The sequence below is a fragment of the Polaribacter sp. WD7 genome (genome assembly GCF_003335085.1).
In the GTDB taxonomy this organism is placed as follows: domain Bacteria; phylum Bacteroidota; class Bacteroidia; order Flavobacteriales; family Flavobacteriaceae; genus Polaribacter.
Genome location: NZ_QPEJ01000012.1, coordinates 1 through 57,671 on the forward strand (window position 1 = coordinate 1; position 57,671 = coordinate 57,671).

A 57,671-nucleotide genomic window follows, 5' to 3' on the forward strand; every position below is an offset into this window, starting at 1 on the left:
AATGAGCTACACAAGACTGTTCGTCTCCAAAATTTGCTGTAAAACTAAATATATTCATTACTCTTATTTTTATCTAAGATAACATTTTTTATTTAATTATAAGTAATTACGGATATTCAATAATTTATAACATAAATTATTTAAAATTCTACAACGTTATGAATGTAAAAGTATCATAACGTAAATTTTACAGTAGTAATACTTTTTTACAAGTCAAACTTTATTCCTTGCGCCAAAGGTAATTTTGTCGTATAATTTATGGTATTGGTTTGCCTGCGCATATATACTTTCCATGCATCAGAACCAGATTCTCGTCCACCACCAGTATCTTTTTCACCACCAAAAGCACCACCAATTTCTGCCCCAGAAGTACCTATATTTACATTGGCTATTCCACAATCAGAACCCGCATGAGATAAAAATAGTTCTGCTTCTCTTAAATTATTAGTCATAATTGCAGAAGACAAACCTTGAGCCACATTATTTTGAATTGCTATGGCATTAGTGACATCTCCATCATATTTTATAAGATATAAAATGGGTGCAAACGTTTCTTGTTGCACAATGCTAAAATCGTTTTTAGCTTCTGCTATGGCAGGTTTTACATAGCAACCAGATTCATAACCATCGCCTTGTAAAACTCCACCTTCAACAATAATCTTTCCACCTTCAGTAGTTACTTTATCTAAAGCTTGGTTATACATTTTAACAGCATTTGTATCAATTAAAGGACCAACATGATTGTTTTCGTTTAAAGGGTTTCCTATACGCAATTGAGCATAAGCATTTGTAAGCGCCTCTTTTACCTTATCGTAAATAGATTCATGAATAATTAACCTTCTTGTAGAAGTACATCTTTGACCAGCTGTACCAACAGCGCCAAAAACAGCACCTATAACCGTCATTTTAATATCTGCATCTGGTGTTACAACAATTGCATTATTACCTCCTAGTTCTAATAATGTTTTTCCTAAACGACCCGCAACTTCTTTAGCAACAATTTTTCCCATTCTAGTAGATCCTGTTGCAGAAATTAAAGGAATTCTAGTATCTTTTGTTAAGAATTCACCTACAGTATAATTGCCATTAATCAAGCAAGAAATTCCTTCAGGTAGTTCATTTTCTTCGAGTACTTCTGCAATAATATTTTGGCATGCAATGCCACATAAAGGTGTTTTTTCACTTGGTTTCCAAACACAAACATCTCCAGAAATCCATGCCAATGCTGTATTCCAAGCCCAAACAGCAACAGGAAAATTAAACGCAGAAATAATACCTACAATTCCTAAAGGATGGTATTGCTCGTACATTCTATGACCTGGACGTTCTGAATGCATGGTTAAACCGTGCAATTGACGAGATAAACCCACAGCAAAATCACAGATATCTATCATTTCTTGTACCTCTCCTAAACCTTCTTGGTAGCTTTTACCCATTTCGTAAGAAACTAACTTACCTAAAGCCTCTTTTTTTTGACGCAATTTTTCACCAAATTGACGTACAATTTCACCACGTAAAGGCGCAGGTTTGTTACTCCATGTTGCAAAAGCGTCTGAAGCAGAATGCAATACTTTTTCGTAACTTTCTTTAGAAGTGGTAGTTATTTTTGCGATTAATTTACCATCTACAGGAGAAAAACTCTCTATAACCTCTTTGTCAGAAAAAAATAAACTTCCACTAGATGTACCTTTATTTACTTCTTTTATTCCTAAATCTTTTAAGGCCTCTTGTATTCCAAATGCTGTCATTTTGCAGTTTTTTAATGTTGAACTTGATACTAAATTTCAGAAAAACCTGAAGATTCTCCAGTCAATTTTCTTTACTCTAGAAAAATGTTTTCAAATAAAAATTTTCTTTTCACTTTTTAGTAGGTAAAAATCTTTATTTTTATAGGAACGAATTTACAAATATTATCAAACACTCATCATTAGAACAGAAATTAGATTTTTTGTTTCAAATCATAAATTTTATAAAATGAAAAAATTTGTCTTTGCACTTTCAGTTTTATGGATTGCTTTTGGTTGTCAAGACCAAAAAGTAGTGCCAGTAAAAGAAGAATTAAAAAAAGTAAATGATTATGCAATTATAATTCATGGAGGAGCAGGAACCATTTTGAAGAAAAATATGACTCCTGAAAAAGAAGCTGTTTATACAGCTAAACTAACAGAAGCTATAAAAGTTGGGTATGAAATTTTGAGACAAGGAGGAACAAGTACAGAAGCTGTCGTAAAAACGATTCAGGTAATGGAAGAATCACCATTATTTAATGCAGGAAAAGGAGCTGTTTTTACCCATGAAGAAACCAACGAATTAGATGCTTCTTTTATGGACGGAAAAACTTTAAACGCAGGTGCCGTTGCAGGAGTAACTAATGTAAAGAGTCCTATAGAATTAGCATTAAAGGTAATGACAGATTCTGATCATGTAATGCTTTCTGGTAAAGGTGCTTCTGTATTTGCAAAAGAAAAGGGATTAGAAATTGTGGATCCTAGTTATTTTTATACAGAAAAACGTTTTAAATCGTTACAAAGAATTAAAGAAAGAGCAAAAACAGAATTAGACCATGATGATAAAAAAGCTGCTTTTTACGATGCAGATATTAAGAATGCAAAATTTGGTACAGTAGGTTGCGTTGCTTTGGATAAAAATGGAAATATAGCAGCAGGAACTTCTACTGGAGGAATGACAAATAAACGTTGGGGAAGAATTGGAGATGCTCCAATAATTGGTTCTGGAACGTATGCAAACAATAATACATGTGGTGTCTCGTCTACAGGATGGGGTGAGTATTTTATTAGAAGTCAGGTTGCTTATGATATTTCTGCTCAAATAGAATATCAACAAAAAACATTAAAAGAAGCAACACAAGACGTTATTCAAAAGAAATTAACCAAACTTGGTGGTACAGGAGGTGTTGTAGCTTTAGATAAAAATGGTAATATGTCTTTTGAGTTTAATACTGCAGGTATGTACAGAGCTTCTATGGATGATAAAGGCAAGTTGGTAGTTAAAATTTACAAAGAATAAGCCAACCACTTTTCTGGTAAAGGTTCTAAATTAATCTCTTTTTTTATAGATTTTATCTTTTTCTTATAACCTAAACGTGTTATTATAGGAATAGATAAATTGATATTATTTCGTTTGTTAAGTAGTTCTAAAACATCTCTAATATCTCTTTTAGAACACAATACCAAACTATTCATCATAGCATTAGATTCAATATCTAAATCATAAAAATCTGTATAAAATTTTGGTTTTCCATCTTGGTAAATGACCCATTGTGTGCTCTTCTTATTTGGTATTTCTATAATTTCTTTTGTTCCGCTTAAAGTTCTATAGGTATTCGCTAAAAGTGTCATATCTTTTAAATTAAAATCAATTTTAATTTAAAAGTAAGAGAGAATTAGAAGAAAGAATTTCTTTTTTAGATTAAACTATTAATTATAAAGGTAAGTAGCATCCATTTTAAGATAAACGAAACCTTAAAATTGGTATTTAAGCCCTGTATAAACGCCAATATTAAAGGGAGAAAGACTATTTGAGTTTTCGTTAAATGTGTTTAGCTGTGCCTTAAACATTGGATTTAAATTCAAAGACCAATTTTTACTAAATAAGTAATTAAAATCAAAACCAAAATTACCACTAAAATTGATGGCATTAAGATTGTTAAGCTCACCAGAACTAGATTGAAATGCGGTGTTTATATTTACTTCATTAGTATTTAAAAATAACGAGCTAAAACCACCAACAACTTCAGAGTTAAACTTTTTTGTACTGTAAAAATTATATTTTACCTCTACAGGAACTTCTATATAGCCATAGTTTTGAGATAAATCTCCTGTTAAGGCTGTACTGTTTGCAAATGGTGTATTTCCTAATTCTGAATCAGTAGAACCGTTAGTGGACTGTTGGGTGCTAAAATTGTTATTATCAAAAACTATGGAAGAAAAGAAACTGTTTGAAGCAATACTAATTAAAGGAAGGTTATTATTTGTAAATCTAGTTTCTTGAATGTGAACTCCTGATCTAATAGTCCATTTAGAATTGATTTGATACCCTATTTGTACTCCATAAGAAAACGAATTTTCTCCTTGTATAGAATTTGATAAATTTTGATTTACTGGTAGTTTTTTTGAGAAAGAATTAGAACTTAAAACAGCAAAAACGGGAGCTATAGACCATTTTTTATTTTTTGATGTCTCTGTAAAAATACTATCGTTTTTTTCGATTGCTTTTGTAAAATCTATACTATTTGATTTTTTTTCTTTAGGTTTGGTAATGATGATCTCTGCATTACTTTTAATTGAATTTTTTACTTTCTCTTTTTTACTTTCGGAAATTTCTTTAACATTGGTATTACTTTGATTATCTGCTAAAAAAACCTTTTCCATAGCGTTTTTTGTGCTAACTAATTTCTTTTTCTCTATGTTTTTGGTAGTTGTGTTTATATGTTTTTTTCTAGGTAATACTTTTTTTGCAACTACTTTTTTTTCTTTTAATTCCTCTTTCTCACTACTTAAACGGTCAAGCACTTCTTTATGAAGTGTAGTATTTGTATTTAACTCTTTAGGTGCATCTGTAACTATGATTTTAGTGTTTTTTTGTTCTAAAATAGTTGAGGTATTATGTATAGGAAATAAGAAAAATGCCAATAAAAATAGTGCAGCAACACCTCCTGTATACCACCAAAAAGGAACTATTCTTCTCTTTTTTTGAGGTAACTTAGCCTGTATATTGTTCCATACTCTTTGGTTTGGAACAGTCTCCAAATTCATGAGTTTTTCTTGAAACAGTTTATCTATATTTTTATTTTCCATTTACTATTATGGTGTTTTGTTTGTCTTGGTAATCTTGAATTTTATTCTTTAAAATTAACCTTGCTCTAGAAAGATTAGATTTAGAAGTGCCTTCAGAGATATGTAATAACGTTGCTATTTCTTTATGAGAATACTTATCTAAAACATATAAATTAAAAACAAGACGATATCTATCTGGTAATTCTTGTACAAAACTTAATAAAACAGTTACCTCTATACTATTATTTTTAATCTCTACATCTTCTTCATCCTTTATTTCTGGTACATCTTCTACAATTGATAATCTTTTGTCTATTCTATATTTTTGTAAAGCAGTATTTATGGTAATCCTTTTTAACCAACCTTCAAAAGAACCCTTGTACTTGTATGTCTGTATTTTATCAAAAATAATAAGAAAACTATCTTGAAGAATGTCTTCCGCATCTTGGTAATTACGAGCATACTTTAAACAAACCGCAAAAAGTTTGTCAGAAAAAAGCTGATAAACTTTCGATTGGGCTGCTAATTGTTTTTTGCAGCAATCTTTTATGAGTTGTTCTAGTTTGATGGTTCTAATTTACAGGAACTACAACTTCCTCAAAAATATTTTCTCCATTATCGTCTACTCCTTTAAAAAATCGTAATGTGTAATCTTCGTCTTCTTCTGCTATTCTTATGGCAAATTCAAAATCTTCTTGAACCAAAGCTTCTGTACAAGGTCTGTCTAACTCTACAACAGCAATAGCGGCAATATCTCTAACGCTTCTGTCTGTAATACTATCTATAGTTTGGTAAAAGAGGCGCTCAAAAGAATAACACCCGTTAGGTAATGTATATTTTATTTTGATGGTGTCTAATTGATTGGGTGTAAAGCTATCAGGTACTTCAAATTCATCAATTGGTAAAAACTGAAGTGTTAAATTTGGTGTATTATCATTAGTGTCTAAACAAGCACTAAACAGTATTACACCAATAAGTAAAAAAAATATTTTTTTCATATATAATCTCTTGTATTAATATTTTATGATAGGAAATCTGTTTTGACATACCATACCTTTTGGCGGACTTATTACTGCACAATCAGATACGATTTCCCACTTTACATTATACTCAATTTCTGTTTCAGTATAAACTTCTATTTTTTCTAGAAAAGCAGCTGTATCAATTTTATTAGAATAGGGCAAATAGCCTTGAGGGCCACCACAAGCTTTAGCTCCATATGCAACAAGTTGCCAATTACTGACATCATCACATTTTTGGCTGTAGGCTAATGCTGAAATTTCATCAAACAAGTCTATCAAAATTCTATGGTCAATTTCTTGGGCTGTAAGTTCTCTCTTTACAACCAATTCTGTTTCAGAAACAGAAATAACTTTCCAAGCAAAATTTATATTTTGGTTAGTTTTACTAACAGAAACTATATTTTTTTCTAAACGAAAAGTACCTTCTTCATTATAAAAAATTAGAGGAGGTGTGCCACAAAAACCAGAGGTTCTTTCTATAAAGTTTCCACTTTCAAAGAATGAAATAGCATAACCATCTTTAGGTAAAGATTTACCTCTTTTAAAAGTTGTGGTTTCTTGATTGTATTCTGGAGCTACCCAAACACCTAATAATAAATTATCAGAATTTATTTCAATATCACTGTTTTCGCAAGAAAGCAATGAAATAGCGCAAAAAAAGAATACAAAAAATCTTTTAAATTTAGTGTACAAAGACTTTATCCAAGACTTTTTTCTTAAAGTTAAAATGGGCTTCTTATCTCTAAATTCTAACAAAAAAGTATATGATTTTACTGTCATATTTACAAGATGAAAAATTTGTAAAAAGGTTGCGTCTAATATTGGTATTTTTGTAGTGTATATGAAAGAACATATTTTTAATATTAAATCTGAGAAAGAATTTACAGAAGTTACCTTGTCTATTTTTAAACATCAGTTTCAAAATAACAAGGTATACCGCTCTTTTTGTGATTTACTTTACATTCATCCTTCTGATGTTAAAACTATAGATGAAATTCCGTTTTTACCTATTCAATTTTTTAAAAGTAGACAAGTTCTTTCTTCTCTAGAGCCTGTAGAAGAAGTCTTTACAAGTTCAGGAACCACAAGAAGTATTACCAGTAAACATTTTGTTACAGATATTCAACTTTATAAAGAAAGTTATTTACAAGGGTTTGCTCATTTTTATGGGAGTATAGAAGATTATGTAGTGTTGGCGTTATTGCCTAATTATTTGGAAAGAAAAGGATCTTCTTTAATATTTATGGTAAATGATTTGATTGCAAAAACCAATAATCAAGAAAGTGGATTTTTTCTCAATAATTTGCAAGAATTGACTAAAAAACTCATAGAATTAGATAAAAAAGGTCAAAAAGTGTTGCTTATTGGAGTTTCTTTTGCCTTGTTAGATTTGGTTGAAATACAGAAATTTAATCTGAAAAACACCATAATCATGGAAACGGGTGGTATGAAAGGAAGAAGAAAAGAATTGGTTAGAGAAGAATTGCATCAAATTTTGCAAGAAGGTTTTGGGGTTGCTCAAATTCATTCAGAATACGGAATGACAGAGTTGTTAAGTCAAGCATATTCTAAAGGAAACGGAATTTTTGAAACACCTTCTTGGATGAAAATTTTAACCAGAGATACAGAAGATGCGTTAACTATACAAAAGACTGGTAAAACAGGCGGAATTAACATGATTGATTTGGCTAATTATAACTCTTGCTCTTTTATTGCTACGCAAGATTTAGGAAAAGTGCATAACAATGGAACTTTTGAAATTATTGGACGTTTTGACGATTCTGATATTCGTGGTTGCAATTTAATGGTTTTATAAAAATTTTTTGAGAATGAAATTAATAAAAGAATTTAAAGAGTTTGCGGTAAAAGGCAATATGATAGATATTGCCATTGGTGTAATTATTGGTACAGCTTTTAACAAAGTTGTAAATGTTTTGGTAAAAGAGGTATTAATGCCTCCACTTTCTTATATGACAGAAGGAGCCAATTGGGAAAATAAAAAAATTATTTTACGAGAAGCTGTCAATTTAGAAGGAGCTTCTAAAATAGAAGAAATTGCTATTGGGTATGGTAAACTTATAGAAGCAGGTGTAGATTTTTTAGTAATTGCATTTACTGTTTTTGTAGTGGTAAAGTTGATGAATTCGCTTAAGAAAAAAGCAGAAGATCCTAAAGACGCAAAAGTGGTCACACCTAAAAATATAGAATTGATGAATAAAACGAATGAGTTGTTAGAGCAACAGAATGCTTTTCTACAAAAATTATTGATTAAAGATAATAAATAGCACAAAATAAATGTAATGTATGCTTAAATTTATCGTCTACACTCTAAAATTCTAATTAATGAAAAACTATTTTACAGCAATACTATTTTTCTTCTCAATTTCTTTTTTTGCGCAAGACTACAATTTAAAAGGAGGCTACGTTGCAGAGGGTTATGATGTTGTTGCTTACTTTAATAATATAGCAGCAAAGGGTAATAAAAAATTTAGTACTACTTATGATGGTGTACAATTTAAGTTTGTCTCTAAAGAAAATTTAAAAACCTTTGTAAAATCTCCTAAAAAATACATACCTGCTTATGGAGGGTATTGTGCTTATGCTATTGGAGTAAAGGGAGAAAAGGTATCCATCAACCCGAAAACTTTTGAAATTAGAGACGGTAAATTGTATCTATTTTACAATGCTTGGGGTACTAATACATTAGAATTGTGGCAAAAAGAAGGTGCAGAAGATTTAAAACAAAAGGCAGATAAAAACTGGAAAAAAATAACAGGCATCAATAAATAATTGATAACCTTGGGGGAGGTTATAGGATTATTTTATTGAGGAAAAGCTGATTTTTTCAGCTTTTTTTTGGCAGAGAATTGTACTCAGTATCCATTACCCTATCCCAAAATGTAAAGTATAAGCCATAATTGTAATTAAACTTTGTGTGATGACAATCATGGTGAGTAGCACCAATAAAAATACTTTGAAACCACTTTCCAAATTTTCCTGAAGGATATATTTCTACACCTGCATGATTAATAGTTGCAGAAAAAGTCATAATACTAAGTACCGCAATTATAGCATAAAAATGCATAGGTAAAATACAACAGACAATTGGCAAAAAAAGTGCTTGTAAAATAGTTTCTAGTGGATGAAAAGAAAACGATGTCCAAACAGAAGTATGTATACTTTTATGATGTATTAAATGAAAATATTTGTATACTTTAGGATTGTGCATCCATCTATGAGCCCAATAATAATAAGTGTCTTGTAAAAATAAAAAAAGAAATACACTTACAGGAATGTACCAAATAGGGTATGTAGAGACATCTTTATAAATTAAAGTAACATCAATTTTCCAGAGATAGTAGCAAAAAATAATAAAAACTCCAAAAATTAACCCGCTTAAAGCAGACCAATAGATTTCTTTAATTCGTTGCTTTTTTTTATGTTTTTTCCTTTTTAAAAAACGGCTTTCAAATGTCTTTTTAAATAATTTAAAAAAGAAAAAATGATAGGCTCCAGAAAAAATCAGGTAACGCAAAAAAACAAATATTGCCAATAGAAAAATAGTAAAAAGAAGCGCAAAAATATTGCTAAAATCAAGTTCCTCTATTGGTGGTATCATATTTAATCTAGTACGTGTAATAAAAAGTAATTCTTTTTACCTCTTTGTAACAATACATATTTATTAGCAATTAAATCTGCTTTAGAAATGATAAAATCTTCTTTTACTTTTTCTTTATTTACAGAAATTGCATTTTCTTTTAAGGCTCTTCTTGCTTCTCCATTAGATTTTAAAAAGTCAGTTTTAGCAGACAAAGCACCAATCATATCTAAACCACCTTCTATATCAGCTGTAGAAATTGTGGCTAGTGGTACACCATCAAATACATCTAAAAATGTTTGCTCATCTAGAGATTTTAAGTCAGATGCTGTAGATTTTCCAAAAAGAATATTAGATGCTTTAATTGCATTTTCGTAAGCAGCAGCACCATGTACTAATAAAGTAACTTCTTCTCCTATTTTTTTCTGTAACAAACGTAAATGAGGTGTTTCTTTATGTTCTAGAATTAAGGTATCTATTTCACCTTTTTCTAAAAAAGTAAAAATTTTAATATATTTTTCTGCATCTTCATCAGAAGCATTTAACCAATATTGATAAAATTTGTAAGGAGATGTTCTTTTTGCATCTAACCAAACGTTTCCGCCTTCAGATTTTCCAAATTTTGAACCGTCAGATTTTGTGATTAACGGACATGTAATTGCATACCCTTTTCCACCACCAATTCTTCTTATCAATTCTGTTCCGGTAGTAATATTTCCCCATTGGTCAGAACCTCCCATTTGTAACGTAGCATTATTATTTTGATACAAGTGTAAGAAATCATACCCTTGCACCAATTGATAGGTAAATTCTGTAAAAGACATTCCTTCTTTAGATTCTGAACCTATTCTGTTTTTAACAGAATCTTTTGCCATCATATAATTTACGGTAATGTGTTTACCAACGTCTCTAATAAATTCTAAGAATGAAAACTCCTTCATCCAGTCGTAATTATTTACCAAAACAGCAGCATTTTCTGCATCAGAAGTAAAGTCTAAAAAATGACCTAGTTGTGTTTTAATAGCTTCTTGGTTATGGCGTAATGTTTTTTCGTCTAACAAATTACGTTCTGCAGATTTTCCTGAAGGATCTCCAATCATACCAGTAGCACCACCAACCAATGCAATAGGTTTGTGTCCGCATCTTTGAAAATGTGCTAATAGCATAATAGGTACAAGGTTTCCAATATGTAAAGAATCTGAAGTTGGATCAAAACCCACATACGCACTTCGCATACTTTCTAATAAGTGTTCTTCTGTAGTTGGCATAGCATCATGCAACATTCCTCTCCATTGTAACTCTTCAATAAAGTTTTTCATCATTGTAAATTTATCAGATGGCAAATATAAGTTTATCACTCAAAATATGCTAAATTCGTAAGATGATTTTAGTTACTGGGGCAACAGGTTTAGTGGGTTCGCATTTACTGTATCATTTGGCGATGAATGATAAAAAAATACGTGCTATTTATCGTTCTGAAGAAAAGATAGAAAAAGTAAAGGAAGTTTTTTCTTTTTATACTGATGATATTACTTTATTTTCTAAAATAGAGTGGTTAAAAGCAGATATTACAGAGGTACCTGCTATGATTCCTGCTTTTAAAGGTGTTACTCATGTGTATCATTGTGCTGCTTTTATTTCTTTTAATCCTAAAGATTACAAAGAAATGCGAAAAGTAAATATACATGGAAGTGCAATTATTGCAAATCTTGCTATAGATGCCAAAGTAAAAAAAATATGTTTTGTTGGTTCTATTGCTTCTGTAGGAGATTCTACAACTGGAGGTTTTATTACAGAAGAATGCGAATGGAATAAAGAAGCGGATAATAGTGGTTATTCTATTACAAAATTTGGTGCCGAAATGGAAATGTGGCGTGCAAGTCAAGAAGGAGTAGAGGTTGTAGTTGTAAATCCTGGGGTAATTATAGGTAGCGGTTTTTGGGGTTCAGCATCGGGTAAATTATTTACTCAAATACACAAAGGATTACCTTATTTTACAGAGGGTATTACAGGTTTTGTGGGTGTAATAGATGTTGTGAAATCTATGATTTTACTGATGAATTCTGAAACTACTAATGAACGTTTTATTTTGGTTTCTGAAAATAAATCATTTAAAGAAATCTTTTTTCTAATTGCTGAGGCACTTGGTAAAAAGAAACCATCAATACATATAAAACCATGGCAAATTGCTATTTTTTGGAGAGTAGCTTGGGTAATTTCTTTAGTTACCAGAAAACCACCATTAATAAGTAAATATTCAGCTAAAAGCGCACATGCAGTATCTAAATATTCTTCAGAAAGACTAAAAAAACAATTTCACGTTGAATTTGAAAAAATAGAAGATGTAATAGTAAGAGTTGGAAAAAATTTTAAGGAGTATTATTCTTAATTCTTTTTGCTAACAACATCTTTCTTATTTTTTAAAGAATCTTTTTTAATCGAGTCTAATTTAAATTTGTCGTATTCAATTCTATCTAAAGAGTCTCTTTCTAGAGAATCTAATCGCATTTCAAGATTCGTGTAAAACTTTTTCTTTTCACTTAAACTGTGCTTAGCATTTTCAATGATTTCTAAATACATATCTACATTAGAAACATAATAAAGATTGCTTTTTTGAAATCTAATGCTGTCAATTTTGTATTTGTCATACACAAAAGCCATGTATTTTATATTTTTTTCTTGTCTTACATTTTTAATGTAAGAAGCAGACGAAGCTATCCACATGTCTTGTATCAAAAGTTGCATAGTATCTTTTGGAATCAAGTCTTTAGGTTTTTCAAAAATGGTATTACTTGTGCATGAAAACAGTAATACAGCAATACAACAAGAAACAAATATTTTCATTTTACCTATTAAAAGTCAATCGTTTTCCTTTTTTATCATCATCAAAAACACCATTATTGTAAATTAAATTTCCGTTTACGAAGGTATGTGTTATTGAAGATGAAAATGTGGTACCTTCAAAAGGAGACCATCCACATTTGTATAAAATATTTTCTTTAGAAACGGTGTATGGTTTGTTAGGGTCAATCAAAACCAAATCAGCAAAATAACCTTCTTTTATAAAACCTCTTTTTTCTATCTGAAATAATTTTGCAGGATTATGACTCATTTTTTCAACAGCCTTTTCAATTGTTATTACACCTTCTTTTACCTTTTCTAAGATAGCCGTTACAGCGTGTTGTACTAATGGGCCTCCACTCGGGGCTTTTGTGTATACGTTGTTTTTTTCTTCTAAAGTATGAGGCGCATGATCTGTAGCTAAAACATCAATTCTATCATCTAACAAGGCCTGCCATAATCCTTGTCTGTCTTTTTCTGTTTTTACTGCAGGATTCCATTTGATAAACGTACCCTTTTCGTCATAATCTTTATCGTTAAACCATAAATGATGTACACAAACTTCTGCTGTAATTTGTTTTTCTTCAAGCGGAATGTCATTTCTAAACAAATGTGTTTCTTTTTCTGTAGATACATGAAAAATATGCAAACGAGCACCAGTTTTTTTGGCAAGTTCAATGGCTTTTGAAGAAGAAATATAACAAGCTTCTTCATTTCTAATAATAGGATGGTATTTTATAGGAATATCATCACCAAATTTTTCTTTATAAATAGTAGTATTTTTTCTGATGGTAGCCTCATCTTCACAATGTACAGAAATGATCATTTTGGTAGATGAAAAAATCTTTTCTAAAACTTCTACATCATCAACAAGCATATTTCCTGTAGAAGAGCCTAAAAATAGTTTTATACCAGCTACATTTTTAGGGTTGGTTTTTAACAACTCTTCTAAGTTGGTATTTGTACCACCAAACATAAATGAATAATTTACATAAGAGTCTTTGGCTGCAATTTGAAATTTATCTTCTAATAATTCTTGTGTGGTAGCTTGTGGTACTGTATTGGGTTGCTCTATAAAAGTTGTAATTCCGCCAGCAGCAGCAGCCCTACTTTCTGATGCTATATTGGCTTTATGTGTTAAACCAGGTTCTCTAAAATGTACTTGATCGTCTATAAAACCCGGAATTAAATAGCTGCCTTTTGCATCAATGACTTCAGCATTCTTGGGTATAGCTATAGTTGTAGCTATTTCTTTTATAATTTCATTTTCAACAAAAACATCACCCGTAAAAGTGTTGTTTTCATTAACAATAGTTGCATTTTTTATTACGTAAGCACTCATTATAATATCTTATTTAGGCAATCCTTTTAATCTCATTTTTATAACTCCAAAAAGTGCTTCAGAAACAATGTTTCCACTCATTTTAGAGGCTCCTAAATCTCTATCTGTAAATACAACAGAGACTTCTTTAATTGTAAATTTATGTTTCCATGCTTTGTATTTCATTTCTATTTGAAAAGCATATCCAATAAATTTTATTTGATCTAATTTTATAGTTTCTAGTACTTGTCTTTTCCAACAAACAAAACCAGCAGTGGTATCAAAAACAGGAATTCTAGTTATAAACCTTACGTACCTAGAAGCAAAGTAAGATAAGAGCAACCTTTTAATATCCCAGTTTACAACATTTACCTGATTATTAACATATCTAGAACCTACAGATACATCTCCTCCACCTTTATGGCAAGCATTGTACAAACGTACCAAGTCTTTAGGATTGTGAGAAAAATCTGCATCCATTTCTATAATATATTCGTATTTTTTTGTCAGTGCCCACTTAAAGCCATGAATATAAGCAGTACCTAAACCATTTTTACCCTTTCGCTTTTCTATAAAAAGTTTGTTTGGAAATTCAGATAGTAGGTTTTCTACAATTGTAGCAGTACCATCAGGAGAATTATCGTCTACCACTAAAACATTGAATATTTTTTTTTGATTAAAAACAGCCCTAACAATAGCTTCTATGTTTTCTTTCTCGTTGTAGGTAGGAATAATGACTAAAGCGTCAGACATAAATAAATAATCATGTAGTAACTAGAACAAATATACACTAAATTATTACTAATTTTGTGTTAATTTAAAACAAAACAACTTCATTGCAAGCACTAGAAAAAACCTATACAAACGATAACTGGATAACTCTTATCATAGTGTTTTTATTGTTGCTTATATTTTTGTTGAAAATAATAGATCATAAAAAACTAAAAGGGTATGCTATGGTTCCTTTTTATAAAAATTTTATTGATGACGAATTGGAGAAAAACATAAGCTTGTTTAATGGTTTTCAAATGATTATATCTTTATTTTCTATAATTACATTATCTTTTGTTTGTTATGAAATAAGTATTTATTATTCACAAAATTATGAAGATGATTTTTTTACTTTTCTAATTATTTTTGGAGTAGTTCTTTTGTATTTTTTTGTAAAATGGATGTTAGAATACTTACTTTCTACCTTATTTGCAATCAGAAAAAACACAAGATTTTTTTTAGTATCTAAATTTAGTTACTTGTATTTTGCCTCTTTTGTGCTATTTGTAGGAATTATAATAGTGCAGTACAGTCAATTAGAAACCACGTTTTTAATAAATAGTACCATCATAATCTTTTTTTTAAGATTTATTTTGCATTTTATATATAACAAAAAGCTGATTTTTAGTAAGTTGTTTTATTTTATTTTGTACTTTTGCGCCTTCGAAATAGCACCGCTATTAATTTTATTTAAACTGATGTTTTAACATTGATAACGTAAGCGTATGAAAGTGAAAACAATATTGGTGTCGCAACCAAAGCCAAAAGCAGAAACATCCCCATATTTTGATTTATCGGATAAACAAAAAGTGAAAATTGATTTTAGATCATTTATTCATGTAGAAGGAATTCCGGTAAAAGAAGTAAGGGCTCAAAAAATTGAGTTAAAAAACTTTTCTGCCATTATATTAACTAGTAGAAATGCTGTAGACCACTTTTTTAGAATTGCAGAAGAAATGCGTTTTAAAGTGCCAGATGACATGAAATATTTTTGTCAATCTGAAGCTGTAGCGTATTATCTACAAAAATATGTTGTGTATAGAAAACGTAAAATTTATGTTGGTAATAGAACATTTCCTGAGTTAACCAAGTTAATTAAAAAACACAAAACAGAAAAGTTTTTACTACCGTCATCAGATAAATTAAAACCTCTAATTCCACAAGAATTAGATAACCTAGGTGTAGATTGGAAAAGAGCAGATTTGTATAGAACTGTAGTTAGCGATTTATCTGACTTAGAAAACGTATTCTATGATGTTTTGGTTTTCTTTAGCCCTTCAGGAATAGAATCGTTGTTTAAAAACTTTCCTAATTTTAAACAAAACAATACAAGAATTGCTGCTTTTGGTAATTCTACAGTAAAAGCTGTTAATGAAGCCGGTTTAAAGTGTGATATACAAGCGCCTGCTCCAGAAACACCTTCTATGACCATGGCTTTAGAAAAGTATATTAAAGAAGTAAATAAGAAGTAAAAATTATTTTACTTAACTTTAAAACAAAAAACCGAACAGTAATGTTCGGTTTTTTGTTTTAAAAAAAGTCCTCCTCCTCAATATTTTTTTGAATATAAAAAACTAATTTAGAATTTAAAGAAAAACCATTCGCTTATACTGATGCTGATATACTTTTAGATATTAATAAAGTAGGTAATGATTACGAGTTATAATGTTTGAGATGTGATAGGGGTTTTATATAAAAACTTTTGTTACCACCGCTATAATTAATCATTAATTTTAGCCCGCTTATTAAAGTCTTCGTATGCTTTTTGTATAGTTATTATTTGTTAAATTTAATTTTAAACATGCAGCCAATCGTAGCATAAATCTGTGAGCTAATTACAATTGGTTTAAGCAAATAAAGTAGCAAAAGCCTCTTCTATTTTACCAACCAAAATCAGTTTTATGGTGTAATTTTTAGATGAAATTTTGTTGTACTTAGAAGCCACAAAACTTTTGTAACCTAATTTTTCAGCTTCGGTAATGCGTTGGCCTATTTTAGAAACCGGTCTTATTTCTCCTGCCAAACCAACTTCTGCAGCAAAACATACATTTGGGTTTATAGCAATATCTTGATTAGATGATAAAATAGCTGCAACTACGGCCAAATCTATAGCAGGATCATCTACATTTATACCGCCAGTAATGTTTAAAAACACATCTTTTGCACCCAATTTAAAACCTGCTCTTTTTTCTAAAACGGCCAACAACATATTTAATCTTTTTAGATTGTAACCCGTTGTAGATCGTTGTGGTGTTCCGTAAACGGCAGTAGATACTAAAGCCTGTATCTCTATCATTAGTGGGCGAATGCCTTCTAAGGTAGATGCAATTGCAGTACCACTTAAATCTGCATCTTTTTTAGAGATTAATATTTCTGATGGATTTGAAATTTCTCGTAAACCGTTAGATAACATTTCGTAAATACCCAACTCTGATGTGGATCCAAATCTATTTTTTTGACTTCGTAAAATTCTATAGGTGTGGTTTCTGTCTCCTTCAAATTGTAAAACTACATCTACCATGTGTTCTAAAATTTTAGGGCCTGCAATATTTCCTTCTTTGTTAATATGACCAATTAACAAAACCGGAGTTGCAGTTTCTTTGGCAAATTTTATCAATTCTGCACTGGTTTCTCTAATTTGCGATATGCTTCCTGGTGATGCTTCTATAGCGTTTGTGTGAAGTGTTTGTATAGAGTCGATTACCAAAACTTCTGGTGCTGTCGCTTCTATATTTTTAAAGATGTGTTGGGTATTGGTTTCTGTTAAAATTAAACAATTAGAGTTTATTGCATCCAAACGTTCTGCTCTCATTTTTATTTGAGATTGACTTTCTTCACCAGATACATACAACACTTTCTGACTAATATTTAAAGCAACTTGTAATAACAAAGTCGATTTTCCAATTCCTGGTTCACCACCCAATAACGTAACAGAACCTTTTACCAAACCTCCGCCTAAAACAGTGTCTAATTCGTTATTGTTGGTAACAACTCTCTCTTCAGGATTTAACTGAATATCTGCAATTTTTAAAGGTTTGTTATGAATACTTTTTGCGGTTGCAGATTGTTTCCAAACGCGTTTTTCTTCTTTTTGAATGACTTCTTCTACAATGGTGTTCCACTCTTTACAGGCGCCACATTGGCCTACCCATTTTGCGTGTTGCGTGCCACAGTTTTGACAGAAAAAAGTTGTTTTGGTTTTTGCCATTTTTATTGAGTTGCAGAGTTTGAAAGTAGTAAAGTTACAAAGTTTATACAGGATACTTTTTAATAATATAAAAAAATAAATAGCTCTAAAAGCTGGCAAGTAATTGCGTTAGCGATTGAATGGTTTGTTTGAGCTCTTTTTTAGTTGTCAATTCGAGTAAATTTGTGAAGAATGAACAAATTTGTATCGAGAACAAAACTAAAAAAAGCGAGTAATGAAAGCGCGACCTTTAGGGAACGCCCAACTTCTCGATACAATTTTTTAAAAAAATTACTCGAAGTTATTTACTTTTATTATAAATCGGTAAAAACAAGAATGCTAAACCACCAAAAATAATAATCATAGCGGTTTGTGCAGTCCACATAATCCAACCAAAAGCGGTTGCGGGCTCTGTAGGAACATTAAACAAGGCTAAAGCTGCGGCAACTGCAATAGGGTACAGGCCAATACCACCGTTGGTAGCAGCAATAGCAAACCCCCCAGCTATAAAACCAATTAAAATACCACCAAAAGGAACATTTAGACCGTTAATTGCAGGTATTGTAGCCCAAAACATGGCTACATACATTACCCAAATAAAAATTGTATGAAAAATAAAAGCCCATTTTTTTTTCATTTTAAATATACTAGTAACGCCTTCTATTAAGCCAGAAATAAAGGTTTTTATTTTTAATAATATTCCTTTTTTTGCTCTTTTTACAAAAGATGTAAAAATGTAAAAACCAACAATTAAAACTACTAAACCTATACCTATTTTTATAGGATTAAAGTTTTTGGTTAAGAGTTCGTAAATAAAATCGAATTGTACAAAAAGCGTAATTGCCACGATAGATAGCATCATTACCAAATCTGCAATACGTTCTGCTACAATGGTGCCAAAGCCTTTCTCAAAAGGGACGTCTTCATAGTTTGTAAGTACTAGTGCCCTAGAAACTTCACCTGCTCTTGGTAACGCTAAATTTACCAAATAGCCCACCAAAACTGCTAAAACACTGTTGGTAAATTTTGGTTTAAAACCTATTGGTTCTAATATAAACTTCCATCTATAGGCTCTTGATAAGTGACTTAGAATACCAAAGAAAAGACCTAAAAAAATCCAACCATAATTGGCTTGTTTAAAATAGCCAATTAAAATATCTATAGAAATTTTTGAGATAGAATACCATACTAAAAAACCTCCCAAAATGAGAGGTAGTATCGTTTTTAAAACTTTTTTAATATTCAAAATTACGTAAGTGTATTGTCTTTTTCGTTAGGAAAAACTAAAGATGGCTTAAATGTTTTAGCTTCTTCAAAGTCCATAAAACCGTAAACAATCAAAATTAAAATATCTCCCACAGCAACTCTTCTTGCAGCTGCACCGTTTAGGGTAATTTCTCCACTACCTCGTGGACCAGGAATGGCGTAGGTTTCTAAACGTTCTCCGTTATTGTTATTTACAATTTGAACACGTTCTCCTTCTATAATGTTGGCAGCATCCATTAAATCTTCATCTATGGTAATGCTTCCTATGTAATTTAAATCTGCACCTGTAACTTTTACACGGTGGATTTTAGATTTTACGACTTGAACTAACATGCGGCAAAAATACTATTTTTTTAGTTAATCTTTATGTAATGAGATGTTGTCTATCAATCTAATATTACCTGCAAATACTGCAATAAAAGCACGGTATTTCTTATCAGATTCTTGGTATTTTGTGGGTTTTAATGTTTTTTCATCAGCAATCATAAAATACTCTATATCTAATAATGGTTGTTTTTTAAATTGATTTTTTACCCATTCTGTCAATTCTAGAGCATTATTTGTGCCAAATTTTTTACGTACTTTTTTGAGTGTTTCATATATAAAGGGTGCAGCATTTCTATGAGCTTCTGTTAATCTTGTATTTCTAGAGCTCATAGCCAAACCATCTTCTTCTCTAAAAATAGGACAACCTTTAACTTTTACATCTAAGCGATGTTTAGCTACCATTTTTTTGATGATTTGCAATTGCTGAAAATCTTTTTCGCCAAAATAAGCCTTGTTAGGTGTAATAATTTCAAATAAAGTTTTTACAATAGTGCCAACTCCATCAAAATGACCTTCTCTAAACTCACCTTCCATTTGATGTTCTAGACCATCAAAGTCAAATCTTTCTGAAGTTACATTGTTGTCATAAATCTCTTCTACAGAAGGTAAAAATAAGACATCGCAAGAAACGCTTTTTAACAACTTAGTGTCATTTTCTATGGTTTTTGGATAGTTGATTAAATCTTCTTTTTTATCAAACTGAGTAGGATTGACAAAAACACTTACCACAACCAAATCATTTTTTTGTTGTGCTTTTTTTATCAAAGACAAATGACCTTGATGCAATGCACCCATAGTTGGTACAAATCCTATAGATTTATTTTGTTCTTTGAGACTAGATAAATAAGATTTTATCTCTGTTTTGGTGATAAAAATTTTCATACCCTATTGTTCAGTAAAGTGTGCAAACTTACCATTTTAACACGATATTAGCATAAAAATTCATACTTTTGCGTTTTTATAAAAAGAGTTTGATTTAATGAAGGACAAGAGAATATTATTCGTTTCTTCTGAAGTAGTTCCTTACTTACCAGAAACAGAATTATCATCTACAGCCTTTAATGCTGCAAAAAATGCACATTCTAAAGGAGTACAAACAAGAATTTTTATGCCAAGATTTGGTGTAATTAATGAGAGAAGACATCAATTACACGAAGTTATCCGTTTATCTGGAATGAATCTTGTGGTCAATGATATGGATATGCCTTTAATAATTAAGGTTGCTTCTATACCTAAAGAGAGAATGCAGGTTTATTTTATAGATAACGAAGAATATTTTAAAAGAAAAGCCGTTTTTACAGATGAAGATGATACTCTTTTTCCTGATAATGATGAGCGTGCAATTTTCTTTGCAAAAGGAGTTGTAGAGACTGTTAAAAAATTAAACTGGGCACCAGATATTATTCATGTTCATGGTTGGATGGCAAGTCTTTTACCTCTATACATCAAAGAATTTTATAAAGAAGAACCTTTATTTACAGATAGCAAAATTGTAACTTCTCTGTACAATCATAATTTTGAAGGATCTTTAAATGAAGAGTTGTCAACTAAAGTTGATTTTGACATAAAAGATAAAGATAAAGTAGCCGTATTACAAACACCAAACTATACCAACATTTTAAAAAGTGCTATAGATAATTCTGATGCAATTATTCATGGTAGTGAGCTCATATCTGATGATTTACAGTCTTACTTAAATGAAAAAGAAGAATTACCTGTACTTGATTTTCAATCAGAGAATTTAAAAGAAAGTTATTTGAATTTTTATGCTGATATAATTTCAGCAAGTTAATTGTTATATAGTGAGAAAATTTATTAGAAGAGGCCTATCAATTGTTGCCTTACTATCGTTTTTAGTGGTTGTAATTTCATGTGAAGAAAACTTCGCAGATATTGGAAGTGGTGTTATTAACAATACACGATTTAGCAGTAACGATACAATTTTAGAGGTTTTAGTGTCTAATGCTCCCATAGAAAGTATTAGAGCTGATGGATTGAGCTTAAATTTTTCACCTTTTTCAGGTTTTCAAGGTCAGTATTTGTTAGGAGTTCATAATAATGATGCGTATGAAAGTGTAGAAGCATCTATAGTGTCTCAAGTTAGCGTAGACCCTAATACAACTATAAGTTCTTTTAGCAATCCAGATAATTTACCATTTAGTACTCAAATAGATACTTCTTTTATTCGTATACCTTATCAAGCTACATTGTTGTCTAATGATGGTGTGCCTAACTATAGTTTAGACTCTGTTATTGGTAATGAGCCTTTTACATTAAATGTATATGAAATAAATACGTTTTTAAACCGCTTAAACCCAAATGATCCTTCTAAGACAAACGTGTTTGCCTCAGACTTTGACTATGATTACGTTACAACAGAAGGAACAGAATTAAACGAAAAAGATACTCCAGATGCTGGTTTTATACCAACTACTAAAGACACTTTATTATTTATAAGAAGAAAAGCTTCTGATGGTTCCATTTTTGATACAGACACAGTAAGCTTTACTGCAAATGCAACATCTCTTGTGCCATTGCCAATGGCAATAATACCACTAAAAGATAATTTTGCAAAAGAAGTTTTTTTAGATAATTTTGGTAGCTCTAACTTTGCTTCTCAAACTGCTTTTAATGATTTTTTTAATGGTGTAATTTTAGAAGCTAAACAAAAAGAAGGTACTACTCAAGGTTCTCTAATTTCTTTTAATTTGGCTAATTTGTCTAATGTTACTACAAATGCATTTATAGAAGTATATTATACCAATACATTTTACACAGACAATACCAGAACTGAAATAGATACTATTGTTAAAGAAAATAGATCTTTTCAACTAACGGGTATTGTAAACAATAAATTTGTTATGCCTTCTAGAATTTATCCTGATAATAACGAAGTTAGAATTCAAGGTTTAGCAGGTAGTGAAGCTACAGTAAAAATTTTAAATGGTACAGAACTATCTGATTTAAGAGCCCAAAATTGGCTTATAAATGATGCTTCTCTCATATTTTATATTAACCAATCTGCAGATACAACTCTAGCACCAAACAGGCTTCACTTATATAAAAATGGAGTAGATGCTAATTCGAGAACAATCCTGAGTCAAGTTAGAGATAAAGTATCAGATCCTGTTTCTTTTGGTGGTTTTGTTGAACGAGAAAATAATAGAAAAGACAGATATGTTTTTAGAATTACAGACCATTTGTCGAATTTACTAAGTGGAGAAACTAGTTACAATCCTGAGCTACGTTTAAAAGTATTTAATCCTACAGATGATCCTATTAGAGACACTATTTTTAGAAATTTTAATTGGAATACAGGGGCTGTAACGCTTTTAAATCAAGATGCAAATGCAAACGGAGTTAGACGAGCTCGCTTAAAAATTTCTTACTCTCAAAAAAAGGATTAATTTTATCCTTATAAACTAAAAAAAAAGTTATGTGTGGTATTACAGGTTACATTGGTCATAGAGAAGCATACCCAATAGTAATTAATGGCTTAAAAAGACTAGAATATAGAGGCTATGATAGTGCTGGAATCATGATTTATGATGGAAAAAACATTCAACTTTCTAAAACGAAAGGAAAAGTTTCAGATCTAGAGTCTATCACCAATTCTTCGCCAACTAAAAAAGTTGGAAAAATAGGAATTGGGCATACAAGATGGGCTACACACGGTGTGCCTAATGATGTCAATTCTCATCCACATTTTTCTCAATCAGGAAATTTAGTTATTGTTCATAACGGAATTATTGAAAATTATGATACGCTTAGAAAAGAATTAATTTCTAGAGGATATACATTTAAAAGTGATACAGATACAGAAGTTTTAGTTAACTTAATAGAAGAGGTAAAAAAACAAGAAGGTTGTAAGTTAGGTAAGGCAGTTCAATTAGCTTTAAATAACGTAATTGGTGCGTATGCCATTGCAGTTTTTGATAAAACCAAACCGAATGAAGTAGTTGTTGCTCGCTTAGGAAGTCCTATTGCTATTGGAGTAGGAAAAAATGAATCTGAGTTTTTTATAGCTTCAGATGCTTCTCCATTTTTAGAGTATACCAAAGATGTTGTGTATCTTGAAGACGAAGAATTAGCCATTATTAAATTAGGTAGGGCTATTAAGGTTCGTAAAATAAAAGATGACTCTCTAGTAGATCCTAATATTCAAGAACTAAAAATGAATCTTGAAGAGATTGAAAAAGGAGGTTATGAGCATTTTATGCTTAAAGAAATTTATGAGCAACCCAAAGCAATTATAGATACGTATAGAGGTAGAATGTTACCAGATTCTGGTATCATAAAAATGGCTGGTGTAGATGATAACTTAAATAAGTTTTTAAATGCCGAAAGAATAATTATAATAGCTTGTGGTACTTCTTGGCATGCAGGTTTAGTAGGAGAATATCTTATAGAAGATATGGCTCGAATTCCTGTAGAGGTAGAATATGCATCAGAATTTAGATACAGAAATCCTATTATAACCAACAAAGATGTTGTTATTGCAATATCACAATCTGGAGAAACTGCAGACACTTTAGCAGCTATAAAATTAGCAAAATCTAAAGGTGCATTTGTATTTGGTATTTGTAATGTTGTAGGCTCATCTATAGCAAGAGAAACCCATGCAGGTGCTTATACCCATGCAGGACCAGAAATTGGAGTAGCTTCTACAAAAGCATTTACTACTCAAATTACGGTACTTTCTCTAATATCATTAAAATTAGCAAAATCTAAAGGAACTTTATCAGACTCTGCTTTTAGAATGTATCTACAAAAGTTACAATTAGTACCTAATAGCGTAGAGCAATTATTAAAGATTGATGAAAAAGTAAAAGAAATAGCAAACCATTATAAAAATGCAACCAATTGTTTGTATTTGGGTAGAGGTTTTAACTTTCCAGTAGCTTTAGAAGGAGCTTTAAAGTTGAAAGAAATTTCTTATATACATGCAGAAGGATATCCTGCCGCTGAGATGAAACATGGTCCTATAGCCTTAATTGATGAAAACATGCCTGTTTTTGTAATTGCAACAAATAAAGGACATTATGAAAAGGTAGTCAGTAATATACAGGAGATTAAATCTAGAGCAGGTAAAATTATTGCTGTAGTAACAGAAGGAGATGTAACCGTAAAAGAAATAGCAGACCACGTTATTGAAATACCTGAAACTGAAGAAGCATTAACGCCTCTTTTAACCACAATTCCTTTTCAATTATTATCGTATCATATAGCTGTTCTTTTAGGTAAAAACGTAGATCAGCCTAGAAATTTAGCAAAGTCTGTTACTGTAGAGTAATAAATTTGTTTCCTATCATAAAAAAAATCCAACTAATTGGTTGGATTTTTTATTGGACTTAATTTAGATATTTATTACGCTTTATCGTGTATTTTGGTTGGGTTTTTCCCATTCCAAAGAGTAAGAATATCTGTAGCAACACTGGCACCACTACCAGCAGCAATAGAAAACTGACTGCGCCATCCTGCAATTGTACCACAACAGTACAATCCATCTTTTATAAAATGATGCGTATTTTTTAATTGAATTCTATCTTTCGTAGGATTTGCTCTTTGATGTGGAATAATAAACTCTTCTAATCCATTTATACCAAAAGGTTTAGCGTAGTTTAAAGCAATAATCACAATTTTTGAAGTATATGTGTATTTGTTAGTTTTTATTTTATAGCCAGCTTCAAAAGCTAATACAGACAATACTTTTTCTTTTTCAATTTGTATTATGTGTGGGTAAAGATTAAAAAGTTGCTTCTTACTTTCTTTAAGAATATTTTTTCCCAATGTTTTAGGAGGTAACCCCAAAACATTGTTAAAGAGCGCGTCTTGAAGATGCGAAGTTCTTTGATGTGTAATAATTCCTATTTTTTTTCCGTTAGCATAGGCTTTGTGTTGTGCAGAACCTAAGACAAGTGCACACTGCATTCCAGAAACACCTCCACCAATTATGAGTACATCAAAATCCATCTAAATAAAAAGCATTTTAATATTGGCAGCAAAAAGTTTTACAGCAATAGCTAATAAAATTACACCAAAAACCTTACGAATTATTTGTATTCCGTTAGGGCCAATTAAACGTTCTATTTTAGTTGAAGTTTTTAATACAATGTAAATAAGAATAACATTTAATAAAACAGCAATAATAATATTTTCTATATAAAATTCTGCTCTTAAAGATAACAGCGTTGTTAAACTTCCAGGACCAGCAATTAACGGAAAAGCCAAAGGAAAAACAGAGGCCGTTATAGAATTAATATTATCTTCGTTATCTTTATAGAGAGTAATGCCTAAAATCATTTCTAAGGCAATAAAAAATAAAATAAAGGCACCAGCTACCGCAAAAGAATTAACATCTATACCAATTAATTGCAATAAACTTTGCCCTAAAAATAGAAATAAAATCATAATAAAGCCAGCAATGAGAGAGGCTCTTCCAGATTGTATATGACCCGCTTTTTTTCTTAAATCTATGATAATTGGAATATTACCAATTATATCTATTACTGCAAATAAAACCATAAATGCAGTAAATATTTCTTTCAAATTAAAATCCATTACTATATTTAAATTTTTTACAAAATTAGAGAACTAATTTTACGAAAAGAGAAAAAAAATGAAAAATATTGCGTTATTTTTGCATTATGTTTCAGTTAGGAAAAACAATTATTTCAGAAGAAATCATAGAAAAAGATTTTGTTTGTAATTTGTCTGCTTGTAAAGGAGCATGTTGTGTAGATGGGGAAGCAGGAGCACCTTTAGACGAAGAAGAGACTAAAATTTTAGATAAAATTTACCCAAAGGTAAAACCATTTTTACGAAAAGAGGGTATTGCTACTATTGAAAAAGAAGGAACCTGGGTAACCAGTGAATGGGGTGAGCTTGAAACGCCATTAATTAATGGTGCAGATTGTGCTTATGTGATTTTTGATGAAAAAAACACAGCTCTTTGTGCTATTGAAGAAGCGTATAATCAAGGAGAAATTGATTGGAAAAAACCAATATCTTGTCACTTATACCCAATTAGAGTAAAAGATTATAGCGAGTTTTCTGCCGTAAATTATCATAAATGGAAAATTTGTGATGATGCTTGTACTTTAGGAAAAGAATTACAAGTACCTATATACAAATTCGTAAAGCAAGCCTTGGTAAGAAAATTTGGTCAAAACTGGTACGATGAGTTAGAAAAAGTGGCTCAGAAACATTTAGAATAGCTAAGAATTAATAAGTCAGATTTTAAAATCTTAATGTAATGGTATTTTTAAAGTAACCTTAGTTCCACTAGGATTCTGATTTTCATCAACCAAATCATCAAAAATCAAATTAAATTGATTTTGAAAACCGATTATAAAATTTTGTAAATGTAAACGATTAGCTAAAAAACACTTGGCAAACAGAACATTCTAGAGATAGATCATTTGATAACTTTTCTATGATACAAGTGTTATTTAGCTGAAAAATAGATAATTGTCATTTCGAACATTGCTGAAATTTAAATGTATTTAAATTGAAAGTAGCTTACGAAGTAAAAGTGTAGTTGAGAAATCTCATATCTATAGTAAGATTTCTCCATTTCAGTAGAAATGACATCTGTTTTAAACAACAAAAATAATAATTACCTGATAAACAATATGTTTTATACCGTACTCACGTTAAATAACAATTCTGATAGTATAAAAATTTATAAAGAAGGCGTACTAACTTCTTCTTTTGTTAGGAATGAAGACAGATCAGGTTCATATACAGATCATATAGAAAATCAAACTTTTGCTTTTTAAAACTTAATTGAGTATTAAACAAACTTAGTTGTAAAGCATCAGTTTTTAATTGATGCTTTTTTTGTGGCATGCTATTTGTTTTAACAAGTCTTTAACATTTAAAATGGTATCGATTATGAAAAACAGAAAAAAACAACCTAACAAACAGTTAGAAAAATTCTCTAACATCTTTACACAGTTAGGGCTTGTGCTCATTCTTTTTATTGTTTATATTACTTTAGAGCATCAGACAGAACAAAAAAAAGCAATTTTTAGCAACGAATCCACTAAAGATAATATGGTTTATGTAGAGCCCAATACAGAAATTCTTTTTACTAAAGAAGCTAAGCCAAAACCTAAACCAACACCTCAAAAAACTGTATTTGTTGTTGATGAACCTATTAAAAAAGGAGATGATAAGGTAATAGAAACGATAATTGATGTTTCAGAAAAAACACCAGATCTTATAGATATTGATAAAGTGAATATTGTAGAAGGTTTAGATGATGAGCCCATAGTTGAAGATGTAGATTTTGTAAATGTACAATTTGCACCCATATTTAAAGGATGCGAAAATCTTTCAAAAAAAGAAAATAAAATTTGTTTTGATAGAAAAATGAAACAATTTGTACAACGTAATTTTGATATAGAGTTGGCTAATGAAATAGGTTTACGTTCTGGAAAACACAAAATTAGAACACAGTTTATTATAGATGATAAAGGTGAAATTATAGATATAAAAATTGCAACCAAATACAAAGCTTTAAAAAAGGAAGCCAAAAGAATCATCAAAAAATTACCAAAATTTAAACCAGGTCAGCAGAATAATAGAGCAGTAAAAGTAAAGTATTATATGCCCATTTCTTTTAGCATAGAATAACAGAAGAAGTTATCTAAAAAGTTTCAGAAAATATGAATTTCTAATAATTTTTCAAAGAGCTTTTTAGATACTCTTTTTTTATATTTAGTACATTTGTTTTAATGAGAATCAGTCAGTATTTAGACGCTACATATTCTAAAATTGCAAAATTAAGCCAATATTTCTGAACGGGAACATACCCATAGGTTTGTAGATTTAGTTGAAGAAGTAATTTTGTATGGCTACAAATTGGTAATTGTTAGATCTAAACACATTCCGCTCGAAAAAAATACTCCATAAATCCAAAAAAAATTCAAATAGGAACTGTGATTGGATTTCATAAAGGTAGTTACACATTAGGAAATAAATTTAAAGAAGTTAAAGAAGCCATCAATTTAGAGGCAAAAGAATTGGATTTTGTAGTAAACTACAAAGCTTTAAAAAACAGGAATGTTAAATTAGTAGCATAAGATGTGACCGAAGAGACAAGATTATGTCTAAATAATATAAAAGTAGAAAAGTGGATTATAGAGGTTGAGGCCTTAACAAACAAAGAAATAATTGTAATTTCGCAATTGATTAAAGAGATTGTTTTAAATAAATTAAAAAAGAATTGTTGGTAAGATCTTTGTAAAATCATCTACTGTTTTTTTTGAAACATAGTATAATTTACCTAACGGAGCAACGTTAACAACAGTAAATCTCTTAGTAAATTTATGATAAACCACTCAGAATAAATGCTGCAGGTGGAGCAGGAGATTACAAAACAACAATTAAAATGATAAATTTAGATATAGATAAAATAGTAACATCATCATCTTAAAAAAATAGTAACAAAACAAACAAAAAGCATACAATATTAATTTTGAAAAACTACTTTGCACATACAACGGCTGTTATAGATGAAAATTGTAGTATTGGAGAAGGAACCAAAATATGGCATTTTAGTCATATTATGTCTGATGCTACTATTGGTAAACAATGTAATATTGGGCAAAACGTAGTGGTTTCTCCAAAAGTTGTTTTAGGGAAAAACGTAAAAGTGCAGAATAACGTTTCTATCTATACGGGTGTAGTTTGTGAAGACGACGTATTTTTAGGACCTTCTATGGTTTTCACCAACATTACCAATCCTAGAAGTGCTGTAGTTAGAAAAAATAAATATCAAAAAACTTTGGTGAAAAAAGGAGCAAGTATTGGTGCAAATGCTACTATAATTTGTGGTAATACTATTGGAGAATTTGCTTTGATTGGTGCTGGTGCTGTAGTTACCAAAAATGTACTTCCTTATGCTTTAGTGGTAGGCAACCCGTCTAAACAAATAGGATGGGTAAGTGAATATGGACACACTTTAGAATTTGATAAAAACGGTTTGGCAACCTGTACAGAAAGCCGTCAACATTATCAGCTTAAAAATAATACAGTTATAAAATTATAAAATGTTAAAAAAATACTTATTTCTAATTTTATTTTCTCCAACAATTTTGTTGTCACAGGAAGAAAGATATCCCGTTTTTGATGTTTGTAAAGGAGAAGAAATTACGTCAATTAAAGATTGTTTTTTGGAAACAACAAAAAAACACTTCTTTTCAGAATTTAAAACACCAGCTATTGTAGAAAATGAAAATTTTACAGGTACTGCAAACAGTATGTTTGTAGTAACAGCAGACGGAGAATTTAAATTAATTTATGTGAATACGCCATACGAGGCAATTAAAAAGGAAGTTAAAAGAGTATTTGATAATTTTCCAAAGATTACTCCAGGTTGGTTTAATAATCATGCTGTAGAAATGCAGTTTGAATTACCAATTCAATTTCCAATAAACATTAGTAAAACTAAAACTAAAACAAAAGCTAATTTTAAAACCACAAAAACTAAAAAAGTAAAAACTACCAAAAAATTAAATTTTAATGAGGTAGTTGCCCAAAAAAATATTGAAGATGCAACTTTTATTGAGCATAGTAGCCGTTTAAATATTCCTTTTACACATCAACGATACGTAGATTTTGAATATGCACTTCATAAAGCAAAAGGAACGCATACAGCTTCTAAACCATATACTTATGATGAGGTTAGTGCATACTATGATTTAACTAAAGAAAAAAAACAATTTTTAAAACCAGAAAAACAATCTTGGTTGGGAAAAAAAGTTTGGAATGAACACTTATTAGAAGTAAAAAATAAAGACTATTGGTTTACAGTAGACTTTTTACTAGACGTACAATTAGGAAAAGATAACTCTGATGTACCCTATACTTTCAATAATTCTAGAATAGTACATATAAATGGTGAAATTTTAAAAAACCTTTCTTTTTCTACAACGTATTATGAGAGTCAGGGTAGGTTTGCTAATTATATTAATAGATTTATAGAAAATCCAGCTCCTAATGTTAGACCAAGAAACTCAGAAGGATTGGTTCCAGGAAGAGGAAAAGCAAAAAGACACAGAACAGATTCTTTTGATTATCCTGTTGCAGAAGCCTATCTAGCATATACACCTAACAAATATATGCAGTTTCAGTTTGGTAACGGGAAAAATTTTCTGGGTGATGGGTATCGCTCTTTTGTTTTGTCAGATGTTTCTGCACCAACAACATATTTAAAGTTAAAGGCTAATTTATGGAAGTTTCAATACACCAATTTATGGATGTGGAATACAGAACCTTCGTTACAATCTGCTTTTGACCCAAATGAACATGCCAGGAAATATGTTGCAGCACATTACCTATCTATAAATGTTAATGATCGTTTAAACCTTGGTTTCTTTGAAACGGCAGTAACAAGAGGGGGCAATGGTATAGATGCAGGGTTTTTAAATCCAATTATTTTTTACCGTTCATTAGAATTTAATAGAGGAGAAGATGCAGGAAATGCAATTTTAGGCTTAACAGGAAAATATAAACTAACAGACCAAGTATCATTATACTCTCAACTTGTAGTGGATGAGTTTTCTTTTAATAAATTAGATGCTCTTGGTAGGTGGGAAAATAAATTTGCTTTTCAACTTGGGGCAAAATATTTTGATGCGTTTAAGGTAAAAAACCTCTTTTTACAATTAGAATATAATTATGCAAGACCCTATACTTTTGCGCATGAAACTTCTTCTTTAAATTACGGTAACTTTAGTCAACCTTTAGGGCATTTATGGGGTGCAAATTTTTGGGAAGCAGTAGGTATAGCAAGATATAAAAGAGGAAGGTGGAGTGGTTCTGCAAAATTGATAGCTGGTAAAAAAGGATTTGATTTTGTTGATCAAGCTGTGAGTTTTGGAGGAGATATTTACCAATCTTATAATATTAGATTTTCAGATTCTGGAAATGTAATAGGACAAGGAAATACAGCCAATATCTTCATAGCAGATGTTCAGGCAAACTACCTCATAAATCCATCTAATAGAACTAATCTTATTGCTAGTTTATCGTATAGGAATTTTGACATTAATACCCCATTACCTGGTTTTCCATCAGGACAAACTGTATGGTTTTCTATAGGTGTTAGAGCAGATTTATTTAATTGGTATTTCGATTTTTAAAATTTTCGTATTATTTTTTGTTTTATATACTATAAATAGTTTTATATTTGTGGTGTGATTTTAATTAATCACACTTTTTCTTTTTCATAGCAATTTTCCCACTCAATTTATTGAGTGGGTTTTTTTATATTAAAATAGTACTAAAATTATGGTAAAGTCATAATTATCAAATATCTTTGCAAACCATTTGTAGAGATATGAATTCAGCAGTTATAACAGAGACAAAGACTTCTATGAAAACCATTTTTTCAGACTTTAAACAACTTACAAAAGTTGGTTTGTCTCTTAGTGTTGTCTTTACCTCTGCTACCGGTTATTTACTCGCTGTAGATGTGGTTAATTATATTACGCTTTTTCTGCTTTCATTAGGAGGTTTTTTTATGGTGGGCGCATCAAATGCTTTTAATCAAGTTATAGAAAAAGATACAGATGCTATTATGAAGCGTACACAAAACAGGCCTTTACCAACGGGTAGAATGTCTGTAAATGTGGCACTAACAATTGCCATTTTACTTACTATAGCAGGTATAGCTATTTTATATAGTATAAACCCAAAAACAGCTTTGTTTGGCGCGGTTTCTATTTTTTTATATACTAGCGTATATACGCCATTAAAAGCAGTTACGCCTTTAGCCGTATTTGTAGGAGCAATTCCGGGAGCAATTCCGTTTATGTTGGGTTGGGTTGCCGCTACCAATCAATTTGGAATAGAAGCAGGTTTTCTGTTTATGATTCAATTTTTTTGGCAGTTTCCTCATTTTTGGGCCATTGGTTGGCTACAGTTTGAAGAATATCAAAAAGTAGGATTTAATATGTTGCCAATGAATACAAAAGATAAAGGAGCAGTACATCAAATGATTTTTTATACTGTTATTATGATTTTGGTTTCTGTAGCACCAGTCCTAAAGCTTTCAGGAACATTTTATATTCATCCAATATCTGCAATAATTGTTACGTTGTTAGGAGTATACATGTTGTATTTTGGATTAAAACTGCGCAAAACTTTACAAAACACAGATGCTAGAAAACTAATGTTGTCAAGCATTCTTTATATTACTCTAGTACCAATTGTATATGTAGTAGATAAATTTTTACATTAAAACATGACACAAGAACAAATAGTACAGGAAGAATTAAAATTGGGTAAAAAGAAATCTGCAAAACCGATGTTGTGGGTTTCTATGATTAGTATGGTAATGTTTTTTGCAGGACTAACCAGTGCTTATGTAATCAGTATGAAAAGAGATGATTGGGTTTCTTTTGATTTGCCACAGGCATTTTACACAAGTACTTTTTTTATTATAGCAAGCAGTATTACGTTAATTTTATCTCAATTTTTCCTAAAAAAAGACAAAAGACAACTTTCAATATTATTGCTTGTAATCACATTTATATTGGGCTCAGGTTTTATTTGGCAGCAGTATGTCGGTTTTAACCAATTAAAAAGTGTGGGCTTATTTTTTACAGGGCCAGAGAGTACAGTTTCTACATCTTTTATTATAGGGATAACTTTTATGCATATATTACACCTCTTAGCAGGTGTTATTGTGCTTTTAGTTGTTATTTATAATCATTTTAAATATAAATACAAATCAGACAATATGCTTGGGTTTGAACTTGGTGCAATCTTCTGGCATTTTGTAGATATATTATGGATTTATCTATTTTTCTTTTTCTATTTTATCAAGTGATAGAAAATGATTAATTTTGGCAAACTTTTAAGACTAAACAACAGAAAAATTTATGGAAGCAAATATTGCTATACCTTCAGAAAGTAAAGAAACCTGGAACGGTGGTGGCGTAAAACCATTTGGAGCAAGTTACGGGAAAATGATGATGTGGTTTTTTATTGTATCTGATGCATTAACCTTTTCAGGATTTTTGGCAGCATACGGTTTAACTAGATTTAAATTTATAGATTCTTGGCCAATAGCAGATGAGGTGTTTACTCATATACCGTTTATTCATGGAGAATACCCTATGTATTATGTTGCTTTTATGACATTTGTACTTATATTTTCTTCAGTAACTATGGTATTGGCTGTAGATGCAGGTCATAAAATGCAAAAAAGCAAAGTAGCCTGGTATATGTTTGCTACTATTATTGGAGGTTTAATTTTTGTTGGGTCTCAAGCTTGGGAGTGGAATACCTTTATTAAAGGTTCTTATGGAGCTGTTAAAACTACAGATGGTAAAATATTACAGTTTGTAAAAGACGGTAAACAAATAGCTTTAGCAGATTTTGTAGTGGCAGAAAGAACTGATGGTAGAGTAGAGCATACTAAGAAAAATGGATTATGGTTTGAAAAAGAAGGAACTATATCAGAATATTCTGTAGATCAGATTGTAAATTCTTACAAAGCAAATTCAGATATACAAATTAGAACAGAATTTATAGATCTAGCGCAAAAGAAAAAAACAATTTTGTCTAGAGAACAGGGATTAGATTATTTACTTAAAGCAAATCAGGTAGTAGAAGGAGCTAACTTAAAAGTTAACGAATACGGAAATACAATTTTTGCAGACTTCTTTTTCTTTATCACAGGTTTTCACGGTTTTCACGTATTTTCTGGTATTGTAATTAATATTATCATTTTCTTTAATGTAATCTTAGGAACCTATGAAAAAAGAGGTCATTATGAAATGGTAGAAAAAGTAGGATTATATTGGCACTTCGTAGATTTAGTTTGGGTATTTGTATTCACTTTCTTCTACTTAGTTTAATTAAAAGATTAATAAAAAAAGATGGCACACGCGCACGAATCTAATACAAAAAGAATTTGGATAGTATTTGGTTTACTATCTGTAGTTACTATTATAGAAGTTGCCTTAGGTATTATTAAACCAGAGGCACTTCATTTACACGGACCAGGAACAAGTTGGTTAAACTGGATATTTATCATTTTAACCCTTGTAAAAGCATATTACATTGCTTGGGCTTTCATGCATTTAGAAGGAGAAAAAAAATGGTTTAGAAGGTCTATTGTTTGGTCTGCGGTATTTTTAATTATTTACCTAGTAACGTTATTGTTAATAGAAGGAAATTATTTATACGAAACCTTATCGCCATTAGTAAGATGGTAATTTAAGAAAATATTAAGGTGGTTTTAACCACCTTTTTTTTGCTCCTAAAGTATCTTTGTAACACCCATTGTAAACAAAAAAATGACCAATAGAAATAAAAAAAGAATTGTTCTTTTTCTGCTATTTATATTACCACTTTTTCTGTATTTATTTTTATCATCAGGTATAAATAACTTTGCAAAGTTGCCTGTATTATCTAATAACATAACAGATGTATCTTTAATTGATGATAATAAAACTACAACACTAAATGGTAAAATTTCTATCATTTGTTTTTTAGGAAACGATATAGAAAAAGCCAAGGGCGGATTGTTTAATTTAAATCAAAAAATCTATAAACCCTTCTACGGCTTTAAAGATTTCCAAATTATAGCCTTGTATCCAGAAGAAAAACAAAAAGAAGTATTAGAGTTAAAAGCAGATATTGCTGCTTTTACAGATATGGTTAAATGGAAGTTTATTGCTAGCTCTGAAGCAGAAATTAAGGCTTTATACGATAGTTTTAAAACCAATACATCTTTATATAGTGGGTATTCTTCTAAAGCTTACTTGGTAGACAAAGAAGCTGCTCTTAGAGGAAGAATAGATGATGAAGATGAGAAAGATGGTAAATTGTATGGTTATGACATGACATCTGTCGCAGTATTGAATAATAAAATGAAAGATGATGTTAAAGTAGTTTTGGCAGAATATAGGTTGGCACTTAAAAAAAATAATGCTGATAGAGAAATTTAAGAAACGATGAACAAGAAATATTCTTACATAGGTATTACTTTCATTATTTTATTATTTGGTATTTATACTGTACCAAAAGTAGTAAATCACTTTAAAAAAGCTGGCCTGCACACATTTCATAGAATTCCAAATTTTGAATTTACCAATCAAGATGGTCATACCATTACAAATAAAGAGTATTTAGGAAAAGTTTATGTAGTTGAGTTTTTCTTTACCACTTGCCCAACTATCTGTCCTATTATGAATCAAAAAATGTTGACCATACAGAAAGAATTTTTTGGCAACCCAGATTTTGGTATCGCTTCTTTTTCAATCACTCCAGAAATAGATACACCATTAATATTAAAAGAATATGCTAAAAACCAAGGTATACGACACAAAAATTGGCATTTACTTACAGGAAAACCAGATAGCTATGTTTTTACTTTGTCTAACCAAGGATTTAAACTCCCTTCTGGTGTTGGAGGTACAGACCATGGTGGATTGTATCATTCAGGAAATTTTGCATTAATAGACAAAGAAGGAAATATAAGGTCTCGTTATGACGAATTTGGCAATCCAATTTTTGTGTATAGGGCTTTGGATGAACAAGAGTTAAAAAATCAGATACAAGAATTAAAAGAAGACATTAAAATTTTATTAGATGAGTAATACTCTACAAGAAAAAAAGTATAAAAAATTAATTACAATTTTATCTATAGTTATTCCTATAGCAGTAGCAGCTTTATTTGGAATAAATTTGAGAGAATTAGGTTTTGATGTAAAACCATTAACTTTTTTACCTCCAATTTATGCAACTATAAATGGGATAACAGCAGTTGTACTTATAGCAGCTGTAGTGGCTATAAAGAAAGGGAATAAAAAATTACACGAGCAATTAAATACTGTAGCGATTGCATGTTCTTTAGCGTTTTTGTTAATGTATATAGCGTATCATATGACGTCTGATTCTACAAAATTTGGAGGAGAAGGAACAATAAAATATGTGTATTATTTTATTTTAATTACTCATATTATATTATCTGTAATCGTAATTCCGTTTGTACTTTTAACCTACATGAGAGCTAAATTAGGGCAGTTTCCTGAACATAAAAAAATTGCAAAAAAAACGTTTCCAATTTGGTTATATGTAGCAATTACTGGTGTAGTTGTATACGTTATGATTTCTCCCTATTATGCATAAAAAGTTTTTCATATTATTTATTTTACAGATGTTTTGTACCACATACTCTGTTGCTGCACAATGTGCAATGTGTAAAGCCGTGGTAGAAAACGGTGATGTTTCTATGGCAGAAGGGGTAAATAATGGAATAACATACCTAATGGTATTTCCTTATCTTTTGGTGGGTGTTCTCTTATTTGTAATCTACAGGTATAAAAAGAAAGCTAAAATTTAACATAGCTATAAGAGTGAAATCTTGTAACATATTTTAATTTTAGTCGTCTTATAAATGATAGTAGTTCTATCTAAAGCATAAGACAAAAATTATACCAACCAAAATCAAATCATTTTGAAAACCAAACTCATCCTATTTGTAGCAATATTTTCTTCTATTGCTACTTTTTCTCAAAAACAATGGACTTTAAAAGAATGCGTAGATCAAGCATTAGAAAAGAACATTACCATACAACAGACTAAACTAAACGTAGAATTGGCTAAAAAAGATGTAGACATTTCAAAAGGTAATTTTTTACCCAACTTAAATGCTTCTACAGGAAATAATTTAAATTTTGGTACTGGTTTTGACCCAGTATCTCAAGATAGAGTAAATACTAGTTTTTTTGGTGGTTCTATGAATTTATCTTCTGGAATAACCATTTTTAATGGTTTTAGAAATACAAATACATACAAACAAGCACAATTAGGGGTAGCATCTAGTATGCAAGATTTAAAGGTCATTGAAAATGATATTTCTTTAAGGGTAGTTAACGGGTATTTAAATATATTATTTGCTAAAGAAAATTTAAACGCAGCCAAAATTCAGTACCAAATAAGTAAAACTCAGATAGAAGCTGCTAAAAGTAGATTTGAATCTGGTATTATACCTAAAGGTGATTTATTAAATACGCAATCTACTGCAGCAGCTGATCAGCAAAACGTAATTACACAAGAAAATGCTTTAGATTTAGCACTATTAAATTTAGCACAATTGTTACAAATTCCTGTTGCAAATTTTGATATTGCTTCTGTAAATGTTGGAACACCATCTGCTAATTTGTTTTATAAAACTTCTGCTGCCGTATATGAAAGATCTCTTAATAGGTTACCAGAAATTCAGCGTGCCCAATTGGCAATAGAGAACTCAGATTTAAGTATAGAGTTGTCTAAATCTGCTTTTTTACCATCTATTACTGCTTCAGCTGGTTTGTCTACCAATTATGGATTCAATCTTAATTTACCACCAGGAATTGACAATACCCCATTTTCTACTCAATTAGAAGACAATTTAGGTTATGGTTTAGGATTTAATGTTAACATACCTATATTTAATCGTTTTCAAACTAAAAATAGAGTAGCACAATCTGTAATAAATAAAGAAATTTCTGAGACAAGATTAGAAAACGAGAAATTAAACTTAAAACAAACCATAGAACAAGCTTTTTTAGATGTTAAAACAGCTTTAAAAACGTTTGAGGCAGCAAAAATTTCTTTAGAAGCACAGAATGAATCCTTTAAAAACGCGCAAGAACGTTATAATTTTGGGGCAATAACATTATTTGATTTTGATTTGGTAAGAACGCGTTTGGTAAATGCACAAGCAGCTATGATTAGAGCAAAATACGACTATGTTTTTAAAACCAAAGTATTACAGTTTTATTCTGGTGATTTGATTTTAGAATAAAACCATCATCAAATAAAAAACCTTACAGCTTAATAGCAAGCCGTAAGGTTTTTTTTTGATAGTGAAGAAGTATATCTTTGTAAAAAAAGTTTTGGCTTTACTACTCAATATAGAAACTGCAACAAAAAATTGTTCTGTAACCATTGCAAGGAACGGTGAAATTTTAGCATACAAAGAATTAAATAATGGGCAATATTCTCACGCTGAAGTATTGCACCCTTTTATTGATGAATTGCTGGTAAATTTGAAAATAAACAGCTCTCAAATTGATGCTGTAGCCGTTAGCAAAGGTCCAGGTTCTTACACAGGTTTAAGAATTGGTGTTTCTGCAGCAAAAGGTCTTTGTTTTGCACTAAATAAACCGTTGATTTCTATAGACACGCTAACCTCTCTATCTCATGCGATTGATATTAAAAAAGGTTTCATAGTGCCTATGATAGATGCTAGAAGAATGGAAGTATATTCAGCGGTATTTGATCAAGGTTATAACAATATTAGAGAGATTAAAGCAGAGGTAATAGATGCAAATTCTTTTTCTGAATATTTAGTGTCTAATAACGTTTATTTTTTAGGAGATGGAGCTAAAAAATGTTCAGAAATCATCACACATAAAAATGCTATTTTTATAGAAAACAAATTTCCTTCTGCTAAAGAAATGGCACAATTATCTTATCATAAATATAAAAAAAACGACATCGAAGATGTCGCTTATTTTGAACCTTTTTATTTAAAAGATTTTGTTGTGATTCCAGAAAAGAAAAAGAAACCTATTTTTTAGATTTACGATTCAGGACCATTTATATTTACTTGATGTGGGTAAGGAATTTCTATGCCAGCTTTGTCAAGTGCTAATTTTATATTTTCTGTAACTTCAAAATGCACATCCCAATAATGTTCTGTTTTACACCAAGGTCTTACCGCAAAATTTACAGAACTGTCTGCCAATTCTAAAACGGTTACTTTAGGTGCAGGGTCTTGTAATACCTTTTGGTTAGAGGTTAAAACACCCAACAATACCTCTTTGGTTTGCTTTATATCTGCGTTGTAAGAAACACCAATAACTAAGTCTACTCGTCTAGTACCTTCAGTAGTATAATTAACAATATTACCATTAGATAAAGCCCCATTAGGAATAATAATTTCTCTATTAGATAAGCCTGTTAATTTAGTTGTAAATATCTCTATTTCTTTTACAACACCTATAGCTCCTTGAGCCTCTATTAAATCACCAATTTTAAAAGGTTTAAAAATCATAATTAATACACCACCTGCAAAATTTCCAAGAGAACCTTGTAAAGCTAAACCAATAGCTAAACCAGCAGCAGCTAGTATAGCTGCAAAAGAGGCTGTTTCTATACCTAATTTAGCAATTACGGTAATAAACAATAGTAATTTTAAAGTCCAACTTAATAAATCGCCTAAAAAATTTTGTAGAGTAATGTCTACTCCACGCTTTTTCATAACATTTCTAGAAGTCTTAATGATTATGCTTATCGCAAACAACCCAATAACTAGTATTGCTAAGGCCATTAAAATTTTTGGGGTATATTCTACAACTAGAACTTTTAATTTTTCAATATATTCTTCCATCTTTATTTTGTTAGAAATTATCATGTAAAAGTAATGGTTTCTAGTAGTAATAAAAAAAGCTATTTATGATAATAGTATCTATAAGTATTAACTATACCCTAAACTATTTAATTTATTACTAAAAGGGTCTCTTTTAAAGAGCTACAGCATAATTTTTAGAGACATAATAAACTTTTGAAGTAGATTTAATACTGTTTTAAGAGTTTAAAATATTTTTTGGTAGCTTTTTGTTGATTTGTAAATAAATTACAAATTTTTATTTATCATCTATTACATATGTTTTTTATTAGGTTGTACGATACAATACTCTTGTTTTTAGTTTTTTAGGTCTATTTTAAATGTTCAAGATAGTTGCTTTAAATCTCCAATGTTAATTTAATGTTACCAAAATGTTGCATAATTGTAACTTTATAGGTATATTTGTAATGGTAATGTTAACTATAAAAATTTAGAGATATGAAAAAATTGGCAACACTTATTATTCTTTGTATAGCAACAATAGGATATTCACAAAAAAAACAACCAACTTATTCGGCAGAAGGAGATTTAGTTAAGGCTACGTATTATTATGAAGACGGAAGTATTAGTACTCAAGGTTATTTTAAAAATAAAAAATTAACGGGTAAGTGGGTTCGTTTTGATCAAGAAGGAAATAAAGTACAGATGGCTTTTTATAATGAAGGTAAAAAAGTTGGAAGATGGTTTGTTTGGACAGATAGTTCTTTAAAAGAGATTAATTTTGATAACAATGTAGTTGTAGATGTTAATTTATGGAAACATGAAGCTAAAATAGCAGCTAACAAATAGCATAGTTCTAATCATATAGTAAAACCTCAAAAACTAAATAAGTTTTTGAGGTTTTTTATTTTATAGATATTTTAGATTGATATTACTGTAGTTTTGCAGTTTATAATGATTCTTTAGTGTGAATTTCATTTAATTTTGTACGGACTTAAAAGTTTCTATGCATATCTATGCCTCTCAATTGACAAGCTAAAAAAATATAAAAGATAGTTTTTGCAATATGATGTTCTATATTCATAAAAGATGTTCTTCAATTTTAAAGCTTAATACGGGTTGCAATTCTCATTTCTCATTAAACTTAAAATATACGAGTAGACTTATTTAACGTGAGTTCGATATAACTTTTCTATGATAAAAGTGTTATTTAACTGAAAAATTGATGATTGTCATTTCGAACATTGCTGAAATTTAAATGTATTTAAATTGAAAGTAGTTTACGAAGTAAAAGTGTAGTTGAGAAATCTTATATCTATAGTAAGATTTCTCCATTTCAGTCGAAATGACATCTGTTTTAAACAACAAAATAATAATTACCTGATAAACAATGTTTTTTATACCGAACTCACGTTACTTACTAAAAGTATGTAGTTAGCTTTTAAAATAGACGCATTACTTTTGGGAATTACTATTCTTAAAAAAATGAATGTATAGTGTATATGTAACCTACAATTTAACTTATAGTTGGCTTTTGATGTATCGTTTATAACTAAGAAATAGTCAATAAAAAAACCTCAAATGAAATACATTTGAGGTTTTTTTATTAAGTCTTTATTATTATTCTACAATTAAAGTAAAAGGAATACTGTATTTTACTCCCACAGGTTTCCCTCTTTGTCTACCAGGTTTCATAGTAGGCAATTGTTTCATTACCTTAATTACTTCACTTTTAATTTTCGGGTGTGGTGCTCTTGCGTTAACATCTACAATTTTACCATTCTTGTCTATTTTAAAGCCAATAAATACTCTTTTTCTACCAGAAGATAAACCTAATTCATTAGGCAAATCTGCATCAAATTTTCTAGAAAAGTGTTTTTGAACCTTTTTACTAAAACATGCTTTTAGTTCAGCTTTACTTCCTTTACAACCAGGAAAAACAGGTACATCTTCAATAATCATAAAACTTACATCTTCAACAACTTCTTCAGCTTCAACAACTTCAACAATCTCCTCTACAACAACCTCTTCAGTTTCATCAGTTTCTGTAGACTCTATAACAGTTTCTTCAATTTCTTTATCATCCTCAACAACTTCAATCTTTTCTGGAGTTGGTGGTGGCGGAGTTTTTGGTTGTACAGGCTCTACTCTTTCAGTAATAGGAATTTCTTCCTCTAATAAAGCATTCATAGTAACCGTACCTAAATCTTCTATAGTTTTATCATAGGTTTTCTTTTCAATTGCTGCATAGGTAATATATAAAGCTAAAACAAGCCCAATTTGAATGAAAATTTTGCTATAATTCTCTAAATTTGATTTTGGGTTTTTCTTTATTTCCATGTTGTAGAGTTTTTAATAGTTCGCTAATTTAAATAATTTATTGCTTTATACACAAGTCTTACTGTTTTTTAATACTAATTTTTTTTAAAATTTGATTAAAAAGAAATAGCGCTAAAAAAATTCCTAGTGTATTTGCTAAAATATCTAGGTAATCACCTGTTCTATAATTGGTTAATTTACTTTGAAGAATCTCAATAATTATGCCATAAACTATACATAAAATAATGATAGCATACTTGTATTTTGTTTTTCTATAAAAAGCGGTTAGCCAACTAATACCCAAAGTAAAATAAGCTAAAAGATGAAATACTTTATCTATACCTGTAAAACTAACACTTTTGGTTGTAACAGGTATAAGACTTAAATACGCAATAATAATAGTAATGCCTATTGCAATAAAAAAAAGACTATCCTTTAACAAGTTCTTTATAACCCTCTGCATCTAATAAGTTATCTATTTGAGAAGCATCAGATATTTCTATTTTAATCATCCACCCTTTACCATAAGGATCTGAATTTACCAATTCTGGCTCATCTTCTAATTCTTCATTAAATTCAATGACCTCACCTGTTAAAGGCATAAATAAATCTGAAACTGTTTTAACAGCTTCTACAGATCCAAAAACTTCTCCTTCTTCTACAGTGTCATCAAGAGTATCTACATCTACATAAACAATGTCTCCTAGTTCTCCTTGTGCAAAATCTGTTATACCAACAGTGGCAATATTGTCTTCAATTTTAATCCACTCGTGGTCTTTTGTGTATTTTAATTCTGATGGTAAATTCATTTTATTAAATATGTTATAATTAGTTTCCTCCTAAATTGTAGATAATGTTAATTCCTCCATTAATTGCTTGTCTTGGGAATGTGGTAGAAATTGCATATCTAGATGTCTGATGGTTGTAATAAAACGATGCTGTTAAATTATTACTTAATCTATAATCTGCTGTAAATTTAATAGAAAATAATCTTTGTCCACCACTAATTTGATTATTATCTTCTTGAATGGCTCTTATTTGTGTTAAATTATCTCGTAAAGATACATCTGCTCTTAAATTTACATCTCCTTTTAATGTTTGTTTTTTACCGGTAAAACGCGTATTAAATTTTACATCTTTAAATACATAACCTAAACCAAAAATATATTCGGTTCCTCTAATATCGGTTAGTGTACTATTATTAAAGTTTAATGTTAATGTTCTATCTCTTTTTACTTCACCTCGTAAAGAAAAAGAATTTTTCATTTTCATATCCAATTTTATAAGTGGTGAAAATTCATCAACCAAAGTAGCAGAAGCTACTAGCAATTCTGGTTCAAAATTATCTGCAGCATTAAGTTCTGGTGGATTGTTAGGACTAACAGGATCTTGAGAATTATTACTTCCTACAAAGTTTAAATTATTTGTAAATCCAGAAATGGTGTAAGAAGATCTATATCCATGAGAAACAACAAAATTTGTAAAGTTTTTCTTAAAGAATTTAAATTTCATTAAACCATTATAACGTAGGTTCCAATTAGGTATAGGAATATTTCTGAACAAACCAGTATTTACTTTTTCTGGGTCTTTGTCTGAATAGGCAGCTAAAAATGCTGGAAGCAATACTTGCTGACCGTTTTCATTAAAATTATTAGTATCATAACCACTTTCTCTAAACAATCTATCAGAAATAATACTTCTGTTATCTAATAATTTTTGAAACAAAGCATCGCCATCTGTAAAAGCTGTAGCAAACATAGAATAACTGGTACTAAAGTTTCCTGTTTCAAAAGCTGCAATGCTATTGTCTAAAACACCATTTGTATTGTTAGGGTTGTTAGTATCTATCAATACATCTATTTGTTGTGTTATATCTCTGGTTTGAATTCTGTTTCCTCTTACATCTATATTTAAATCTTTAACAGGTTTAAGTGTAAATGTATAGTCTAGTTTGTTATAATTTGTTCTACTATAATTCTTATTAAAGTATTCACTGTTATTAGGGTCTCTTGGTGCTATTAACCAACCGTTTTCTAAAGCTTTATTTCTAAAGTCTACTTGACTGCCAAATGCAAATGAAGTTGGTGCACCACCTAAAAAGCCAACATCTTCTATATAGCCTTGTAATAATTGACCATTATTTTCTGAGTAACTAATTTTACCTTGCTTAACAGAAGTAACCAAATCGTAAACTCCTTTTAATATTTTTTTACCAACAGGTAATTTTTTATTTCTTTTAACACCAGGAGTTCTTGGTAATTTAGGTCCTCCTTTAAGTCCTTTAGAGTTTTTACGTTGTGTTTTACTGAGTAGTAATTTTTCAAACCCTAAGCTTTTATAAAAACGATCAAAATTTATAGTAGTATTAAGGTTATGCGTATTGGCGTTTTGTACATTATTTCCTATTTGCGCAATAACAGTAGGATCTTGAGAACTTGCTTGCCAATCAAAATCTGCAGTATATGCGTAATCTGCCCTTATAAACTTTAAAAACGGAATTTTATCTAACGGAAGATTATACGTAGCGTTTAATTTTTGATGATAATTGGTAGGTCTACCTGTATTAAAAAAGTCGTCAAAAACTTGTAAATCTTGATTACTATCAAAAACATCATAAATATTGCTGTTGGTAGCGTTAAAATTTAATTGTAATGATTTTGTTAAGTCAAAACCAATGGTATAATCCCAATCAAATAAAAATCTACGTTGTTTTAATTCTGGTTGAGGGCTTAACCCAGGAATTAAATTTCGAGTTTGCTGCTCGTTATAACTTCTATTAATGCTAGAATTAATAGCTACTGTTTTTGGGATAGGATTAAAATTGATGTCTTTAATCAATTTCCAATATTTACTTTTAAAAATAGAGTCGTTATTTTTAAAAGGCTCTAAAGGTTTAGCATCAAAGGTAAAATTATAAGAAGCAGAAGCTCTTACGTTTTCATTAATTCTTTTTTGAATGTTATAATTTCTTTGAAACTCTTTATTATGAGCATAAGAAACAGCTAGGTTTTCTACATCATAAAACCTTGGTTTTTTAGTAGAATTTGGGTTTCTATTTTTCTTAACGTTGGTAAAACTAATGCTGGTTCTTTTGGTATAATCTTGTGCATTATTTAGGTTGTCTAAAGCTTGGTCTCTTTGCTCAGATTGGGGTGCGTTTTCAAGAAAACTTTTGGCTTCTGAAAATTGCACGTCTTGAGATTGAGGGTCAAATTTTGGGTCTATAAAACGCTCACCAATACTGTAGGTCATAGGCAATTGAATACCCCATTTTTGAGGTGTTAATACCTTACCTAAGTTTACAGTAGTAGCAACGTCATATTGTTTTGTTTCGTCTAAACTTCTTTGGTTTACTTTGTCTTCTACGTTACCAAAACCTATAGTTTGCATACTACCAGAAAGAGAAACATTAGCAACATCAGCAAAATTAGCATCAGCGTTTAAAACTGCAGCCCAACCACCTTCATTATCAAAATCAGAAGAACGTAATTCATTAAACCAAACTTCTCCACTTAATGGTGCAGTGGTTGTATTTTTTAGTCCTAAAGTAACGGTTCTTAATTGTGCCAATGTTGGGTTTCCTTTTACTGAAATTGTATAAGGTAAATTTTCATCTTGTTCTGTAGAGGTATATAAATCTGTTATTGCTGTTTGAGATTGGTCTCTTTCTAATTTTACTCTTCCAAAAGTTTCTAAAAAGGCATTTAAATTGTTGGCTTCTGGCCAAATTTCTAACGGAGTTGTGCCTCCTCTAGACACGGTTAAAGGAAGTTCTATTTGGTAAAAGTTCTCATCTAAATCTGTACCTAATCTTACAATTGCTGCAAAATCGCCATCATTTACAGTTCCGCCACCAACATTTTCTTGCAGGTGAAAAAACATTTTTAGGTTTTTAAAACGTCTTAAATCTATACTTATATTTTTATAAATAGCTCTTGTATTGTCTGCAGCTAACTCATTTACTCTTAAAGTAACAGATTGTTCATTTTGTAATTGCACAGTGGTACTACCTTGTAGACGTTCTCTTTCAATTCCTGGAGGTGTTTGGTAAACACCTTCATTTTGCTCTATATTAACTACACCAACTTCAAAATCATTCAATTCATCTTGGTCTAAGTCTCTAGCGTCTTCATCTTCATCTGTCTCAAAAGTTCTTAAGTAACGTCTCCAATCTCCACGAACCAAATCTAACTCACCAAAACGCATTACAACAGGCATTCTAAAATTGGTTAAAAACATTCTTATAAAACGAATACTATTAAAATCTGTAATACCGTTCATGGGTGTTCCACTTCTTATAGGAACCCTAAATTGGTACCAAGTAGTTCTTTGTGTATTTCCATTTTCTAAAGTAACATCAGTAACTCTTTGGTCTACAATAAAGTTCTGACCAACAACCAAATCACTTTTATTCATAGAAATTTTATACTCAAAGAAACTTTCTACGGTATTCATCGTTTGATCTCTGTTGATGTCTTCTACATCTGGAAAATTGGTTGCAGAAGTTGGAAATGCTTCTGAAGATTGACTTAACGTGGGCGAATTACCCTGTGTATTGTTAAAATCTTTATACCTGGTGATGATAGATGCGTCTAAAGCATCTAACTGACTACCTCTAAAAAATTGATAATTGTCTGCAGCAGGATCAGATAAACTTGCGTAGTTTCCTATTCCAGAAAGATTACTTTCATCAGCATCATCAATTCCGTCAAAACCTAAATCTTGGTTTGCTCTTGCCCCATCATCTTCACTAAATGCATAAATAATTGAAGGATTTGTAGGCACAATACCCCATATTGTAGGGTCTATATTTTGCGTACCTCCTAATTCTGGTAATCCGTTTTCATACATTTTACGACTATCTTTTAAGATGTCTTCTGAGATATTACCTAGGTTGATAAATAAATCTCCAATTTGATTTATAGGATTGTCTGGATCTATACCTTGTGGTAAGCCTTCTTCATTAGTGATAGAATAATTTTCATAAGGATCCATAACCCAAAATTGGATGTATTCCACATTGGCAACATCAAAATTATTGGTGTTTAATGGGCGCATAATTCCACCCCAGTTTTGTTGCGGATTTGTTAATGTAGCTTCATCATTAGCAACATCAATAACAACATCATTCTGGTTTTGATTGAAATTATAAGAACCTCTTTCTGCAGGAAAATATGCCAAATCTAATGTGCGTATTTGTGCATTTTGAGTGATGTCTAGCTGAACATTAGGAAACAACTCACTAAAATTAATGAGTCTTGTTTCTGCTCTAGAGAGCTGATCTGCATCTATACTCGAAGGTGTTTGTCCTATACCAAAAAAGATTTGATCTATACTATACCAAGCCAATTTTGCTCTTCTATCATTGTAAGTCAAGTCGTTATTTCTTCCAAAAAAACGATCATTAACTTCATAACTTGGTGTACTTGCTTCATACCAATCTAAAGCAGAAAGTAAGCTAATAGGTACTTGAGAAGCTTCAAAGTCATCTATATACGTAGTAGCTTCTCCACCAACATCTATTCCACTAGGGGTTCCTGGTAATAAATATGCCATATCTGCTCTAACAGATAAATTAGAGGGTGCATCTGTATCTACAAAAGGCAATTTATTTGCCAATTTAGTAAAGTAAGGTACTTCTGTAGAGTAGTCTATATTTACACCAAACATGGTGTTGTTTATTGGGTCAGAATCAAAATTTACTTTTGGTGTTATTGGTCTTTCTAAAACATTTAAAAGTGTACCTCCTACTATAAAATTATCAGAAAACTTGTGCTCAACATCTATACCCATAAATGTTTTTCTTTGTTGATTAAAAACCGTATTGTCTTCTGTAGAAACGTTAATTGGTGTTCCTGATGATTGTAATCCTGGATCTATAATTTGTACACGACCCAGTTGATAGTCTACCACATAATCTACACCTTCTACCAATTGTCTACCACCAGCGGTTACAGTTACAGAACCTCTAGGTACATTAAAACCAATAGGAATGCCTCCAGCGTTTTCAGATTTAAAATACCCTTTTAAGAAATACTTGTCTTTATTTTGAAAATTATTTTGAATGTTAATCTTTGTATTTAAATAAAGCTCTTTAAACAAGAAATTACCATCTACATTTTCATCTAAACCAAACTCATCGCTAGGACTTTGTTTTGTTAAATCGTTTCCAAAGGGTTCAGGTTCTGGAAAAAAGATGTATCCGTTTTGAGAGTTAACCGTTATTCCTTCTACGTAGTCAAAAAATCCATCAGCATTTCTAAACTGACTTTGGTCTAGTTGATCTAAACGCAATACTTGCAATAAAGGTAAGGTTGCAATACCAGGAGTTTCTGCATTTTGAAGCACGTTAGAGGGTATACCTGTTTGGTCATCTCTATACTGAATTTCAAAACGAAATCCGTCTTGAGTTAACGGAAAAGCACCTAAGGCATATACGTTCTTCATCATCAAACGCCATGTAGGAAAAGCTTCTTCTTCCCCATTAGTGCCTTGTCTTTTGGTGGTTAAAATTTCTGATCGTAGTAATTTTACCGCTAAGTTTTGAGGTGTTTGAATACCATCATTAGAAAACTCACCAACTTTAAAAGACTTTTTTGAACTTCCGTTAACGTTACCAGCAACGGTATATTCATATGCAACTGCTAAAACTTCTCCATCATTTAACCTTCTATTTAATGAAATAAAACCCAATTGCGGATTTAGCCTGTATTCATTTTCAGTCAATTTTCTTGCATTTTCTAATACAGAATAATCTGTACCTTCACTCATGTTAAAACCTTGTAAGGTAGCGTTTACATTAGAGATATCTCTAATTCCGCTATTTAAAGAAAGTAATGCAGATAAGTTGTTAGATTCGTTGGTAGGAATATTTCCGTTAGAGGTTGTAGGAGGGCTAGTGGGTTGTACTGCCCCTGTTTGATTTACTAAAACGCCATTTCTAGATTCACCTAAATCTGCTAGGGCTACTATGCTTCTAAAATCTTCTGTACTAGAATTTCTGTTTGTTACCCAAACTTCTATACGTGTAATGTTAATTTGACTGTTGACTAATGGATAGTTTTTTAACGAATTTGCATAGTTGTCTATAAAAAACTGAGATAGAAAAAAGTGTCTGTCTGTATCGTAATCTGTAGCTCTCAATTCAAAAGGTTGTATAGAAGATCCTCCCTCTGCGGTTACTGTTCTACTCTCAGAATTTTGTTGCGAAAAAACTGCAGTTACACTAGTGTTACCAAACTGTAATTTTGTTTTGACTCCAAACAGACTTTGCGCTCCGTTTATCAATGCGTTTTTAATGGGCATATTAATATTACCCACTTCTATACCTTGTAAAATATCATCTTCTGTAGGGCTGTAATCTATTTTTACTAAATTCTGAAAATCAAAAGTTGCTTGAGTATCATAATTTGCAGTAAATTGTAACCTTTCACCTACTTGTGCTCTTATACTAGCATTAATTTGTTGGTCAAAATCAAAATTAAAATTACTTCTATTTTCTTCAGATAATTGCGGGTTTTCTGTATTCTGATAATTAACCCCAATTTTTAAATTTAAATTTCCGCTAGATTTAAAAGAAATTGTATTACCACCAAAAATACTTTCAAAGAAATCTGAATTTACATAATAAGAAGGAAGCAAATCTTTTTGGGCATTTTTAGAACCCTTTTTTTTACTGTTAGTAGCACTTACTTTATTTTGAAAGTACTCTAGCATATCTCTTTTTAAACGATATTTAGCATATTGTTCTTGTGTAAGAAAAATGGGTGTTCTAGTGTAATAATCGCCAATTTTTTCTACAATTACATACTTGTTTAAAATCTTATCGAAAACAACTTCTTTTTTAGCTAAATCATCTAAAAAAAGGCCTCCCTTTTGATCTTTTTTAAACTTGTATCTTAACTCAATAGAATCTTTCTGTACTGTTGTACTGTCTTTTTCTTGAGTCTGAGCTTGTATTGTTACTGTTCCAAAAAGGGCAAAGGAAAGGATTAAGAATATGTGTTTTAAAAATCTACTCAATTGATTATAAATTCTTTAAGGCTAATTTTATTAATTTTTCTACTGTAGCTTCTGGATGTTCTATTAAAATTTTAGAGACTACTTTTTCAGATTGTTTTTTATTAAAACCTAAAACTTCTAAAGCAGATAACGCTTCATCTTTGTTAGTATTGCTTGCAGATATAGAAACTTCATCAACAGTATGTGTTTTTAGAATTTTATCTTTTAAATCTACGATAACTCTTTGGGCTGTTTTGGCGCCAATACCTTTAACAGATTGAATTAAAGCAACGTTACCAGAACCAATTGCATTTTGAATTTCATCTGTTGTCATAGAAGAAAGCATGGTTCTTGCAATGCTAGGACCAACACCAGAAACAGATACTAAAAGTTTAAATACCTCTCTTTCTATTTTAGAGATAAAACCATATAAAGTATGGGCATCTTCTCTAATAGATAAGTGTGTATATAATAGTATGGCTTCTTGATCTGGTAATTTAGAGAAAGTATTTAAAGAGATATGCAACAAATAACCTACACCATTACAATCTATAACTACCTCTGTAGGATTTTTTTCTACAAGTCTCCCTTTTATTTGCGTTATCATAAAATATTTTCAGGGTTCTAAAGTAACAATTTTATTTGTTTCTTTTTTCTTTTTCTTGAGCATCTACAACAGCTAGTGCAGCCATATTTACCATTTCATCTACACTTGCTCCTAACTGTAAAATATGTACTGGCTTACTAAGCCCTAAAATTACAGGACCTATAGATTCTGCTTCGTTTACTTCTTTTAATAATTTATAAGTAATATTTGCAGATTCTAAATTAGGGAATATCAATACATTAACCTTTTTTCCGTTCAATTTTGAAAATGGAAATTCTTTGGCTAACATTTCTGGGTTTAAAGCAAAATCTGCTTGTAATTCACCATCGATAACCGTATCTGGAAAATGACGATGTAGGTAACCTATAGCTTCATTAATTTTTTTTGAAGTTTCTGAGTTAGAAGATCCAAAGTTAGAGAAAGAGACCATTGCCATATTAGGTTTCATACCAAACATCTTTACAAAATTTGCCGTCATTTGAGATATTTTGACCAAATCTTTAGCACTAGGATTAATATTTATAGTAGTATCTGCTAAAAATAAAGGCCCTTGTTTGGTAATCATTAAATTACTTGCGGCAATTTTAGTAATTCCTTTATCTTTTTCTATAAGTTCTAAAATAGGTCTAACAACACTTGGGTAAGGTCTAGAGTATCCGGTAATTAATGCGTCTGCTTCACCAACATTAACCATCATTGCAGCAAAGTAATTGCGCTCTCGCATTAGTTTTTTTGCTTCCGTTAAGGTTCTACCTTTTCGTTGTCTGTTTTTCCAATACACTTCTCCAAAACGATCTCTGCGTTCTGTTTCTTCATCAGTTTTTGGATCTATGATAAGAAGATCAGCATCAAAACCAATTTCTTCCATCAATTCTAAAATCACTTCTTTTCTACCTAAAAGAATTGGTTTTGCAATTTTTTCATCATAAACTCTTTGGGCAGCTTTTAAAACATCTAAATGATCTGCTTCTGCAAAAACCAATTTTTTAGGATTATTCTTGGCTCTATTATGTAGTATTCTTATTTCTTTACTTCCAGATCCAGAACGCTCCATAAGTTCTTCTCTGTAGGCTTCCCAGTCAGAAATAGGTTGTAATGCAACACCAGATTCTATAGCAGCTTTGGCAATTGCTGGTGGAATTTCATAGATTAATCTTGGATCAAATGGTTTTGGAATAATATATTCTCTACCAAAACTCAAACTTACTTCATCATAAACAATATTTACTTGTTCGGGTACAGATTTTTTAGCCAAATCTGCTAAGGCATGAACAGCTGCCATTTTCATTTCTTCGTTTATTATGGTTGCTCTTACATCTAGCGCACCTCTAAAAATAAACGGAAAACCAAGAACATTGTTTACTTGGTTAGGATGATCAGATCTTCCAGTAGCCATGATAATGTCTTTTCTAGTTTTTATGGCCAAATCATAATCAATTTCTGGAACAGGGTTTGCCATTGCAAATACGATGGGATCATTAGCCATAGACAACAACATCTCTGGAGTTACAATATTCCCTTTTGAAAGACCAATAAAAACATCTGCATCGTGCATCGCTTCTTCTAGTGTATCTATCTCTAAATCTGTTGCAAATTCTGCTTTTTGAGAGGTTAAATTGGTTCTTTTTTTTCGGATAACTCCTTTGCTATCACACATGATAACATTTTTTCTTTCTACACCAAGCTCTAAGTACAATCTTGTACAAGAAATTGCAGCGGCGCCTGCTCCATTAACAACAATTTTTACTTTACTTATGTCTTTGTTAGTAATTTCTATGGCGTTTTTTAAAGCAGCAGCAGAAATGATGGCTGTTCCATGTTGGTCATCATGCATTACGGGAATGTCTAACTCTTCTTTTAAACGTCTTTCAATTTCAAAAGCTTCAGGAGCTTTAATATCTTCAAGGTTTATACCTCCAAATGTAGGAGAAATGGCTTTTACGGTTTCAATAAACTTATCTACATCTGTTGCATCTACTTCAATATCAAAGACATCTATATCTGCAAATATTTTAAAAAGTAAACCTTTACCTTCCATTACAGGTTTAGAGGCTTCCGGACCAATGTCACCCAAACCTAATACAGCTGTTCCGTTAGAAATTACTGCTACTAAATTTCCTTTAGAGGTGTATTTGTAGACGTTGTTTCTATCTTTTTCAATTTCTAAACAAGGTTCTGCTACTCCTGGAGAATAGGCTAAAGTTAAATCGTGCTGAGTAGCATATTTTTTGGTTGGTATAACCGCTATTTTACCAGGTTTTGGTTTAGCGTGGTATAGTAAAGCTTCGTGTCTTTTTCTAGAGTTACTCATAAGTTGTTGTTTGCCATAAATAATAGTTGACAAATATATAGGATTTTGAACTCAAGAGCGAATAAGTATTCTATTCTTTTACATACTGATTAGACATCTTTTATAATAACCTCAAATTAAGGATACCGTCTGTACATTTTGATAAAATTTTATAAATTTAAATGAATTTTAGGATTGAAATTTCTACCTAACTTATTTGGAAATCAGGTAGATAATAAAAAGTTTAGCATCTAAAGTAGTTCTCGATACCATTTTCATTAAAAATAACCCGAACTGACACATAGAAACTATTTTAAATTTTAATGCACAACAGCTTAATAAGCTATAGTTTCTATTTTATTGTTTACTGAATATTCAATAGAAAAATTATAGCTTGTAAGATTTGCTTTTAAGCTGGCAAAAGAAGTTTTATCTTGCCAAGTAATATGAAGTTTATTTTCTGAAGATTTTTGAAATGTAACAGTACCTTGAAATGCTTGTAAAGTATTTCGTAATCGTATGAGTTGAAGCTGTTTTGTAACAATGTCTTTCTGTAACCCATCTTCAATATCTTTTTTTGATAATGTTGTTCTGTTTATTTCTTTGTGGGCTCCTGTACCTCCTTTGTCTGCAGCAGCATAATTATTTTTGCCAGCAAATAGGTCTAAATACCAAATTTGAGGAATACCAGGCATAAATAATTGTATGGCTCTAGCGAGTAAAAGTTTTTGCTCATTTTCTCCTAAGGCGCTAAAAAAGGTAGTATTTATCTGATAATAGGAGATTTTGTTTCCTTCTGCATCATAAAGGTTTTTTATTCTACCACCTCTTTCTAATAGGGTATTCATAACAAAATCTATTTCAGTATCTTGTAAAAGTCCTCGGTGGTATGTTCCATCAATTTCTTTTCCTTTTAAGTCTAAAACAGGAATTCCGTCATGACAACCCAACATATTTACAGTGTTATATTTATTTTCTACAATTTCTTTAGCCCATTTAAGAAGCGCTTTGTTGTTGCTTTTTTCTATGGTATGAATCATAAGTCCTGGTAAGAAAAAATCGTAAATTTGGTAACCTTTCTTAGCTACTTGGTCATGTAAGTGCAAACCATATTCTGCATGAATTTCAGGCAATACGGTTAGCTCATTTTTAGAAGCAATTTCTTTAATTTTTTTTAAATAGGTCCAAGTGCCTGGTTTGTTAAAAAAATTAGATTTTCCTACTTCTTTGTGCAGATATGCAAAGGCATCTAATCTTAGAATAGAACAACCATAACTCTTAACTTTGGCAAGTGTTTCTTCATAAAAATCCCAAACAAGTTTAGATTTTGCATTGATGTCCATCTGACCAAGAAATATTTTTTTAGAATTGACAATTTTTTGAATTTTTGGCTTTAACGTCTTTTCAATATCTAACGCTGCAATTTCTTTTTTATCAATTATAGCACTGTTTATTTTATTACAAATTGATAATTTTTCATCTTTAGATAAATTTTGGAAAATGTTTAGGTCTTCTATATTTATTGAAGTATAATTTACCTCTTGGTAAAAAGTATTCCAATACGGTTTTTCTGAGCCATCAGGAAATGGGATTTTTAAGATAGGTAAGCCAGATTTTCTCATAAATAATTTATCAAGAAATTCTTTTTTGGGTATCATGATTCCATCAGCGTTTAAATGCCCATTATCTTTCCAAAATTGATTCCAATTGATAAAAAAGTCTTTATATTTTGAGTTTTCTCCATTTTTTAAAAGATCTTTAAACTGAGGGGAAGCAACAGAAAGATGATTTAAAACAATGTCAAACTTTAACGTAATGTTTAGTTCTTTTAAAGCTTCTAGATCTTTGTTAGAAACCAGCTCTTGATTAATATTATAGTCTATTATTGAAAAACCTCTATCTAAATCGCTATTAAAAAAAGTAGGTAATACATAAAACATAGAAAATGCATCTTTAAACTCTTTTTTTTGAAGCATTTTTACCATGTCACTTAAATTATGGCCAATACTATCTGGGTATGCATTAAGCATAACTCCATTAGAAATAATGGTTGTTTTTTTAGGATTCATAATCTAAAAAGTTACTTATAAAAGTTTTGATAAAATATTTATGTTATCTGGTAATCTACCTACGTTTTGTAATTTTAAGGCAGCGAGTTTTAATGCAATTTGTAGGCAATCGTTTATGTTTTTTTCTTTAATATAAGCAAATAAAAAACCAGACCAAAAAGCATCACCTGCGCCAGTAGTGTCCACCACATTTTCTATTTTTACAGCTGGTAGTTGTATGATGGGTTTGTTTTTTTGTGATAGTTTTACACCTTTATTTCCTAAGGTTAAACAGACAGTGTCAACTCCTATACTATGAAAAAAGTCAAAAATTTCTTGATGAGGTAGTTTTTCTTCAAAAAGCCGTAACATATCGTCTTCGCTAATTTTTATTAAAGGATTTAAAGCACAATATTTTTTAATGATGGTTATAGCTTCTTCTTTACAATCCCAAAGCTCTTTCGCATAGTTGATATCAATACTTAATTTGCAACCAAGTTTTGAAGCTTCTAAGGCTTTATTTAAGATAGTAGTTTGTGCTGGTTTTTTACTCAAAGCAAAACAAGTGGTATGAAAAATTTTTGATTGAGACAACATTTCTAATGTAATTTGATCTTCTGTAATCTGAAAATCTGCATTTCGATACGGAATGAAATCTGGAGTTCCGTTAGATTTTGATACAAAAATTACACTAGTAGAATACTGTTCTGATTTTTTAATATTTTTTGGTTCTATACCAATTTTATCAACTCTATTATAGATATACTCACCAAAACCGTCATTACCCACAGATGCCACCATTACTGGGTTTAGTCCTAGTCGTTTGCAATTCATTGCAACGTTTGCAGGCGAACCCCCTAAATACCTATGATAGTCTCTAGTGTGGTTAATAAGTACGTTATTTTGATGACCAATAAAATCGATTAAGACTTCACCAACACATAAAATATCTATAGTATGATTGTTGTTTTTCAACACTGTATTTTTTATTAAAAAAGTTATTGAATCGTTTTTTTACTTTTTATAAAAAGCGTAAAAATTGCACTAATAATTAGCAAAACACCTGCAAAAGAGATAGCATTTCTTGGATCGTTGTTTAAAAAGTTTTTTAAAACATACCCAAAAGTTATAGTTTGAATAATCATAGGTATTACAATCATCATATTAATGATACCCATGTACACACCATAACGTTCTTTTGGTATATCTGCAACCACCATTAAATACGGAATACCCATCATACTTGCCCATCCAATTCCAAAACCTGTTATTGCAAAGAATAATAGGTTTTTATTTTCTATGTGAGGAAAAACCAGAAACCCTATAGCAGCAATTAACAAACAAAATGCATGGACTTTTTTGGGACTGAATTTTTTTGCAAACCCCACCAACGCAAAAGCTACCAAAAACGTAACAACATTATACCAACCATTTACCAACCCAGTCCAACTTACAGCTTCACTATAAGCTTGTGTATTTTCTGGTGTGGCTTTCCAAACAGAAAGCGCTACACTTTTTGACGAGTTTTGCCAATAACAAAACAAAGCATACCATTGAAAAAGGTATACCAAAGCCAATTGCCACATAACTTTTGGCATATCTTTTATGGCAGAAAATATTTCGATTAGGGGCTCTAAAATATTTCTTTTTTCTTTTAGTTTTATAAGTTCTTCTTTAGAAGGCGGAATCTCATTTGTTTTACGAATACTCCATAAAATACTAGCTATAGAACAAAATGCGCCTAAGAAAAATGATGCGTATACCCAAGTTGGTAAAGACCCTGTAGACCCTATAAAAATTAGCGGAAAAATAAATAAAGATAAATTTGCCAATACTTGCCCTAAACCTGTAAAAAAACTTTGCATTTGAAAGCCAAGTGGTTGTTGGGTTTTATCTAATTTATCTGCTATTAAAGCTCTATAAGGTTCCATTGCAGTATTGTTACCTACATCTAAAATCCATAATAAACCCGCAGCCATCCAAAGAGAACTACTGTAAGGAAAAGCCAATAAGGTTATACTACATAAAAGAGCACCTATTAAAAAATAAGGTTTACGTCTTCCTAATTTTGGACTCCATGTTTTATCACTTAAAGCACCAATAATGGGCTGTACTAGTAAACCTGTTACAGGACCAGCAAGATGTAAAATTGGAATTTGATCTGGGCTTGCTCCTAAAAAATCATATATGGGAGTAACTGCACTTTGTTGCAATCCAAAACTATATTGAATACCAAAGAAACCAACATTCATGTTGAATATTTGCCAGAAGCTTAATTTTGGTTTTTTTAGTAGCATAGATTTGTTTTTGTAGTAAATTTTGAAATAAAAGAGCCAATATAAAATTGTATTGGCTCTTTTCTAATAATCCAAACTTAATTTATATTCAATTATAAAAACTCAAATTAGAAGTTATATTTAAGACCTAATGAAACAGAACGACCTGGAACTGGTCTAGCTCTTACAATATTTGTTTGATTTTCTGTAATGCTGCCTTCTTCAGATTCTGTAATTCCTAAACTATCAAATAAGTTGTTTGCAGCTAAATTTGCACTTAAACTTTTTGTAATACCAACATTTATAAAACTGTTTACAATTACAAAACCGGGCATTACCAATTCATTATTGTCTTGAGCAAAGGCTTTGCTTTGTCCTATTAAACTTAAGCCTATAGCGTTTTGGCTGTTACTACCAAAATTATATGTTGGTATAAAGTTGTAAATAAAATCTGGTTGTCTTCTTGGAGTGTTTCCATCGTTAGGACCAGATTCTATAGATGCATTTGTGTATGTTAAACCAGCTCTTATCCCAAAGTTGTCATTAAATTTATAAGAACCTTCTAATTCTAAACCAACAGATTTGTAGTCGTTTTCTATAATTGTTTGCGTAGTTGCTTCAAAACCACCTTCTTCTTTA

At 30.6% G+C, this 57,671-nt stretch carries 55 protein-coding genes (1 of these 55 running past the window's edge); 27 read left to right on the top strand and 28 right to left on the bottom strand.

Annotation, left to right across the window (positions count from 1 at the left end):
- Positions 1 to 206: 206 nt before the first annotated feature.
- The gene (locus DUT90_RS00610; protein ID WP_114424778.1) at positions 207 to 1,748 is read right to left on the bottom strand and encodes an aldehyde dehydrogenase family protein; all 1,542 of its coding nucleotides are present in this window, start codon (positions 1,746 to 1,748) and stop codon (positions 207 to 209) included.
- Positions 1,749 to 1,974: 226 nt separating this feature from the next.
- Here DUT90_RS00610 and DUT90_RS00615 point away from each other — a divergent pair, with 226 nt between their 5' ends.
- Positions 1,975 to 3,027: an isoaspartyl peptidase/L-asparaginase family protein gene (locus DUT90_RS00615; protein ID WP_114424779.1), complete on the top strand. Its 1,053-nt coding sequence runs from the start codon at positions 1,975 to 1,977 to the stop codon at positions 3,025 to 3,027.
- On the opposite strand, the gene DUT90_RS00620 is transcribed toward DUT90_RS00615, so the two are convergent.
- The 5 genes from DUT90_RS00620 to DUT90_RS00640 all read right to left on the bottom strand — a co-directional run bounded on the left by DUT90_RS00620 (position 3,015) and on the right by DUT90_RS00640 (position 6,598).
- On the bottom strand, positions 3,015 to 3,359 hold the full coding sequence (locus DUT90_RS00620; RefSeq protein WP_114424780.1) for a hypothetical protein: 345 nt from the start codon (positions 3,357 to 3,359) through the stop codon (positions 3,015 to 3,017). The two genes, DUT90_RS00615 and DUT90_RS00620, sit on opposite strands and share 13 nt — an antisense overlap.
- Positions 3,360 to 3,482: 123 nt before the next feature.
- Positions 3,483 to 4,817 carry a hypothetical protein gene (locus DUT90_RS00625; RefSeq protein ID WP_114424781.1) on the bottom strand — a complete coding sequence of 445 codons (1,335 nt, stop codon included), beginning with the start codon at positions 4,815 to 4,817 and terminating at the stop codon, positions 3,483 to 3,485.
- Positions 4,807 to 5,373 (bottom strand): RNA polymerase sigma factor, encoded by a 567-nt coding sequence (locus DUT90_RS00630; protein ID WP_309477127.1) that lies wholly within the window; start codon positions 5,371 to 5,373, stop codon positions 4,807 to 4,809. The genes DUT90_RS00625 and DUT90_RS00630 overlap by 11 nt, the downstream gene beginning before the upstream one ends.
- The gene (locus DUT90_RS00635) at positions 5,369 to 5,794 is read right to left on the bottom strand and encodes a hypothetical protein (protein WP_114424782.1); all 426 of its coding nucleotides are present in this window, start codon (positions 5,792 to 5,794) and stop codon (positions 5,369 to 5,371) included. The genes DUT90_RS00630 and DUT90_RS00635 overlap by 5 nt, the downstream gene beginning before the upstream one ends.
- A gap of 15 nt (positions 5,795 to 5,809) precedes the next feature.
- Positions 5,810 to 6,598: a hypothetical protein gene (locus DUT90_RS00640; protein ID WP_114424783.1), complete on the bottom strand. Its 789-nt coding sequence runs from the start codon at positions 6,596 to 6,598 to the stop codon at positions 5,810 to 5,812.
- Positions 6,599 to 6,659: 61 nt separating this feature from the next.
- Between DUT90_RS00640 and DUT90_RS00645 the strand changes: the two genes are divergently transcribed.
- Genes DUT90_RS00645 through DUT90_RS00655 form a run of 3 tightly spaced genes read left to right on the top strand, consistent with a single transcriptional unit; the run spans position 6,660 to position 8,608 of the window.
- Positions 6,660 to 7,634, top strand: coding sequence for an acyl transferase (locus DUT90_RS00645; RefSeq protein ID WP_114424784.1), 975 nt, complete (start codon positions 6,660 to 6,662; stop codon positions 7,632 to 7,634).
- 13 nt (positions 7,635 to 7,647) lie between these two features.
- Complete coding sequence (gene mscL / locus DUT90_RS00650; RefSeq protein ID WP_114424785.1) at positions 7,648 to 8,103, top strand: large conductance mechanosensitive channel protein MscL; 456 nt, start codon at positions 7,648 to 7,650, stop codon at positions 8,101 to 8,103.
- 58 nt (positions 8,104 to 8,161) lie between these two features.
- The gene (locus DUT90_RS00655) at positions 8,162 to 8,608 is read left to right on the top strand and encodes a YHS domain-containing (seleno)protein (protein WP_114424786.1); all 447 of its coding nucleotides are present in this window, start codon (positions 8,162 to 8,164) and stop codon (positions 8,606 to 8,608) included.
- Between the two features lie 55 nt (positions 8,609 to 8,663).
- On the opposite strand, the gene DUT90_RS00660 is transcribed toward DUT90_RS00655, so the two are convergent.
- Together DUT90_RS00660 and tyrS are read right to left on the bottom strand one after the other, a co-directional pair.
- A complete protein-coding gene (locus DUT90_RS00660; RefSeq protein WP_258848474.1) occupies positions 8,664 to 9,437 on the bottom strand; it encodes a sterol desaturase family protein in 774 nt (257 codons plus the stop codon).
- Between the two features lie 2 nt (positions 9,438 to 9,439).
- Complete coding sequence (gene tyrS / locus DUT90_RS00665) at positions 9,440 to 10,738, bottom strand: tyrosine--tRNA ligase (protein ID WP_181858109.1); 1,299 nt, start codon at positions 10,736 to 10,738, stop codon at positions 9,440 to 9,442.
- A 59-nt stretch (positions 10,739 to 10,797) separates the two neighbouring features.
- Here tyrS and DUT90_RS00670 point away from each other — a divergent pair, with 59 nt between their 5' ends.
- Positions 10,798 to 11,805: an NAD-dependent epimerase/dehydratase family protein gene (locus DUT90_RS00670; RefSeq protein ID WP_114424788.1), complete on the top strand. Its 1,008-nt coding sequence runs from the start codon at positions 10,798 to 10,800 to the stop codon at positions 11,803 to 11,805.
- On the opposite strand, the gene DUT90_RS00675 is transcribed toward DUT90_RS00670, so the two are convergent.
- The 3 genes from DUT90_RS00675 to DUT90_RS00685 are packed head-to-tail and all read right to left on the bottom strand — an operon-like array spanning position 11,802 to position 14,331.
- Positions 11,802 to 12,260, bottom strand: coding sequence for a DUF4296 domain-containing protein (locus DUT90_RS00675; protein WP_114424789.1), 459 nt, complete (start codon positions 12,258 to 12,260; stop codon positions 11,802 to 11,804). The two genes, DUT90_RS00670 and DUT90_RS00675, sit on opposite strands and share 4 nt — an antisense overlap.
- Before the next feature lies 1 nt (position 12,261).
- Positions 12,262 to 13,599 carry a dihydroorotase gene (locus DUT90_RS00680; protein ID WP_181858110.1) on the bottom strand — a complete coding sequence of 446 codons (1,338 nt, stop codon included), beginning with the start codon at positions 13,597 to 13,599 and terminating at the stop codon, positions 12,262 to 12,264.
- A gap of 9 nt (positions 13,600 to 13,608) precedes the next feature.
- Positions 13,609 to 14,331 (bottom strand): polyprenol monophosphomannose synthase, encoded by a 723-nt coding sequence (locus tag DUT90_RS00685; protein ID WP_114424791.1) that lies wholly within the window; start codon positions 14,329 to 14,331, stop codon positions 13,609 to 13,611.
- 83 nt (positions 14,332 to 14,414) lie between these two features.
- Between DUT90_RS00685 and DUT90_RS13540 the strand changes: the two genes are divergently transcribed.
- Complete coding sequence (locus DUT90_RS13540) at positions 14,415 to 15,056, top strand: DUF4271 domain-containing protein (protein ID WP_114424792.1); 642 nt, start codon at positions 14,415 to 14,417, stop codon at positions 15,054 to 15,056.
- 18 nt (positions 15,057 to 15,074) lie between these two features.
- Positions 15,075 to 15,821, top strand: coding sequence for a uroporphyrinogen-III synthase (locus DUT90_RS00695; RefSeq protein ID WP_114424793.1), 747 nt, complete (start codon positions 15,075 to 15,077; stop codon positions 15,819 to 15,821).
- 374 nt (positions 15,822 to 16,195) lie between these two features.
- Here the strand turns inward: DUT90_RS00695 and radA are convergent, their stop codons facing one another.
- The 4 genes from radA to panC all read right to left on the bottom strand — a co-directional run bounded on the left by radA (position 16,196) and on the right by panC (position 20,011).
- A complete protein-coding gene (gene radA / locus DUT90_RS00700; protein WP_114424794.1) occupies positions 16,196 to 17,557 on the bottom strand; it encodes a DNA repair protein RadA in 1,362 nt (453 codons plus the stop codon).
- 280 nt (positions 17,558 to 17,837) lie between these two features.
- Positions 17,838 to 18,782, bottom strand: a complete 945-nt coding sequence (locus DUT90_RS00705) for a lysylphosphatidylglycerol synthase transmembrane domain-containing protein (protein ID WP_114424795.1) — start codon at positions 18,780 to 18,782, stop codon at positions 17,838 to 17,840.
- Between the two features lie 2 nt (positions 18,783 to 18,784).
- The gene (panD, locus tag DUT90_RS00710; RefSeq protein ID WP_114424796.1) at positions 18,785 to 19,135 is read right to left on the bottom strand and encodes an aspartate 1-decarboxylase; all 351 of its coding nucleotides are present in this window, start codon (positions 19,133 to 19,135) and stop codon (positions 18,785 to 18,787) included.
- Between the two features lie 24 nt (positions 19,136 to 19,159).
- A complete protein-coding gene (gene panC / locus DUT90_RS00715) occupies positions 19,160 to 20,011 on the bottom strand; it encodes a pantoate--beta-alanine ligase (RefSeq protein WP_114424797.1) in 852 nt (283 codons plus the stop codon).
- 97 nt (positions 20,012 to 20,108) lie between these two features.
- On the opposite strand from panC, the gene DUT90_RS00720 reads away from it, so the two are divergent.
- Genes DUT90_RS00720 through glmS form a run of 3 tightly spaced genes read left to right on the top strand, consistent with a single transcriptional unit; the run spans position 20,109 to position 24,422 of the window.
- On the top strand, positions 20,109 to 20,921 hold the full coding sequence (locus tag DUT90_RS00720; RefSeq protein WP_114424798.1) for a glycogen/starch synthase: 813 nt from the start codon (positions 20,109 to 20,111) through the stop codon (positions 20,919 to 20,921).
- Between the two features lie 10 nt (positions 20,922 to 20,931).
- Positions 20,932 to 22,536 carry a DUF4270 family protein gene (locus DUT90_RS00725; protein WP_181858111.1) on the top strand — a complete coding sequence of 535 codons (1,605 nt, stop codon included), beginning with the start codon at positions 20,932 to 20,934 and terminating at the stop codon, positions 22,534 to 22,536.
- 29 nt (positions 22,537 to 22,565) lie between these two features.
- Positions 22,566 to 24,422 (top strand): glutamine--fructose-6-phosphate transaminase (isomerizing), encoded by a 1,857-nt coding sequence (gene glmS, locus DUT90_RS00730; RefSeq protein ID WP_114424800.1) that lies wholly within the window; start codon positions 22,566 to 22,568, stop codon positions 24,420 to 24,422.
- 74 nt (positions 24,423 to 24,496) lie between these two features.
- On the opposite strand, the gene DUT90_RS00735 is transcribed toward glmS, so the two are convergent.
- The gene (locus DUT90_RS00735; protein WP_114424801.1) at positions 24,497 to 25,102 is read right to left on the bottom strand and encodes an FAD-dependent oxidoreductase; all 606 of its coding nucleotides are present in this window, start codon (positions 25,100 to 25,102) and stop codon (positions 24,497 to 24,499) included.
- Positions 25,103 to 25,690, bottom strand: coding sequence for a MarC family protein (locus DUT90_RS00740; RefSeq protein ID WP_114424802.1), 588 nt, complete (start codon positions 25,688 to 25,690; stop codon positions 25,103 to 25,105).
- Positions 25,691 to 25,776: 86 nt separating this feature from the next.
- Between DUT90_RS00740 and DUT90_RS00745 the strand changes: the two genes are divergently transcribed.
- The 16 genes from DUT90_RS00745 (at position 25,777) to tsaB (ending at position 38,721) form a co-directional block, all read left to right on the top strand.
- Positions 25,777 to 26,346 carry a DUF3109 family protein gene (locus DUT90_RS00745; RefSeq protein ID WP_114424803.1) on the top strand — a complete coding sequence of 190 codons (570 nt, stop codon included), beginning with the start codon at positions 25,777 to 25,779 and terminating at the stop codon, positions 26,344 to 26,346.
- A 369-nt stretch (positions 26,347 to 26,715) separates the two neighbouring features.
- A complete protein-coding gene (locus DUT90_RS13270) occupies positions 26,716 to 26,910 on the top strand; it encodes a hypothetical protein (RefSeq protein ID WP_147266188.1) in 195 nt (64 codons plus the stop codon).
- Between the two features lie 115 nt (positions 26,911 to 27,025).
- Positions 27,026 to 27,769, top strand: coding sequence for an energy transducer TonB (locus DUT90_RS00750; protein WP_114424874.1), 744 nt, complete (start codon positions 27,026 to 27,028; stop codon positions 27,767 to 27,769).
- A gap of 305 nt (positions 27,770 to 28,074) precedes the next feature.
- Positions 28,075 to 28,218, top strand: coding sequence for a hypothetical protein (locus DUT90_RS13300; protein WP_181858112.1), 144 nt, complete (start codon positions 28,075 to 28,077; stop codon positions 28,216 to 28,218).
- Between the two features lie 395 nt (positions 28,219 to 28,613).
- Positions 28,614 to 29,186 carry an acyltransferase gene (locus DUT90_RS00755; protein WP_114424804.1) on the top strand — a complete coding sequence of 191 codons (573 nt, stop codon included), beginning with the start codon at positions 28,614 to 28,616 and terminating at the stop codon, positions 29,184 to 29,186.
- A 1-nt stretch (position 29,187) separates the two neighbouring features.
- On the top strand, positions 29,188 to 31,281 hold the full coding sequence (locus DUT90_RS00760; RefSeq protein WP_114424805.1) for a gliding motility protein RemB: 2,094 nt from the start codon (positions 29,188 to 29,190) through the stop codon (positions 31,279 to 31,281).
- 197 nt (positions 31,282 to 31,478) lie between these two features.
- A complete protein-coding gene (gene cyoE, locus DUT90_RS00765; protein WP_114424806.1) occupies positions 31,479 to 32,381 on the top strand; it encodes a heme o synthase in 903 nt (300 codons plus the stop codon).
- A 3-nt stretch (positions 32,382 to 32,384) separates the two neighbouring features.
- Positions 32,385 to 32,972: a cytochrome c oxidase subunit 3 gene (locus DUT90_RS00770; RefSeq protein ID WP_114424807.1), complete on the top strand. Its 588-nt coding sequence runs from the start codon at positions 32,385 to 32,387 to the stop codon at positions 32,970 to 32,972.
- Between the two features lie 52 nt (positions 32,973 to 33,024).
- On the top strand, positions 33,025 to 34,005 hold the full coding sequence (locus DUT90_RS00775) for a cytochrome c oxidase subunit 3 (protein WP_114424808.1): 981 nt from the start codon (positions 33,025 to 33,027) through the stop codon (positions 34,003 to 34,005).
- Positions 34,006 to 34,026: 21 nt separating this feature from the next.
- Complete coding sequence (locus tag DUT90_RS00780; RefSeq protein ID WP_114424809.1) at positions 34,027 to 34,365, top strand: cytochrome C oxidase subunit IV family protein; 339 nt, start codon at positions 34,027 to 34,029, stop codon at positions 34,363 to 34,365.
- A gap of 81 nt (positions 34,366 to 34,446) precedes the next feature.
- A complete protein-coding gene (locus DUT90_RS00785) occupies positions 34,447 to 35,100 on the top strand; it encodes a hypothetical protein (RefSeq protein WP_114424810.1) in 654 nt (217 codons plus the stop codon).
- Positions 35,101 to 35,106: 6 nt separating this feature from the next.
- The gene (locus DUT90_RS00790) at positions 35,107 to 35,751 is read left to right on the top strand and encodes an SCO family protein (RefSeq protein ID WP_114424811.1); all 645 of its coding nucleotides are present in this window, start codon (positions 35,107 to 35,109) and stop codon (positions 35,749 to 35,751) included.
- Positions 35,744 to 36,283, top strand: coding sequence for a DUF420 domain-containing protein (locus tag DUT90_RS00795; protein ID WP_114424812.1), 540 nt, complete (start codon positions 35,744 to 35,746; stop codon positions 36,281 to 36,283). Before DUT90_RS00790 ends, DUT90_RS00795 begins: the two co-directional genes overlap by 8 nt.
- A gap of 28 nt (positions 36,284 to 36,311) precedes the next feature.
- Entirely contained in the window at positions 36,312 to 36,497 is a 186-nt protein-coding gene (locus DUT90_RS00800; RefSeq protein ID WP_181858113.1) for a hypothetical protein, read from the top strand.
- Between the two features lie 114 nt (positions 36,498 to 36,611).
- Positions 36,612 to 37,943 carry a TolC family protein gene (locus tag DUT90_RS00805; protein WP_114424814.1) on the top strand — a complete coding sequence of 444 codons (1,332 nt, stop codon included), beginning with the start codon at positions 36,612 to 36,614 and terminating at the stop codon, positions 37,941 to 37,943.
- Positions 37,944 to 38,034: 91 nt separating this feature from the next.
- Positions 38,035 to 38,721, top strand: coding sequence for a tRNA (adenosine(37)-N6)-threonylcarbamoyltransferase complex dimerization subunit type 1 TsaB (gene tsaB / locus DUT90_RS00810; RefSeq protein WP_114424815.1), 687 nt, complete (start codon positions 38,035 to 38,037; stop codon positions 38,719 to 38,721).
- A gap of 2 nt (positions 38,722 to 38,723) precedes the next feature.
- Here tsaB and DUT90_RS00815 read toward each other — a convergent pair whose 3' ends face one another.
- On the bottom strand, positions 38,724 to 39,533 hold the full coding sequence (locus tag DUT90_RS00815) for a mechanosensitive ion channel family protein (protein ID WP_114424816.1): 810 nt from the start codon (positions 39,531 to 39,533) through the stop codon (positions 38,724 to 38,726).
- A 456-nt stretch (positions 39,534 to 39,989) separates the two neighbouring features.
- Between DUT90_RS00815 and DUT90_RS00820 the strand changes: the two genes are divergently transcribed.
- The gene (locus DUT90_RS00820) at positions 39,990 to 40,340 is read left to right on the top strand and encodes a nicotinic acid mononucleotide adenyltransferase (protein ID WP_114424817.1); all 351 of its coding nucleotides are present in this window, start codon (positions 39,990 to 39,992) and stop codon (positions 40,338 to 40,340) included.
- 771 nt (positions 40,341 to 41,111) lie between these two features.
- Here DUT90_RS00820 and DUT90_RS00825 read toward each other — a convergent pair.
- From DUT90_RS00825 to DUT90_RS00870, 10 genes are all read right to left on the bottom strand, one after another.
- A complete protein-coding gene (locus tag DUT90_RS00825) occupies positions 41,112 to 41,831 on the bottom strand; it encodes an energy transducer TonB (protein WP_114424818.1) in 720 nt (239 codons plus the stop codon).
- Positions 41,832 to 41,889: 58 nt separating this feature from the next.
- On the bottom strand, positions 41,890 to 42,273 hold the full coding sequence (locus tag DUT90_RS00830; protein WP_181858114.1) for a VanZ family protein: 384 nt from the start codon (positions 42,271 to 42,273) through the stop codon (positions 41,890 to 41,892).
- Positions 42,239 to 42,619, bottom strand: a complete 381-nt coding sequence (gcvH, locus tag DUT90_RS00835; protein WP_114424819.1) for a glycine cleavage system protein GcvH — start codon at positions 42,617 to 42,619, stop codon at positions 42,239 to 42,241. Before gcvH ends, DUT90_RS00830 begins: the two co-directional genes overlap by 35 nt.
- A 19-nt stretch (positions 42,620 to 42,638) precedes the next feature.
- A complete protein-coding gene (gene sprA / locus DUT90_RS00840) occupies positions 42,639 to 49,832 on the bottom strand; it encodes a cell surface protein SprA (RefSeq protein ID WP_114424820.1) in 7,194 nt (2,397 codons plus the stop codon).
- Positions 49,833 to 49,836: 4 nt separating this feature from the next.
- Positions 49,837 to 50,418 carry a Holliday junction branch migration protein RuvA gene (ruvA, locus tag DUT90_RS00845; RefSeq protein WP_114424821.1) on the bottom strand — a complete coding sequence of 194 codons (582 nt, stop codon included), beginning with the start codon at positions 50,416 to 50,418 and terminating at the stop codon, positions 49,837 to 49,839.
- A gap of 31 nt (positions 50,419 to 50,449) precedes the next feature.
- Complete coding sequence (locus tag DUT90_RS00850) at positions 50,450 to 52,729, bottom strand: NADP-dependent malic enzyme (protein ID WP_114424822.1); 2,280 nt, start codon at positions 52,727 to 52,729, stop codon at positions 50,450 to 50,452.
- Positions 52,730 to 53,043: 314 nt separating this feature from the next.
- Positions 53,044 to 54,777 carry an alpha-amylase family glycosyl hydrolase gene (locus tag DUT90_RS00855; RefSeq protein WP_114424823.1) on the bottom strand — a complete coding sequence of 578 codons (1,734 nt, stop codon included), beginning with the start codon at positions 54,775 to 54,777 and terminating at the stop codon, positions 53,044 to 53,046.
- Positions 54,778 to 54,792: 15 nt separating this feature from the next.
- Positions 54,793 to 55,731: a carbohydrate kinase family protein gene (locus tag DUT90_RS00860; RefSeq protein WP_114424824.1), complete on the bottom strand. Its 939-nt coding sequence runs from the start codon at positions 55,729 to 55,731 to the stop codon at positions 54,793 to 54,795.
- Between the two features lie 23 nt (positions 55,732 to 55,754).
- The gene (locus DUT90_RS00865; protein WP_114424825.1) at positions 55,755 to 57,053 is read right to left on the bottom strand and encodes an MFS transporter; all 1,299 of its coding nucleotides are present in this window, start codon (positions 57,051 to 57,053) and stop codon (positions 55,755 to 55,757) included.
- 107 nt (positions 57,054 to 57,160) lie between these two features.
- Positions 57,161 to 57,671, bottom strand: partial view of a TonB-dependent receptor gene (locus tag DUT90_RS00870; RefSeq protein WP_114424826.1) — the 3' end only. It continues 2,105 nt past the right edge of the window; only the last 511 of its 2,616 coding nucleotides appear in the window; its start codon lies off the right edge, out of view; it ends in the stop codon at positions 57,161 to 57,163.

Bases quoted from the DNA above. Each gene is read 5' to 3' on its own strand.
- mscL (WP_114424785.1), top strand. From the start codon at position 7,648: ATGAAATTAATAAAAGAATTTAAAGAGTTTGCGGTAAAAGGCAATATG.
- DUT90_RS00740 (WP_114424802.1), bottom strand. From the start codon at position 25,690: ATGGATTTTAATTTGAAAGAAATATTTACTGCATTTATGGTTTTATTT.
- DUT90_RS00830 (WP_181858114.1), bottom strand. From the start codon at position 42,273: ATGCAGAGGGTTATAAAGAACTTGTTAAAGGATAGTCTTTTTTTTATT.
- glmS (WP_114424800.1), top strand. From the start codon at position 22,566: ATGTGTGGTATTACAGGTTACATTGGTCATAGAGAAGCATACCCAATA.
- DUT90_RS00865 (WP_114424825.1), bottom strand. From the start codon at position 57,053: ATGCTACTAAAAAAACCAAAATTAAGCTTCTGGCAAATATTCAACATG.
- DUT90_RS00720 (WP_114424798.1), top strand. From the start codon at position 20,109: ATGAAGGACAAGAGAATATTATTCGTTTCTTCTGAAGTAGTTCCTTAC.
- DUT90_RS00800 (WP_181858113.1), top strand. From the start codon at position 36,312: ATGTTTTGTACCACATACTCTGTTGCTGCACAATGTGCAATGTGTAAA.
- panD (WP_114424796.1), bottom strand. From the start codon at position 19,135: ATGTTAGTTCAAGTCGTAAAATCTAAAATCCACCGTGTAAAAGTTACA.
- DUT90_RS00855 (WP_114424823.1), bottom strand. From the start codon at position 54,777: ATGAATCCTAAAAAAACAACCATTATTTCTAATGGAGTTATGCTTAAT.
- DUT90_RS00620 (WP_114424780.1), bottom strand. From the start codon at position 3,359: ATGACACTTTTAGCGAATACCTATAGAACTTTAAGCGGAACAAAAGAA.
- DUT90_RS00735 (WP_114424801.1), bottom strand. From the start codon at position 25,102: ATGGATTTTGATGTACTCATAATTGGTGGAGGTGTTTCTGGAATGCAG.
- DUT90_RS00775 (WP_114424808.1), top strand. From the start codon at position 33,025: ATGGAAGCAAATATTGCTATACCTTCAGAAAGTAAAGAAACCTGGAAC.
- cyoE (WP_114424806.1), top strand. From the start codon at position 31,479: ATGAATTCAGCAGTTATAACAGAGACAAAGACTTCTATGAAAACCATT.
- DUT90_RS00685 (WP_114424791.1), bottom strand. From the start codon at position 14,331: ATGTCTGACGCTTTAGTCATTATTCCTACCTACAACGAGAAAGAAAAC.
- DUT90_RS00780 (WP_114424809.1), top strand. From the start codon at position 34,027: ATGGCACACGCGCACGAATCTAATACAAAAAGAATTTGGATAGTATTT.
- DUT90_RS00790 (WP_114424811.1), top strand. From the start codon at position 35,107: ATGAACAAGAAATATTCTTACATAGGTATTACTTTCATTATTTTATTA.
- DUT90_RS00815 (WP_114424816.1), bottom strand. From the start codon at position 39,533: ATGGAAGAATATATTGAAAAATTAAAAGTTCTAGTTGTAGAATATACC.
- ruvA (WP_114424821.1), bottom strand. From the start codon at position 50,418: ATGATAACGCAAATAAAAGGGAGACTTGTAGAAAAAAATCCTACAGAG.
- DUT90_RS00795 (WP_114424812.1), top strand. From the start codon at position 35,744: ATGAGTAATACTCTACAAGAAAAAAAGTATAAAAAATTAATTACAATT.
- DUT90_RS00635 (WP_114424782.1), bottom strand. From the start codon at position 5,794: ATGAAAAAAATATTTTTTTTACTTATTGGTGTAATACTGTTTAGTGCT.
- DUT90_RS00850 (WP_114424822.1), bottom strand. From the start codon at position 52,729: ATGAGTAACTCTAGAAAAAGACACGAAGCTTTACTATACCACGCTAAA.
- DUT90_RS00675 (WP_114424789.1), bottom strand. From the start codon at position 12,260: ATGAAAATATTTGTTTCTTGTTGTATTGCTGTATTACTGTTTTCATGC.
- DUT90_RS00820 (WP_114424817.1), top strand. From the start codon at position 39,990: ATGAAAAAATTGGCAACACTTATTATTCTTTGTATAGCAACAATAGGA.
- DUT90_RS00640 (WP_114424783.1), bottom strand. From the start codon at position 6,598: ATGACAGTAAAATCATATACTTTTTTGTTAGAATTTAGAGATAAGAAG.
- DUT90_RS00655 (WP_114424786.1), top strand. From the start codon at position 8,162: ATGAAAAACTATTTTACAGCAATACTATTTTTCTTCTCAATTTCTTTT.
- panC (WP_114424797.1), bottom strand. From the start codon at position 20,011: ATGAAAATTTTTATCACCAAAACAGAGATAAAATCTTATTTATCTAGT.
- gcvH (WP_114424819.1), bottom strand. From the start codon at position 42,619: ATGAATTTACCATCAGAATTAAAATACACAAAAGACCACGAGTGGATT.
- DUT90_RS00660 (WP_258848474.1), bottom strand. From the start codon at position 9,437: ATGATACCACCAATAGAGGAACTTGATTTTAGCAATATTTTTGCGCTT.
- DUT90_RS13270 (WP_147266188.1), top strand. From the start codon at position 26,716: ATGACATCTGTTTTAAACAACAAAAATAATAATTACCTGATAAACAAT.
- DUT90_RS00645 (WP_114424784.1), top strand. From the start codon at position 6,660: ATGAAAGAACATATTTTTAATATTAAATCTGAGAAAGAATTTACAGAA.
- DUT90_RS00750 (WP_114424874.1), top strand. From the start codon at position 27,026: ATGAAAAACAGAAAAAAACAACCTAACAAACAGTTAGAAAAATTCTCT.
- DUT90_RS00770 (WP_114424807.1), top strand. From the start codon at position 32,385: ATGACACAAGAACAAATAGTACAGGAAGAATTAAAATTGGGTAAAAAG.
- DUT90_RS00760 (WP_114424805.1), top strand. From the start codon at position 29,188: ATGTTAAAAAAATACTTATTTCTAATTTTATTTTCTCCAACAATTTTG.
- DUT90_RS00785 (WP_114424810.1), top strand. From the start codon at position 34,447: ATGACCAATAGAAATAAAAAAAGAATTGTTCTTTTTCTGCTATTTATA.
- DUT90_RS00625 (WP_114424781.1), bottom strand. From the start codon at position 4,817: ATGGAAAATAAAAATATAGATAAACTGTTTCAAGAAAAACTCATGAAT.
- radA (WP_114424794.1), bottom strand. From the start codon at position 17,557: ATGGCAAAAACCAAAACAACTTTTTTCTGTCAAAACTGTGGCACGCAA.
- DUT90_RS00745 (WP_114424803.1), top strand. From the start codon at position 25,777: ATGTTTCAGTTAGGAAAAACAATTATTTCAGAAGAAATCATAGAAAAA.
- DUT90_RS00610 (WP_114424778.1), bottom strand. From the start codon at position 1,748: ATGACAGCATTTGGAATACAAGAGGCCTTAAAAGATTTAGGAATAAAA.
- DUT90_RS00670 (WP_114424788.1), top strand. From the start codon at position 10,798: ATGATTTTAGTTACTGGGGCAACAGGTTTAGTGGGTTCGCATTTACTG.
- DUT90_RS00615 (WP_114424779.1), top strand. From the start codon at position 1,975: ATGAAAAAATTTGTCTTTGCACTTTCAGTTTTATGGATTGCTTTTGGT.
- DUT90_RS00825 (WP_114424818.1), bottom strand. From the start codon at position 41,831: ATGGAAATAAAGAAAAACCCAAAATCAAATTTAGAGAATTATAGCAAA.
- tyrS (WP_181858109.1), bottom strand. From the start codon at position 10,738: ATGATGAAAAACTTTATTGAAGAGTTACAATGGAGAGGAATGTTGCAT.
- DUT90_RS00680 (WP_181858110.1), bottom strand. From the start codon at position 13,599: ATGAGTGCTTACGTAATAAAAAATGCAACTATTGTTAATGAAAACAAC.
- DUT90_RS00695 (WP_114424793.1), top strand. From the start codon at position 15,075: ATGAAAGTGAAAACAATATTGGTGTCGCAACCAAAGCCAAAAGCAGAA.